Consider the following 54499-nt stretch of genomic DNA (forward strand, 5'->3'; position numbering starts at 1 on the left):
GCGACCGTGTTGCGCGGGGCCGACGTGCTCGCGGCCCCGAGTCTCGCCGAGGGCTTCGGCCTGCCTGTTCTCGAGGCGATGGCATCGGGGGTGCCGGTCGTGCACTCGGACGCACCCGCGCTCGTGGAGGTCGCGGGGGGTGCCGGCGTCTGCGTCCCACGCGGGGACGCGCGGGCGCTCGCGGCGGGATTGCGGGAGGTGCTGTCCTCGCCGGAACGGGCGTCGGGGCTGGTCGCGGTGGGTAGGGCGCGGGCGGCGGAGTTCTCCTGGGAGCGTGCCGCGGAGGCCGTCTGGAGTATTCACGAACGGTCCGGATTGTGAGTTCCTGACCAAACGGACTTCGATCGGTCGTACTCTGCACGGGTGGGAATAGGCGAACCGAGCGTCCTGATCGATGCCACCGCCGTGCCCGCGGACCGCGGTGGGGTCGGTCGCTATGTCGATTCGCTCGCACAGGCGCTGGACGCCGACGGCGCGCCGGTCAGCGTGGTCTGCCAGCCGCGGGACGTGGCGTTGTACGCCCGGCTCGCGCCCCACTCGCGGATCGTGCCTGCCGGGCCGTCGACGGTCACCAGGACCGCGCGGCTGGCGTGGGAGCAGACCACGCTGCCGATGCTCGCCCGGCGGCTGAACGTGCAGGTCGTGCACTCGCCGCACTACACGATGCCGCTCGCCGGCCCGGCCGCGTCCGTGGTCACCCTGCACGACGCGACGTTCTTCACCGACGCGGTGCTGCACTCGTCGGTCAAGGCACGGTTCTTCCGCGGCTGGACGGTGACGGCGCTGCGCCGCGCGACGATGTGCGTGGTGCCGAGCCAGGCGACGGCGAACGAGCTGACCCGCGTGACGCGGGCCCGGCCGCGGGCGCTGGAGATCATCGAGCACGGGGTGGACGTGGAGCGGTTCCACCCGCCGTCGCCCGCCGAGGTCCGGGCGGCGCGCGCGGTGATCGGTCTGGAGTCGACGCCGTACGTCGCGTTCCTGGGGGCGCTGGAGCCGCGCAAGAACGTGCCGGCCCTGATCCGGGGGTTCGCGAAGGCGGTCGAACACCGGCCGAACCCGCCGGCGCTGGTGCTCGCGGGTCAGCCGGGCTGGGACACGCAGGTGGAGAAGGCACTGGACGCGGCGCCGCTGCGGCTGCGGGTGATCCGGGCGGGTTACCTGCCGTTCGAGACGCTGGCGGGTTTCCTGGGCGGGGCGGAGCTGGTGGCGTATCCGAGCCTGGGGGAGGGCTTCGGCCTGCCGGTGCTGGAGGCCATGGCGTGCGGCGCGTGCGTGCTGACCACGCGGCGGCTGTCCCTGCCGGAAGTCGGCGGGGACGCGGTCGCCTACTGCGGCGTCGGAGCCGGCGACGTGGCGGCGGCCCTGTCGGAGCTGCTGGACGCCCCCGCCCGCCGTGCCACGCTCGCCGAAGCGGCCCAACGGCGGGCGAAGGAGTTCTCGTGGGCCACCAGCGCCGAGCGTCATCGCGAGGCGTACGGGAAGGCATGGCTGGCCTACCGGCGTCGGTGATCGTCGCCGCCTGCGCCGCGCCACGGGGTGACCCCACCTGCTCACCGCCACGCTGCGCGAACCCGGCACAATGGCCCGGGTGACCGAGCCGACACGTTATGGCGACGGCGTGGCCGTGGTCGTGGTGACCTACTTCCCCGGCGATGACCTGGCCCGTTTCCTCGACACGCTCGAGAAGGCGTCCACCCGCGACGTCCGCGTGGTCCTCGCCGACAACGACTCCACCGACGACGAAGCGCTCGACCGCGCCGCCGAGCGGGAGAACGTCCACCTGCTGCGCATCGGCGAGAACCTCGGCTACGGCGGCGGCGCGAACCGGGGCGTGGCGGAGCTCGACGACAGCTACGGCTGGGTCGTCGTCGCCAACCCGGACCTCGAATGGGAGCCCGGCTCCCTCGACGTGCTCCTCGACGCCGCCCGGCGCTGGCCCCGCGGCGGCGCGTTCGGCCCGCTCATCCGCGAACCCGACGGCACCGTCTACCCCTCGGCCCGCCTGCTGCCGTCACTCGGCCGCGGGATCGGGCACGCCGTGTTCGCCAAGGTCTGGCCCGCCAACCCGTGGACCCGTGCCTACCGCCAGGAACGCGCCCCCGAGGAACGCGTCTCCGGCTGGCTTTCCGGCTCCTGCCAGCTCTTCCGCCGCGAGGCGTTCGACTCCGTGCGGGGCTTCGACTCGCGGTACTTCATGTACTTCGAGGACGTCGACCTCGGCGACCGCATCGGCCGCGCCGGCTGGCAGAACGTCTACGTGCCCTCCGCCGCGGTAACGCACATCGGCGGCAAGGCGACTTCCCGGGCGCCGAAGAAGATGCTGGCCGCGCACCACGAAAGCGCGTACCGCTACCTCGCCGACCGCCACCGCGGGCCGGCCTGGAAGCCGGTGCTCGCGGCGATCAAGCTCGGGCTCGCCGCGCGCCTCAAGCTCGAGACGCGCGGCCGGTAGGGAAGTCAGAGACCTTCGAGACGGCGGGAAAGGTCGGAACGACCGGTGCTCTTCGTGGTGGTGGGGATGAGGCCGCCGACCTCTTGCTCGTCGGGTTCCGGCGCGACCGGCGCCATCCCGACGCGGGTGCCCGGCTTCGCCTCCAGGCTGCCCTGCACCGCGTCGATCACCGAGGACGGCACGACGGCCGTGGTGTCGGGATCGTCCTCGTGGTCGATCCTGTCGACCACCGACCGGGGGATCTGTTGGGTGTTCGACGCGTCCATCGGCGACTTGGCGTCTTCGGGCGTCACCACGAACGCGCCGCGCGCCCGTGCCCGGGCCAGCAATGCGTCCGCTCGCTCGCGGGGGTCCATCCCCTCGGCCTCCCGACTCGACCCGAGGCCCTCTCCGACCGGGGCCCCCCGTGTGCTGTCTAGGGTAGGCCCTCCGGGCCTTCGCCGTCAGCAAATCGCACGGCTTGTCGCCCGGCGGGTGCTCGATAACGGGAGGAAGTTGTGAAGCCCACGCAAGATGTCGATGCCGTGGTGCTCGTGGGTGGCAAGGGCACCCGCCTGCGGCCGCTCACGTTGTCCGCGCCCAAGCCGATGCTGCCCACCGCGGGCGTGCCGTTCCTGACACACCTGCTGTCGCGGATCCGCGCGGCGGGCATCGCGCACGTCGTGCTCGGCACCTCCTACAGGGCCGAGGTCTTCCAGGAGCACTTCGGCGACGGCGCGAAGCTCGGTCTCGAGCTGGAGTACGTCGTGGAGGACGAGCCGCTGGACACCGGTGGCGCCATCCGCAACGTCTACGACCGGCTGCGCGCCGAGCACGCCGTGATCTTCAACGGCGACATCCTCTCCGGCGCGCACCTGGGCGCGCTGGTCCAGGCGCACCGCGACGCCGCGGCCGACGTCACGCTGCACCTGCAGCGGGTCGAGGACCCGAGCCGCTTCGGCTCGGTGCCCACCGACGCCGACGGCCGGGTCACCGCCTTCCTGGAGAAGACGCCGAACCCGCCGACCGACCAGATCAACGCCGGCTGCTACGTCTTCCGCCGCTCGGTGGTCGAGTCCATTCCCGCGGGCCGGCGCGTGTCGGTCGAGCGCGAGACGTTCCCCGGCCTGCTCGCCGATGGCGCGCACGTGCACGGGTTCGTGGACGCGTCGTACTGGCTGGACGTCGGTACGCCCGAGGCGTTCGTGCGCGGTTCGGCCGACCTCGTGCGTGGCCTGGCGCCGACCTCCGCGCTGCCGGGGCCGACGGGCGAGTCGCTCGTGCTCGACGGCGCGAAGGTCGCCGACGGGGCGAGCGTGACCGGTGGTTCGACCATTGGCTCCGGCTCCAATGTCGCCGCCGGCGCGCAGGTCGCCGGTTCCGTGCTGTTCGACGGCGTGTCGGTGGCCGAGGACGCGATCGTCGAGGACTCGGTGCTGGGCGCCGGTGCGCGGGTGGGCAAGGGCGCGGTGCTGCGCGGCGTCGTGCTCGGCGACGGCGCGATCGTCGGTGCCGGCTGCGAGCTGCTGCACGGTGCGCGCGTCTGGCCGGACATGACACTGCCCGACGCCTCGATCCGCTTCTCCAGCGACTGCTAGTGCGCTACCGCCCACCGTTCACTGTGGACCTCGGCGCGGTGCTTTCCCCGCTGCGCCGCGGCAAGGGCGACCCGTGCTTCCGGGCGGAGGAGTCGGGGGTCAGCTGGCTGACCGGCAACACCGCGGACGGGCCGGGCACGCTGGCGTTCCGCCGGTTCGCCGACGGCGAGATCGAGGCGCAGGCCTGGGGCCCGGGAGCGGACCGGCTGCTCGACGGGGTGCCGGCGCTGCTGGGCGCGGAGGACGACGACGGCGAGTTCGTCGCGCACCACGACCAGGTGGCCCGGGCACGGCGGCGGCTGCCCGGGCTGCGGCTCGGGTCCTCGGGACGCGTCTTCGACGTGCTGATCCCGGCGGTGCTGGAGCAGAAGGTCACCGGCTACGAGGCCAGGCGGTCGTGGCGTGAGCTGTGCCGGTGGTACGGCGAGCCCGCGCCGGGCCCGGCGCCCGCGGGCATGCGCGTGCCGCCGACACCCCGCGCCGTCATGTCCATTGTGGACTGGAAGTGGCACAGGGCGGGGGTGGACCTGTCCCGGCGGCGGGCGCTGATCTCCGCCGCGCAGGTGGCACACCGGCTGGAGCGCGCGGCGGAGCTGCGGGGCGCCGAGGGCAGGGCGCTGCTGCGGAAGGTGCCGGGGATCGGCGTGTGGACCGCGGCGGAGGTGGCGCAGCGCGCGTGGGGCGACCCGGACGCGGTCAGCTTCGGCGACTTCCACATCCCGACCGTCGTCGGCTACGCCCTGCTGGGCGAGCCGCTGGACGACGAAGGGCTGGCGGAGGTGCTGGCGCCGTACGCGCCGCAACGCCAACGGGCGGTGCGGTACCTGGAGGCGGCGGGCTTCTCGCGCCCGAGGTTCGGCCCGCGCATGTCGGTGCGGGACTACCGGGCTATGTGAGCCCGAGCGCCGCCTTCGCGATGGCCAGGGCTTCTTCGGGCGGAAGCCCCAGTGCGCGGCACGTCGTGGCGTAGGTGGTGGCGGCCTGCTGCGCCAGCCGGCGGGACTCGTCCCCGGATGACGCGACGAAGCTGCCCGCGCGGCCGCGGGTCTCGATCAGGCCCGCTTCCTCCAGTTCCCGGTACGCGCGGGCGATCGTGTTCGGGGCGATGCCGACGTCCGCCGCGAGCTGGCGCACGGTCGGCAGTTTCGTCCCGACCGCGAGCCTGCCGTCGTTGATCTGTTCCGCCAGCGAGGACCGCACCTGCTCGTACGGCGGCACCGGCGAGGCCGCGTCGACGGAGATGATCATCCCGCCGCCGCCACGAGTTCCGCCAGGTCCTCCGAACCGGCGGGCAGCCCGTCGACCGGCCACCAGCGCAGGTCGTCGGACTCGTCGCTGCGCACCGGCTTGGCGCCGCGCGGCGCCTGCACCACGAAGCGCACATCGAAATGCCGCGTCGGCACGCCCAGCGAGCAGGTGATCGGATGCACGTCCAGCTGCACCGGCTCGGGCTCGATGTGCAGCTCCGCGATCCCCGACTCCTCCCGGGCCTCCCGCAGGGCAGCGGAAACCAGCGACGTGTCCGATGGCTCGCAGTGGCCGCCGAGCTGCAGCCACCGGCCCACCCGCGGGTGCAGGGTCAGCAGCACGTGCTCACGGTCGGCGTCGAGCAGCACCGCCGACGCCGTGAGATGCCCCGCGGCACAGGAGCGCAGGCAGGCGTCCTCGCGAGCCGCCAGGAATCCCAGAAAAGCCTGGCGCAACGCCTCCTGTGCTGCCGGAGCCGGTCGCCATTTGTGCAAAGTGGACGTCGCGTCGAGATGCAGGCTCACAGCTCCACCAATCCGTCGCCAGGCGAACCGGGTGAACGCAGCCCGGGCGCCGCGAGTGGACGACCGACCGCGACCGCGCCCAGCGGCTGCCATTGCGCGCCCAGCCCGAGCACCTCACGCACCACGTCGGCGGCGAAGATCGTCGACCCGATCCAGCACGAGCCGAGCTCCTCGGCGGCCAGCGCGACCAGCAGGCCCTGCACCGCGGCCCCGCCCGCGACCGTGAACATCGTGCGCTCACAGTCATTGCGGCGGGCGTCGGGATACGTGTGCGCGCCTTCGGCCACCAGGAACGGCAGCACGACCTCCGGCGCGTCGAACAGGATGTCCCCGCGGCCGACGCGTTTCGCGATCTGCTCGTCGGTGAACCCGTCCGCACGCAGGTCCGCGCGCCACGACTCCCGCATCGCCTCCAGCAGCTTCGTGCGCAACCCGCGGTCGCGCAGCCAGACGAACCGCACCGGCTTCGTGTGGTGCGGCGCCGGAGCCGTCAGCGCGGCGCCGATGGAGCGCCGCATCGTCTCGGGATCCACCGGCTCGTCGGCGAACTCGCGCACCGATCGGCGCACGAGCACGGCTTCCTTGCGGCCCCGCGCGATCGCCTCGGTGACGCCGAGGGAGAACATGTCCTCCTCGACCGGTCGCACCAGCTTGCGCGCGGTCGAGCCGTCGTCCACAAGGGACAGCCCACGGACCACGGCGACCGGGGTCGCCTTCAGCTTGCCCTTGACCAGGTCCGCCGCCGAGGCCACCTCGTCGGCGACGGCGATCTCGGTGACCTGCAGCTCGTTGCCCTGGCCGTCGACCTCGCCCTCGTAGGAGTGCAGCACCTTGAGCCCGGACGAGCCGATCGCCGCGTCCGTCTGGCCGACGCGCCACGCGCGGCCCATCGTGTCGGTGACCACCACCGCGACCTCGACGCCGAGCCGCTCCCGCAGGCCGTTGCGCAGTGCGAGCGCGGACCCGTCGGGATCCGTGGGCAGCAGGGCGATCTCACCCTGGTCCACATTGGACGCGTCGACGCCGGACGCGGCCTGCACGATCCCGAGCCGGTTCTGCGTGATCATGGTGCGGCCGAACCGGGCGAGCACCCGGACCGACTCCTGCTCGACCAGCTTCCGCCGCGCCTCGTCCCGCGCCTGCGGGTCCGTGGGCACCCGGATGAGCATGCCCTCGATCTTCGACACGACCTTGCTGGTCACCACGACGACGTCGCCGGAGCGCAGCCAGGGGGCCGCGCCGGCGATCGCGCCGGTCAGATCGTCGCCCGGCCGGAACTCCGGCAGGCCCTCGACCGGCAGGATCTCCAACCGGTCGGTGGAATGCTCAGTCAAGGTCCACTCCGGACAGTTCCAGCGCCGCGCGGGCCATCGCCGCCGTCGCGCCGACATCGGTCATCAGCAGCGGCACGGCCCGCACCGCGACGCCGGGCACGTGCACGGTCTCGCCGGAGGCCACGAGCCACCCGTCGAGCAGGCCGTCCTCCGAGGTCTGCCGCGAGCCGTAGTGGCGGCCGACGGCCTCGGCGGAGGTCTCCACGCCGATCGCGGTCAGGCAGGCGTCGGCCATGCCGCGCACGGCCTTCCCGCCGATGATGGGGGACACCCCGACGACCCCGGCCGCCGTCTTCCGCAGCGCCTGCCGCACACCCGGCACGGTCAGCACCGTGCCGACCGACACCACCGGGTTCGACGGCGCGAACAGCACCGCGTCGGCCTCGGCGATCGCCTCCAGCACGCCCGGCGCCGGCTTGGCCTCGTCCGCGCCGACGGGCACGATCGAGTGCGCGGGCAGCTCGGCCTTGTACCGCACCCACCACTCCTGGAAGTGCAGCGCCTTGCGGCTGCCGGGTTCCTCCGGGTCGTCGACCACGACGTGCGTCTCGACCCGGTCGTCGGTCATCGGCAGCAACCGCACGCCCGGCTGCCACCGGTCGCACAGCGCCTCGGTGACCGCGGACAGCGGGTAGCCGGCACGCAGCATCTGGCTGCGGATCAGGTGGGTCGCCACGTCCTTGTCGCCGAGCCCGAACCAGCTCGGCTCGGCGTCGTAGGCCGCCAGCTCCTCCTTGACCACCCAGGTCTCGCCCTGGTGGCCCCAGCCTCTTTCGGTGTCGATCCCCCCGCCCAGGGTGTACATGCACGTGTCGAGGTCCGGGCAGATCCGCAGCCCGTGCATCCACACGTCGTCACCGGTGTTCACCAGCGCCGTGACCTCGTGCGGCCCGTCGCCGGGACCGATGGGGGGCAGGCCGAGTGCGGCCTTCACGCCGAGCAGGAACCGGGCGCCGCCCACCCCGCCGACAACTACGACAACCTTCACAGGGAGCGATCCTCGCACGCCGGAACCCAGTACCGGTACTGATGGTGCTCACGGAACCCGAGCGCCTCGTAGAGCGCCAGCGCGGGGGCGTTGTCCACCGCGACCTGCAGCACGCATTCGGTCGCGCCACGCCCGGCCGCCCACTCCCCGGTGGCCGCCATGAGTGCCCTGGCCAGCCCCCGCCGCCGGTGCTGCGGGCGGACCGCCAGCCGGGATACGTGCAGCAGCCCACCCGCGACCGCGGCCCGGACAGCGCCCGCGGTGATCTCCGCCACTGCGTACCCGACCTCGCCGGTCGTCAGGACGTGCCGCTGCGCGGGCGCCGGCTCGGTGGTCCCCGCGGCCAGCTCCCACCAGGCCGCCGACGGCTCGGGCAGGAAGGACACCCCGTCCGCGCCCGTCCCCAGCGGTCCGACGAGGACGGACACCAGGTGCCCGGCCGCGTGGTCGGTCTTCGGCACCCACCCCGCCGCCTCGATCGCCCGCTCGTTCGCGCTGCCGACCACGGCCTGGGCGACGGGCGGGATGTCGTGGGCGTGGGCGAACTCACACACCCGGTCCAGCGCCTCGGCGACGGGCAGGCCCGGGTCGCCGACGGCGAGCGCGCTGTTCGCACGGCCGGTGAAACCGGAAGCCGCACGTAGCCGCCAGTCACCCACCTTGTCCTCGGTGACGGCGGGCCAGGCGTCGGCGCAGAGCAGTTCGACGGTCTCGGTACGGTGCACACCGACATTGTGCCCGTCTAAGGGTGCCCTTATCTGGGAATGCCGGGCTTCGGACGCGTAATGTCCGATGTCGTAGCTGGATCTCATTCACACAGCAGGAGTGCGCAGTGACCTACGTGATCGCCGAGCCCTGCGTCGACGTGCTCGACAAGGCGTGCATCGACGAGTGCCCAGTCGACTGCATCTACGAGGGTGACCGGATGCTCTACATCCACCCCGACGAGTGCGTGGACTGTGGCGCCTGCGAGCCGGTGTGCCCGGTGGAAGCCATCTACTACGAGGACGACGTCCCCGACGAGTGGGCGGCCTACACCAAGGCGAACGTGGACTTCTTCGACAAGCTCGGGTCCCCCGGCGGCGCGTCCAAGGTCGGCAAGACCAGCGACGACCCGCAGTGGATCAAGGACCTGCCCCCGCAGGGCGAATGAGCTCGCTGCCCGACTTCCCCTGGGACTCCCTCGCCGGGGCCAAGGCGACCGCGAACGCCCATCCGGGCGGTGTGGTCGACCTGTCCGTCGGTACCCCGGTCGACCCCGTCGCGCCGGGCATCCGGGACGCGCTGGCCTCGGTGTCGGACATCCCGGGATACCCGCAGACGCACGGCACGCCGCAGCTGCGGGCCGCCGCGGTCGAGGCGTTGCGGCGCCGCCACGGCGTGACCGGGCTGGAGCCGGACGCGGTGCTGCCCACGATCGGCTCCAAGGAGCTGGTCGCGTGGCTGCCGAGACTGCTCGGCTTCGGTCCAGGCGACACGGTCGTGCTCCCGGAGCTGGCGTATCCGACGTACGAGGTCGGTGCGCTGCTGGCCGGTGCCTCGGTGCTGCGCTCCGACAGCCTCGTCGCGCTCGGGCCGCAGCGCCCGGCGATGATCTGGCTCAACTCGCCGTCCAACCCGACCGGCCGCGTGCTCGGTGTGGACCACCTGCGCAAGGTCGTCGAGTGGGCGCGCGAACGGGACGTGGTCGTCGTGTCCGACGAGTGCTACCTCGCGCTGGGCTGGGAGGGCGAGCCGGTCTCGGTCCTGCACCCGACGGTCAACGGCGGCAGCACGACGGGGCTGCTGGCCGTGCACTCGCTGTCGAAGTCGGCCAGCCTCGCCAGCTACCGCGCCGGGTTCGTCACCGGTGACCCGGTGCTCGTCGCGCGGCTGCTGGAGATCCGCAAGCACGCCGGCATGATCGTGCCGCGGCCCGTCCAGGAGGCGATGACGGTCGCGCTCGCCGACGACGAGGTGCTGCGCACCCAGCGCGAGCGGTACGCGCGGCGGCGGACGGTGCTGCAGAAGGCGTTGCTGGACAACGGTTTCCAGATCGACCACTCCGAGGCCGGGCTGTACCTGTGGGCCACCAGGGGCGAGGACTCCTGGCAGACCGTGGGGTGGCTCGCCGAGCGCGGCATCCTGGTCGCCCCCGGCACCTTCTACGGCCCGGCCGGCGGCAAGCACGTGCGGGTGGCGCTGACAGCGACCGACGAGCGCGTCGAGGCAGCGGCCGACCGGCTCGCCGGTCAGTAGTCCTTACCCGTCAAACCCCGGTACACGAAGCGGGTCAGCGCTTCCAGAACGTCCTCTTCGGACAGTTCCGGGTGCACGGCGGGCCACATCTCGATGAACTGGTCGACCATCGCGAACATCATCGTGAGCGCGACACGCGGCTCGGTCGGCAGGTCGATGCCGTCGAGGTGATCGAGGATGTCGGCCGTCTCGTCGGCGCCGAAGCGCGCGAACTTGGCCGCGATGTCCGGGCGCACCAGTGCGGCCTGCCGCAGGGCCTGCAGCGTCGCGGCGTTCGCGCGCTGGAACCCCAGGTACGCCCGGACGTGGAAGCGGATCGCGTCCGGGTCGTTGAAGTCGCTCTTGTGCTCGGGTAGCGCCGCGGTCTCGTCGCTCTGCTCCGACAGGTCCGCCATGAGGGATTCGAGCAGCTCTTCCTTGCTCGCGAAGTGGTTGTAGAACGAGCCGGCCGCACGTCCCGCTGCCGCGGTGATGTCGGTGATCTTGGTGTTCAGGTAGCCCCGCTCGGCGAACAGCCGCTTCGCCGCGTCCTTCAGCGCGGCCTCCGTCTCGGCCGCCTTCTCCTTGCGATTCACCGCACCTCCTTGACGGGAACGGTAGCAGCGAGCATGCTGAATTTAAATTCACTGAATGGAGATTCATCATGAACGTGCTGATCGCCGGAGCCGGCCCGACCGGGCTCACACTGGCCATCGAGCTGGCTCGACGGGACGTCGAGGTCCGCATCGTCGACAAATCGACCGAGTACTTCGCCGGCTCCCGCGGGGACGGGATCCAGCCGCGCACCCTGGAGGTGTTCGACGACCTTGGCGTGCTCGACGCGGTGCTGGCCGCGGGCGGGCCGCCGGTCCCGATGCGGGTGCACCTGCGGGGGGAGTTCGTGCAGGAGCGGCGGATGGCGCCGCCGCGCGAGCCCACCCCGGCCGTGCCGTACCCGAACCCGTGGATGCTGGGGCAGTCGCAGACCGAGGGGATCCTGCGCGACCGGCTCGCTGAGTTCGGCGTGCACGTCGAACTGGCCACCGAGGTGGTGTCCTTCGAGCAGGACGCCGACGGGGTCAGCACGACGCTGTCCACCGGCGAGGTCGTGCGCTCGTCGTACCTGGTGGGCGCCGACGGCGGGCGCAGCGTCGTGCGCAAGACCCTGGGCATCGCCTTCGAGGGCACTACGGACGAGTCCATCCGGATGCTGCTCGGGGATGTCGCGGCCGACCTCGACCCGGCCTACGGCTACTGGTTCGCGAACGAGCTGGACCCGCGCTCCGGTGTGATGCTCAGCCCGCTGCCGGGCACCGACCTGTTCCAGTTCGGCGCGCCGCTCACCGAGGACGACAGCTCGGCGGCGCTGGGGACGTTGCAGGCCAAGCTGGACGAGCGCTCAGCGGGCGTGCGGCTCACCCGGCTCGCGTGGTCGACGGTGTGGCGCCCCAATGTCCGGCTCGCCGAACGGTTCCGGGCCGGGCGGGTCTTCCTCGCGGGGGACGCGGCACACGTGCACCCGCCGACCGGCGGCCAGGGCCTCAACACCGGCGTGCAGGACGCGTACAACCTGGGCTGGAAGCTCGCCGACGGCTCGCCGGAGCTGCTCGACAGCTACGAGGCCGAGCGCCGGGAGGTCGCGGCGCGGGTGCTGGGCGTCAGCACCGGCATCATGCGCAAGTACGCCGAGGGCGCCGACGACGCGCACGAGCGCGGCGAGAACACCCTGCAGCTGGACATCAGCTACCGCACCTCGACGGGGAAGCTCGTCGCGGGCGACCGGGCCCCGGACGCGCCCGTCGTCGACGCGAACGGCAAGGCGCTGCGGCTCTTCGACCTGTTCCGTGGCCCGCACGCGACGAGGCTCGTCTTCGGTGCGGACGCACCCGACGAGCCCCACGCGTATGCCGTGCTTCGGTCGGGCCAGACCGCTTCGGACACGTACGTCGTCGACGAGCAGGGGCACGCCTTCGCCGCCTACGACGCAGCCGACGGCGTCAGCGTCCTCGTGCGCCCGGACGGCTACGTCAGTTCGCGTGCAGAGCCGCGTTGAGCTCGACGGTCGCACCGGCGCGGGGGACGACCTCCACCGCGCCGGTCGCCGAGTTGCGGCGGAACAACGCGTTCGAGATGCCCGACAGCTCACGAGCCTTGACCGAGCGGCCTTCCAGGACGACCTTCGTGCCCGCCGTGATGTACAGCCCCGCCTCGACCACCGAGTCGTCGCCGAGGGAGATGCCGACCCCGCCGTTGGCGCCGATGAGGCAGCGCTCACCCAGCGAGATGACCTCCTTGCCGCCACCGGAGAGCGTGCCCATGATCGACGCGCCGCCGCCGACGTCGGTGCCGTCGCCCACGACGACCCCCGCGGAGATCCGGCCCTCGACCATGGACGCGCCGAGCGTGCCGGCGTTGAAGTTGACGAAGCCCTCGTGCATCACGGTGGTGCCACTGGCCAGGTGCGCGCCGAGCCGCACCCGGTCGGCGTCGCCGATGCGGACGCCGGCGGGGGTGACGTAGTCGACCATCCGCGGGAACTTGTCCACGCTGTACACGGTCACCGCGCCGCGGGCACGCAGCCCCAGCCGGGTCGTCTCGAAGCCTTCCACCGGGCAGGGCCCGTGGTTGGTCCACACGACGTTGGCCAGCAGGCCGAAGATGCCGTCCAGGTTCTGCCCGTGCGGCCGGACCAGCCGGTGCGAGAGCAGGTGCAGGCGCAGGTAGACGTCGTGCGCGTCGGCGGGGGAGTCGGCGAGGCGCACGATGCTGGTGCGCACCGCGATCACCTCGACACCGCGGTCGTCGTCCGGGCCGAGCAGTGCCGCGGCGGCCTCGCCGAGCGCTTCGACGGCCTGGTCGTGGGAGAGCCGCTCCGTCCCGGCGGTACCCGGCGTGCACAGCTTGGGATGCGGGAACCAGGTGTCCAGCACGGTGCCGTCGCCGCCGACGGTCGCCAGGCCGACGGCGGACGCGCCGGTGGTCTCGGGGTTCGGGGTCTCTTCGCTCACGGCCCCCACGGTAACCGACCGCCGGTCAGCCGGTGGCGACCTGGGTGTCGACGGCCTGCTTGATGTCGCGGAGGCTGGTCGCGATGTCGCGCAGCGCCGTTGAGCAGGGGGTTCCCGGGTTCGTGGCGGTATCGCAGTGTGCGCTGCGGTAGGCCCCGACGGCCTTGTCGAGCCCGTCGGCCAGGGTGTTCAGCTCGGGGTGCTTCGCGCCCGCCAGCTGCCGGACCATGCCGACGCTGCCACCCAGTTCGGTGACGTACTTCTCGCAGCCCTTCGGCACCTGTTTCTCGGGGGCCGAGAAGCAGGTGTCGGCCGTGTAGGCCCGCAGCTTCGTCGCGAGCGCGTCGGGAGTGGTGGCCTCGCCCGCGCCCTTGGGTGTCGGACCGGCTTCTTCGCCGCCACAGCCGGCCAGCGCAAGCGCGAGGGCGAGGACGGCCAGGGTCTTTCGCGTGCGCACGCTGACACCGTACGCGCACCGGATAGTGTCGGGCCCATGGCACTTGACCTGCATGCCGACCCCGTCGACATCACCGCCGCGCTGGTGGACATCCCCAGCGTGTCGGGCGAGGAGGCGGCGATCGCCGACGCCGTGCATGCCGCGCTCACCGAGCAGGCCGGGCACCTGGAGGTGGTCCGCAACGGCGACGCGGTGCTGGCGCGCACGAACCTCGGCCGCCCGTCGCGGGTGATCCTCGCCGGGCACCTGGACACGGTGCCGGTGAACCAGAACCTGCCGCTGCGCCGCGACGGCGAGACCCTGCACGGCCTCGGCACGGTCGACATGAAGGGTGGTGACGCGGTCTTCCTGAGCCTGGCGGCGACGGTGCTCGATCCGCGCCACGACGTGACCTTCGTCTTCTACGACTGCGAAGAGGTCGAGGCGACGCGCAACGGGCTCGGCCGCATCGAGCGGGAGCTGCCGGAGTGGCTGCGGGCGGACCTGGCGATCGTCGGCGAGCCGTCGAACGCGGTGATCGAGGCGGGCTGCCAGGGCACCATGCGTGTCGAGCTGCGGTGCACCGGCAGGCGGGCGCACACGGCGCGGGCGTGGATGGGCGAGAACGCGATCCACGCGCTCGCCGAGCCGATGCGGCGGCTGGCCGGATACCGGCCGCGCGACGTCGACATCGACGGGCTGCGTTACCGCGAGGGCCTGCAGGCGGTGCGCGTGTCGGGCGGGGTCGCCGGGAACGTGGTCCCGGACGAGGCGGTGCTGTCGGTCAACTTCCGGTTCGCCCCGGACCGGAGCGTGGAAGAGGCGGAAAAGCATCTGCGCGAGGTGTTCGACGGGTTCGATCTGTCCGTTGTGGACCGCTCGGCGGGTGCGCTGCCCGGGCTGTCCGCGCCGGCCGCCGCGGAGCTGGTCGAGGCCGCGGGCGGGCAGGCCGCGGCGAAACTGGGCTGGACCGACGTCGCCCGGTTCGCGGCGCTCGGCATGCCGGCGGTCAACTTCGGCCCCGGCGACCCGACGCTCGCGCACACCCGGGAAGAATTCGTTCACGCGACCGAAATCAGCCAGGTGGCCGGTGTCCTGCGGGAGTTTCTGGGGGGTCGCTAGTCTTGCGGGGGTGACGATGGACGAGACCGACGAAGCGGCCGAGTACCCCGAGCATCCGCGGGAGAAGCACCGGGGGCCGGTGGTGTTGCGCCGGGGCAGCCGCGACGAGGACAGCACCACCGACCAGCGGCTGCTCGACTCGCGCGGGCCCAGCGACTGGGTGCACACCGACCCGTGGCGCGTGTTGCGCATCCAGGCCGAGTTCGTCGAGGGCTTCGGCGCGCTGGCCGAGGTCCCGCGTGCGGTGACGGTGTTCGGCTCCGCCCGGACCCCGCGTGACCACCCCGAGTACGAGCTGGGCCGCAAGATCGGCGCGGCGCTCGCGCACGCCGGGTTCGCGTCGATCACCGGCGGCGGGCCGGGTTCGATGGAGGCGGTCAACCGGGGCGCGTCCGAGGCGGGTGGCCTGTCGATCGGGCTCGGCATCGAGCTGCCGTTCGAGCAGGGCCTGAACCCGTGGGTCGACCTCGGGGTGAACTTCCGGTACTTCTTCACCCGCAAGACGATGTTCATCAAGTACGCGCAGGCGTTCATCTGCCTGCCAGGCGGGTTCGGCACCCTCGACGAGCTGTTCGAGGCGCTCACGCTGGTGCAGACCAAGAAGGTGACGAAGTTCCCGGTCGTCCTCTTCGGACAGTCCTACTGGGGCGGGCTGTACGACTGGGTGAAGAACACCGTCTACGGCGAGGGCAAGGTAGGGGAGAAGGACCTGGCGCTGCTGCACGTGACCGACGACATCGACGACGCGGTGCGGGTGGTCCAGGAGTCGTACAAGGCATGGGAGGACACCCACTAGTGCGCCGGATCTGTGTGTTCTGTGGTTCTTCGCCGGGCAAGGACCCGGTGTATGCGGAGCAAGCCGCCGTGCTGGGCAAGCTGCTCGCCGAGCGTGGCATCGGCCTCGTCTACGGCGGGGCGAGTGTCGGCATCATGGGCGTGGTGGCCGACGCGGCCCTCGCGGCGGGCGGTGACGTGATCGGCGTGATCCCGCAGCACCTCAAGCGCGTCGAGATCGCGCACGCGGGGTTGACGGAGCTGTACGTGACGGCCGACATGCACGAACGCAAGGCGAAGATGGCCGAGCTCGCCGATGGTTTCCTGGCGCTGCCCGGTGGGGCGGGGACGCTCGAGGAGCTGGCCGAGGTGTGGACGTGGGCGCAGCTGGGGCTGCACTCGAAGCCGCTGGGGCTGGTGGACGTGGCGGGGTACTACCGGCCGCTGCGGGAGTTCGCGGACCACATGGTGGCGGAGGGCTTCCTGCGGCAGGAGCACCGGGACCTGGTCTTCGTGGACGCCGACCCGGTCGTGCTCCTGGATGCCTTTGCCAGGTACGAGGCCCCCACCGTGGCGAAGTGGGTCCAGTAGGGAGACCGGTTCGGTAGCATCACGGTTTTCCTGCTGGCCGGCTCGCGAAGGCGAACTCACAGCGCCAGCCACCCACCAACGGCAGCCGGGTATGGCCGCGCCCGCTCGCCCCCTTACCCCGATCCCCGCGTCCGTTGAACGATGAAAGATCGGGGTGGGGTGGCCCACCTCGCGCTCCGCGCGAGGTCCCCGAGACCCCCTCATCTCGCCTGACGCAGTTGGTCAGTTGCGCGGTCATCCCGTCGCCCGCCGGACCCAGCACACGTTGCAGGTCCCCGCCCCGCCGAACCTAAGCCGCCTCCCCCGGACGCTTGTGATAGCGGTCCACGTACTCCAGCTCCGACAGCTCCAGGATCTTGTACATGATCTCGTCGGTGATGGCGCGGCGGATGGCGGGCGAGTTCTCCATGCCCTCGTACCGGGCGAAGTCCAAAGGCGCGCCGAAGCGGACGCACACCTTCGCCGGCCGGGGGAGCTTCTTGCCGATCGGCAGCATCTTCTCGGTCCCCGTCAGCGCTACCGGCACGACCTTCGCGCGGGTGGCCAGCGCCAGCGCGCCGACCCCGGTGTGGCCGCGGTGCACCCGGCCGTCGAGGGACCGGGTGCCCTCCGGGTAGATCCCGAACGCGTCCCCGTCTTCGAGCACCTTGCGCGCCGCCTCCAGGGCCGCCATCCCCGCCGCCGCGTTGCCGCGCTCCACCGGCACGTAGTCCAGCGCCCGCAGGAACGCCGCGAACAGCCGGCCCTTCGGCCCGCGGGCGGTGAAGTACTCGGCCTTGGCCAGGAACGACACCGGGCGCGGCGCGACGATCGGGATCACGAACGTGTCCACCGCCGCCCGGTGGTTCGACGCGAAGATCACCGGGCCGGTCAGCGGCACGTTCTCCGTGCCGTGCACCTCGGGCCGGTAGACCAGGCGTGCGAACGGCGACAGCACCCGCCGGACCAACAGTTGCAGCAAGACTCCTCCAGACTCCTTCGGCTCCAGCATGACACCACGCGATGCCGCCTACCAGGAAACCGCGCTCGTCTCGGCCATCCGGAGGAGCGCGCACGGCGCCGGGATGTGCCACCATCGGCGGATGCGTGCGTGGGCATTCGTCACCTTCGTCTCCGGAGTGCTCATCGTGCTGTTCCTCGTCCTGTTCTCCCTGCCCGTGCACGCCACGCCTCCCGGCGGCCAACCGATCGCCTGCGGGAACGGCTGGACCGTGGCCGACCTCCCCGCCAAGCCCGTACCGCAGGCCGGCACCTACGACCGGTACTTCTCGCCGGGCAGTCAGGCGCAGGCCGACACGCGGGTGTGCGACCGGGCACGGAAAGTGCGGAAGGCCGCCGGCGTTCTCGTGCTGGGCTTGGGCGTCGTCGGCCTCTGCGGCGCCTTCCTCGGCCGGCGCGCCACCCGGGTGAGCCGGACGTGACGGGCCACGAAACGCCAGTTCGACGGGGGACTGCCACAATCGTGATGTGACGACCGCGCTGATCTACCTCGTAGTCATGCTGCTCGTGGCGGCGGTGGTGTTCCTGCTGGCCGCAGTCGTGTTCGGCCGCGGTGAAGAGCTCGCACCCCTGCCGCCGGGCAGCTCGCCGACGCGGCTGCCGGTCCGCGACATCACGGGCGAGGACGTCCAGGCCGTGAAGTTCCAGCTGGTCCTGCGCGGCTACAAGATGTCCGAAGTGGACTGGGTGGTGCGCAGGCTCGGCACCGAGATCGACTCGCTGCGCGCCCGCGTCGCCGAACTCGAAGCGCAACGCGAGACCTCGAGATGACGGATCTCGTCTTCTCCGTCGACGTCGCGGCCCCGGCGGGCACGACCTGGCTGGCGCTGACCGACTGGCCCCGCCAGCACGAGTGGCTGCTGGGCACGCACGTGCAGGTCGTCGAGGGGGACGGGCGCAGCGTCGGCTCCCGGATCGCGGCCTTCACCGGGGTCGGCGGCGCCGGCTTCACCGACCAGATGGAGATCACCGCCTGGGAGCCGCCGGTCCGCTGCACCATGCGCCACCTCGGGAAGTTCGTCCGCGGCACCGGCGCCTTCCACGTGCAGGCGAAGGGGCCGCAGTCCTCGACGTTCGTCTGGTCGGAGAGCCTCGACCTGCCGTTCGGCCTGCTCGGACGGCTCGGCTGGCCGGTCGCGCGGCCGGCGTTCTCCCTCGGCATCCGGCGTTCGCTCAAGCGGTTCGCCGAGTTCGCGGAGGACTACACGATGGGGGCGGTGTGACGGTCGTGCTGGGGGAGGACGGCGTCGCCCGGTGCCCCTGGGGCAACACGGCCCCGGACTACGCGGTCTACCACGACACCGAATGGGGCGTGCAGCTGCACGGCCGGGACGCGCTGTACGAGCGGCTGTGCCTGGAGGCGTTCCAGTCCGGCCTGTCGTGGATCACGATCCTGCGCAAGCGCGAGGCCTTCCGCCGCGCGTTCGCCCAGTTCGTGCCGGAGAAGGTGGCGGAGTTCGGCGAGGACGACGTGGCGCGCCTGCTCGCCGACGCCGCCATCATCCGCAACCGGGCGAAGATCCGGGCGGCGATCACCAACGCGAGGGCGGTCGCGGAGCTGGACCGGCCGCTGGACGAGCTGCTGTGGTCCTTCGCACCCACGGACCCGCGCCCCCGCCCGCGTGCCATGGCCGACGTTCCGGCGACCACGCCCGAGTCGAAGGCGATGGCCCGCGAGCTGAAGAAGCGCGGCTTCGCGTTCGTCGGCCCCACCACCTGCTACGCACTCATGCAGGCCACGGGCATGGTCGACGACCACCTCGAAGGCTGCTTCCGCGCGGCTTAGCGTCGTCGGCCCCGATCCTGCCGCCACCCGCACCCAGGCCGCGCTCCTCGCCACCCGCCGGTAGCGGGTGGCGAGGCGGGGACCTACTTGCCCTGGAAGGTGGGCTTGCGCTTCGCCACGAAGGCTTCGACCGCCTCGCGGTGGTCCGCGGTCGAGCCGAGCACGGTCTGTGCGGCGTCCTCGGCGAGCAGCGCGTCCTCGAGGCTGCTCTCCGCGGCCGCGGTCAGCACCTCCTTGATCTTCGCGTAGCTGACCGTCGGGCCGGCGGCGAGCTTCGCCGCGACGGCGTGGGCGCGCCCGGCGAGCTCCTCGTCCGGCACGACCTCGCCGACCAGGCCCAGCTGCTTCGCCTCGTCCGCCTGCACCGTGCGGGCCAGCAGCATCAGCTCGGCGGCACGGCCGTAGCCGACCAGCCGCTGCAGCGTCCACGACGCGCCCGAGTCCGGCCCGAGCCCGACGTTGGCGAAGGCCATCAGGAAGTTGGCCGAGGCGGCCGCGATGCGCAGGTCGGCGGCGTAGGCGAAGGCCGCACCGGCTCCGGCGGCGGGCCCGTTGATCGCGGCGACCACCGGTTTCGGCATGTCGACGATCGTGCGCACGATCGGGTTGTAGTGGTCGGCGACGGTGCGCAGCGGCGACGGGTCGTCTGCCTGCAGCAGCCCCACGTGCTCCTTCAGGTCCTGGCCCGCGCAGAACGCCTTCCCGGCGCCGGTGAGCACGACCGCGCGCACGTCCGGCGCGGCCGCGGCCTCGCGGAGCGCCGCGAGCAGGCATTCCTTCAGCTCCACGGTGAGCGAGTTGTAGGCCTTCGGCCGGTTCAGCGTCAGGGTGCGCACGCCGTCGGTGTCGGCGGTCAGCAGCACGTCCTCGGTGGTCACTGGTCTCCTCCTGGCTTCTGGGCGGCCTGCGGGCCGCATACCAGCACCTATGCAAACACGAAAAGATCGGTCCGCGTTCGCACGCCCGCGTTGATGAGGGAGAATGGCCCTCGACACCCGGTTGGCTCAGACACGCGCGACCCGGGCGCGCCGGTTGAGACGGAGGGAGCACGCTATGGCGGCCATGAAGCCCCGGACCGGAGATGGTCCCCTCGAGGTGACTAAGGAGGGGCGGGGCCTCGTGATGCGCGTGCCGCTCGAGGGTGGCGGGCGACTCGTCGTAGAGCTGTCGGCCGAAGAGGCCAAGGACCTGGGCGTCGCCCTTCAGGAGGCGACGAGCTGACTCTGCTCGTGCTGTCCGCCGGCTGACGATCGTCAGCCGGTTTTTCGCCGTCCCTTCCCGGAGGTCCTCCGTTGGCGCGCTTTCCGCTGCCGTCCGTACCCAGCCGCCTGATCGACATCGAGGTCGCCGACTCCCGGCGCCGAAGCACACCGGTCGCCGCGGCGGACCCGGACCTGCAAGCCGGTGAGGTGCGCGAGGGCCACGGCGAGGTCCGCTGGCTGGTCGGTGTCGGCGCCGGTGCGGCGAAGGACTGGCGTGCCGCCGGCGCGGCGCTCGTCCGCGCGGCGCAGGCCGACGATGGGAAGCCGGCCCGGGCCGTGCAGGTCGAGCTGGGGGCGGAGGCGAACGTCGCCGAGCTGGCGATGGGGGCGCTGCTGGGGGGCTACCGGTTCAAGGTCAGTGCCGAGACCACGCCTGGCCTGCAGACCCTGCGACTGGTGACGCCCGAGGCGGCCGCGGCCGAGCAGGTCGTCGAGCGCGTCCGTGAACTGGCCGCCGCCGCGACGCTCGCGCGCGACCTCGCGAACACGCCGTCGAACATCAAGAACCCGCCGTGGCTCGCCGAGACCGCCGAACGCGTCGTCGCGGGCGTGCCCGGGCTGCGCGCGACGATCCGCGACGAGGCATGGCTGGCCGAGCAGGGCTTCGGCGGCGTCCTCGCCGTCGGCGGTGGTTCGGCCAGCCCGCCGCGGCTGATCGAGCTGACCTACCGGCCGCGCGGGGCCGGCAGGCATCTGCTGCTGGTCGGCAAGGGCATCACGTTCGACACCGGCGGCCTGTCCATCAAGCCGGCCGAGGGGATGCACCTGATGCGCACCGACATGGCCGGTGGCGCCGCGGTGATCGCCGCGATCCGCGCAATCGCGACGCTGGGCCTCGGCGTGCGGGTGACCGCGCTGGTGCCGGCCGCGGAGAACCACGTGTCGGGCGGGTCGTACCGGCCGGGCGACGTCGTGCGCCACTACGGCGGGATCACCACCGAGGTGAGCAACACCGACGCCGAGGGCCGGATGGTCCTGGCCGACGCGCTGGTCTACGGCATCCGCCGGTTCCGCCCCGACGCGGTCGTCGACGTGGCGACGCTGACCGGGGCCATGAAGGTCTCGCTCGGCCTGCGCACCGGCGGCCTGTTCGCGACCGACGACGAGCTCGCCGCCCGGGTGGTGGCGGCGGGGGAGCAGGCCGGTGAGGCGTGGTGGCGGATGCCGCTGCTGGAGGAACACGTGGACGCGGTGCGCGGTGAGCTGGCCGACGTCCGGCAGGCGCCGGGCGGGCCGGGTGGGGTGACCGCGGCGCTGTTCCTGCGCGAGTTCGTCGACGGCGTGCCGTGGGCGCACCTGGACATCGCGGGCCCGGCCCGGGCGGAGAAGCCGTACGCGGACGTGGTCCCCGGTGCGACCGGCTTCGCGGCCCGCACCCTGGTCGAACTGGCGGCGTCTTACGCCTGAGCGCTTCCGGCACGCCGGAGCCGCGGGCGGGCGCGGTGGCTCACGTCTGGGCGCTTCCGGCATGTTCGCGCGGGAGTCGGTGCCGATGTGGTGGGCGCTTCGAGCCGGAGCCGCTGGCCGAGGGCGGCGCGGTGCTTACGTCTGGGCGAGGACGTAGTCGCGGAACGAGCGCACCGCCGGGGTGAAGCGGTCGCCGGTGGGCCAGGTCAGGCAGATCGTCCGGCTGACCTTCGGCGCCAGCGGGATCTCCACGACCCCGTCCGGCGTCCTGGCACCGAACTCCGGCAGCACGGCCACCCCGAGCCCGGCCGCCACCAGCCCGCGCACCGTGTCCGACTCCTGGCCCTCGAAGGCGATCTTCGGCTCGAAGCCGGCTTCGGCGCACAGGGCGTCGGTGATCTGCCGGACGCCGTAACCGTGCTCCAGCGTCACGAACGCCTCGTCCGCCAGCTCCGCGAAGCGGACCCGGCGCCGGTGGGCGAGCCGGTGCCCCGCTGGCACGCACAACAGCAGGTCCTGCTCGGCGAGCGTGCTCGACTCCAGGTTCGGATCGTCCGGCACCGGCGCGACGAGCGCGAGGTCCAGCTCGCCCGTCGCGAGCCGGTCGAGGATGTGCCGGCGTGAGCCCTGCACCAGGGTGAACCGGACGCCGGGGTACTGCGCGCGGAACCCCCCCAGCAGGCTGGGCACCAGCCGGCGCCCGAGCAGGTGCAGGAACCCGAGCACGACGTGCCCGGTGGCCGGTTCGAGCTCCTCCCGCGCCTGCCGCGCCCCCGCCTCGACCGTGGTGAGCGCGCGCCCGGCCGTGTCGGCGAGGATCGTGCCCACCCTGGTCAGCCGGATCCCGCGGCCGGCGGGCTCGGTCAACGGCGCGCCGAGCGCCTCGGCGAGCGCCGCAAGGCGGCGGCTCAACGTGGGCTGCGGAACCTCCAGCAGCTCGGCCGCCCGGGTGATGTTGCGCGTCTCACGCAGAGCGGACAACAGGGCCAGGTTGGGCGCCAGCACCCCGACGAACCGCTGGTCAGCGGCCTCCGCTTCGGTCTCATACGTCACCGTATCGATAGTGCCACTTTGCTGTATTAGACGTATCGGTTAGCCAGGCTTAGCTTCGAGTGTGTGACCGCTGACCTGCTCGTTTCCCCGCCGACCGATACCCGCCGGGTGAAGGTCGCGGTGGCCGCGGCCGGGATCTCGTCGTTCGCGCTGCTGTACGCGCCACAGCCGGTGCTGCCGCAGCTCGCCGCGCAGTACCACCTCGACCCCGGTGCCGCCTCGCTCGCGATCAGCGTCGCCACCGGCGCCCTCGCGATCGCCGTGCTGCCGATCGCCGCGCTGTCGGAGATCGTCGGCAGGCGGCCGGTGATCCTCACCTCGGTCATCGCGGCCGCCGTGCTGGGCCTGCTGTTGCCGCTGGCCCCGTCGTACGGGGTGCTGCTGGTGCTGCGGGCCCTCCAGGGCGCCGCGATCGCCGGTTTTCCCGGGGTGGCCGCGGCCTACCTCGTCGAAAAGCTCGGCAAGACGGGCGTGGCGGCCGCGGTCGGCGCGATGATCGCGGGCAACTCGGTCGGCGGCATGCTCGGCCGTCTCTCGGCGGGGTTCAGCGCGGAGGCGCTCGGCTATCACGGGGCACTGATCGTGGTGGCCGGCGTCGGCACCCTGTTCACCGTGCTGACCGTGCTCACGCTGCCGCGGTCCCGGCGCGCCGCGCGGGAGCCGAAACCGGCGATCCGCGAACAGCTGCGCGGTGTGCTCGTCGGCGTCGGGGCGGCGCTGGGCAAACCGGTGCTGCTGGCGCAGTACGTCGTCGGACTGCTGGCCATGGGCTCGTTCGTGGCGATGTACAACGCGGCGGGCTTCCGGCTCACCGGCGCACCGCTGGACCTCTCGCCCGCGATCGCCTCCCTGGTGTTCCTCGCCTACGCCATGGGTTCGGTGTCCTCGGCGACCGTCGGCAAGCTCGTCGGCCGCTTCGGGCGGCTGCGCACCGCCGTGTGCGCCCTGCTGGTCACCGTGCTCGGGATCCTGCTGACGCTGCCGGACTCCCTGGTCCTCGTCGTGCTCGGGTTCCTGGTGCTCACCGGCGGGTTCTTCGCCGCCCACGCGGTCGCGAACAGCTGGACCGCCGCGGAGGCGCCCGAGGGGGCCCGTGGTCAGGCGTCCGGCACCTACACGCTCACCTACTACCTGGGCAGCAGCGTCGGCGGCACGGTCGGCAGCATCGTGTACGCGCACGCGGGCTGGGGCTGGCTGGTCGCGGCGACGAGCTGCTGGCTGCTGATCGCCGTCGTCGCCGTCACGTTCACCGCCCGGCGAGGAAGTACTCCTTTCCGGACGGTTCCCGCGGCCGGATAGCCCGGGCACCGCCCGCGGTCGCCGAAGCCAGCGGCGGCAACGCGACCAGGACAGGCGCGTCCCACTCCCGCGCCACGTCGAGCCACACCTCGCGGTGGTGGGCCGGGCTCTCGCGCGTCACGCGCACCGGCTCCCGCGCCGCCCCGGACACGGCCTGCCCCGGCACGAGCTGCGCCTGCGCACCGGCCCGGGCGGGCAGCGCCGACGCGAGCACCCAGTACGTGCCGGCGGGCACGTCCATCAGCAGGAAGTCGCTCGTCTCGCCGAGCAGCGTGCCGCTGACCGGGAAGCCTCGCGCCGTCCGGCGGGGGAACAGCCCGACGTAGACCGACGGCGTCCCGCCCAGCAGCGCCAGCGCGGCGGGCGTCAGCCGGACCGACCCGGTCACGATCCCGCCGTCGCGCGCGGCGCCGGGCACGATCACCGGCTCGGGCGGCGCGTCGGCGAGCGCCTCGGGCAACCGGCGGAACCGGACCGGCGACTGCCCGACCGCGGCGGTGAACCGCGCCGTGAAGGTGCCGACCGAGCTGAAGCCCACCGCGTGGCACACGTCGATCACGCGCTCGTCGGTCGACAGCAGCAGCCGCTTCGCCCGCTGGAACCGGTGCGCCGCCAGGAACTGGCCCGGCGGCAGCCCGAGCTGCCGTTCGAACGCGCGCGAAAGGTGGAACGGGCTGTAGCCGACGTGGTCCGCGACGTCGCACAACGTGATCGGCTCGCCGCAGCGACCGGCGAGAAAGCGGGCGGCCTCGACAACGGCCTGTCGCACCGGGCACCTCCTCGGCTCGCGGTGAGCGCCACCGTAACCCCGGGCACCGACAGTTTCAGGAACGAAGAGCCGCGACCAGCAGTCCGCCGCCGACCGGCAGCAGCGAAGGCACCAGCCGCTCGTCGTCCCGCAACGCCCGTGCCAGCTCGCGAGCGGCCAACGCGCCCGGGTCCCGCCGCGCCGGGTCCGACCGCGGTGCGAGCACCCCGTGGAACGCGATGACCCCGCCCGGGCGCAGCAGGTGCACGCCTTGTTCGTAGTAGCTGGGGTACTCCGCCCGCGCCGCGTCGATGAAGACCAGGTCGTAGCCGCCGCTGGTCAGCCGGGGGAGCACGTCGAGCGCGCGGCCCATGATCAACCGGGTGCGCCCGGGCGGGAACCCCGCCTCGGCGAACGTCCGGCGCGCGGTGCGGTGGTACTCGGGCTCGAGGTCGATCGAGGTCAGCACGCCTTCGGGGGTCATGCCGCGCAGCAGGTACAGCCCGCTGACCCCGGTGCCGGTGCCGATCTCCACGACCGCCCGCGCGCGCAGGCTCGTGGCGAGGAAGCACAGCGCCGCGCCGGCCGCGCCACCGAGCGGCGCGCAGCCCAGTTCCTCCGCGCGCACGCGGGCGCTCAGCAGGGCGTCGTCGTCGGGCAGGTAGCTCTCGACGTAATCACCGACGCCGGCGTGCGTCTCGGAGGTCACGCGGGAAAGGTTAGCGCTGGTCGTCGCCAAAATCGTGCAAGACGTGCACACTTCTCTCAGGTGCCTCTCAGTCCGGTCTCACTACATCCATAAGGAGACGCGTCAAGCTGTGTCCCACAGCCGGGAACACAGCGCGGCCGGACCACGTTGGATCAACCAGTAGGGAGAACAGCCTGATGGAGGTGCCTTCCCCGCCGATGCAGAAGAGCCCGATGAACGAGCAGCTCGCGACCGAGGGCCGTCCGGTGACGGTGGACGAGGCCGCGTGGACGCCGCCGTCGTGGGACGAAGTCGTGCGGGAGCACGCGGACCGCGTGTACCGGCTCGCCTACCGCCTGACGGGCAACACCCACGACGCCGAGGACCTCACCCAGGAGACCTTCATCCGGGTGTTCCGGTCCCTGGCCTCCTACAAGCCCGGCACCTTCGAGGGCTGGCTGCACCGCATCACCACGAACCTCTTCCTCGACATGGCGCGCCGCCGCTCGCGGGTGCGCATGGAGGGGCTGCCCGAGGACACCGACCGGATCGTCGGCGACGACCCGAGCCCGGAGCAGGTCTACAGCGAGACCCATCTGGATCCGGACCTGCAGGACGCGCTCGACGAGCTGCCGCCGGAGTTCCGCGCCGCGGTGGTGCTGTGCGACGTCGAAGGGCTGTCCTACGAGGAGATCGGCGCGACGCTCGGCGTCAAGCTGGGCACCGTGCGCAGCCGGATCCACCGCGGCAGGCAGGCACTGCGTGCCTCGCTCGAGCGGCGGCGCGCGCTGAAAGAGGATTCGATGGAGGCTTCGGCATGACTGGAGGACCACGCGCAGCGCTGCGAGTAGGACCGACCGGGTGCGGGGGTCCGGCATGACACAGCCTCTGCGAGGCCGGGGCCTGCTTCCCGAGTCGCATCTCCTGCCTGACGTGGTCGTCGCGTTCGTCGACGGCGAGCTTTCGCTCGGTGCGCGGGACCGGGCCGCTTCGCACATCGCCGGATGCCCGTGCTGTGCGGCGGAGGTCGCGGCGCAACGGCAGGCCCGGGCAGCGGTCAAGCGCGCTGAGGCGCCCAGCATGTCCGCCGGTTTCCTGGCGAGCCTGCGGGCGATCCCCGAGCACACCGATCTTCCGATGTCCCCGGACAACCTGGCGCTGACCGAGGACGGCCAGCTGGTCGCCATCCAGCGCCCGGACCGCGTCGCGGGCCTGCGGCACATGCCCGGCACGCTCGGGTCCTCGGCCCCGCTCGGTTCCGGCACCCCGCTGGGCAGCGGCTCCGCCGTGCTCAACGCGCACCGCTCCGGCTCCGTGCGGCGGCGTGCGGCGCAGGGCGCCGGCGTGGTCGTGTCCGGCATCGTGCTGAGCGCGCTGGCGCTCGTCGCCACTTCCGGTGGCGGTGCGGGTACGGCCCAGGTCACCCCGCAGCCCGCGGGTAGCAACCCGGGCGTGCTGCGTGCGCAGTTCGGCGGCCAGGACCAGCCTGCCGCGCCCACCACCACGACGACCACCCTGGTCACCCCGGGTCGCTGACGTCGGCTTCACCGTCGAGGCGGAAGAATCAGGTGGCGTAGGGTCGCGCCGAGCCGTGAAGTCCGTCCAACCCGGGGAACGATGAGTCAGCCGAACACTCCAGCGGAGAACTCCGGCGAGCCTCGGCTCGCCCCCAAGCCCCTGGACCGTCCCCCGGTCGATCCCGCGCAGGCCGCCACTTTCGGCAGGCCGCGTGGCGTCGAGGGCGCCTTCGACAAGGTGTACACGCCCACCTCTCGCAACGGCGACAAGATCATCTCGAGGCCGCCGGCGCCGGAGTCGCTGGCCGAGGCCTTCGGGCGCCCGGCCGGCGCGGAGGACGTCCAGCTCCAGCGTCCCGGCGACGACAACGGCAACGGGCGGCCCACGTCGCCCGAGTCGCCCCTGTGGTCGAAGACCGCCGACCCATGGCGTGACCCGGGTGCGGCCGCTGTGCTCGGCGGCCCGGCGCTGGACACCGAGGACGACGAGAAGGACGACGACGAGCGGCCCCGTGGCGCGATGCTGTCGCTGCCCGAGGTGCTGTTCGGCCGCCGGGTCAAGCCCACCGCGCTCGGCCTGCTCGGGGTCGTGTGCCTGCTGATCGGCGCCGTGGGCGGCCTGGTCGGCTGGTGGGTGGCGAGCACCGGGGACTCGCTCACCGGGAGCGCGACGATCGCCGAGGCCGAGGCGGGCAAGGAGCGCGCGCCGGGCTCGATCGCGAACATCGCGCAGCGGGTGTCCCCCGCCGTCATCTCGATCGAGGTGAAGTCCGGTGACTCCGGCAGCGTCGGTTCCGGCGTGGTGATCGACCCGAACGGCTACGCGATCACCAACAACCACGTCATCTCGCTGGCCACCAGCGACCCGCAGGCCAAGATGACGGCCGTGTTCAGCGACGGCACCCGCACCGACGCGAAGGTCGTCGGCACCGACCCGAAGACCGACCTCGCGGTGATCAAGGTGGCGGTCGCGAACCCTGTCGTCATCCAGATCGGCAAGTCCGCCGACCTCGAACCCGGCGACTCGGTGATCGCCGTCGGCTCGCCGCTCGGCCTGCAGAACACGGTCACCGCGGGCATCGTCAGCGCGCTGCACCGGCCGGTCACGGTGCCGGGCGAGAACGGCGACCCGCCGGTCACCTACGACGCGATCCAGACCGACGCGTCGATCAACAGGGGCAACTCGGGTGGCGCGCTCGTCGACTCGACCGGGGCGCTGATCGGGATCAACTCGTCGATCCGGACCGACACCGGTGACACCGGGGGCAGCATCGGCACCGGCATCGGGTTCGCCATCCCGGCCGACGAAGCGATGAAGATCGCGAAGGTGCTCATCAGCAACGGCACCGTCAAGCACGCCGACATCGGGGTCAACGCCAACTCCGTCTCGGCCGACACCGCCGAGGGCGCCGTGGTGGCCAACATCGCCGACGGCGGCCCGGCCGCCCGGGCCGGCATCGCGGAGGGCGACGTGATCACGAAGGTCGGCGACCGGCTGGTGCGCAACGCCCCCGAGCTGACGGTCGCGGTGCGGGCGCACAACGTCGGCGAGGTCGTGCCCGTGCAGATCGTCCGGCAGGGGCGCCCTCTTGTCGTCGACGTAACCCTGGGTTCCGATTAGCCGGGTACGCTGACCGGGCAAGGGTCACGAGGAGGTTCGCTGGTGTTCGATAGCGTGGGCTGGGGCGAGATTCTGGTTCTCATCGTCGCCGGTCTGTTCATCCTCGGCCCGGAGCGGCTGCCCGAGGCGGCGTCGTGGCTGGCGAAGAGCGTGCGCAAGGTGCGGGAGTTCGCCTCCGGTGCGCGCCAGCAGCTGCGGGACGAGATGGGCCCGGAGTTCGAGGACTTCCGCAAGCCGCTGGAGGACCTGCGGCAGCTGCGCAACTTCGACCCGCGTCGCGCGATCACGAACCACCTCTTCGACGGCGACAGCGACCCGCTCGGCCTCAACGGCACCAGCGGCGGCAGCACGAAGCCCAACGGCTACCCGGCCGTCCCGGTGAAGCCGGAGCAGGAGGCGCTCAAGCCGGGGGAGAGGCCGCCGGTCGACCCGGACGCGACCTGACTCTTGACAAGTTGACGGCCGGTGCCGGTCGTCGTGCGTGCCACCTGACCCAGAACACAAAAAGGCCCGCCACCCCTCGCGGGGCAGCGGGCCTTCGTGCAGGGCGCTTACCGGCCCTTCGGCGTCACGTTCAGCATCATGCCCGCCAGGCCGCGAGCCCGGACGGACAGCTTCTGCGCCACGTCCTTCAGCACTTCCGCCGCGGGCGCGGCCGGCTCCGCCAGGACGATCGGCGTCCCGGAGTCGCCCTGTTCGCGCAGGCGCGGGTCCAGCGGCACCTGCCCCAGCAGCGGCACCTGCGAACCGGTCGACTTCGACAGCGAGTCGGCGACCGTCTGGCCACCGCCGGAGCCGAAGATCTCCATGCGTTCCCCGGACGGCGTCTCCAGCCACGACATGTTCTCGATGACGCCCGCGAGCCGCTGCCGGGTCTGCATCGCGATCGCGCCCGCGCGCTCGGCCACCTCGGCGGCGGCCTGCTGCGGCGTGGTGACCACCAGGATCTCGGCGTTCGGGATCAGCTGCGCCACCGAGATCGCGATGTCACCGGTGCCCGGCGGGAGGTCGAGCAGCAGGATGTCCAGATCGCCCCAGAACACGTCCGCCAGGAACTGCTGCAACGCGCGGTGCAGCATCGGCCCGCGCCACACCACCGGGGTGTTCCCGGGGGTGAACATGCCGATCGAGATCACCTTCACGCCGTGCGCCTGTGGCGGCATGATCATCGTGTCGACCTTGGTGGGCTTCTCCGTCGTACCCAGCATCCGCGGCACCGAGTGGCCGTAGATGTCGGCGTCGACCACGCCCACCGACAGCCCGCGCTCGGCCATCGCGACCGCCAGGTTGACCGTCACGCTGGACTTGCCGACCCCGCCCTTCCCGGACGCGACGCAGTACACCCGCGTCAGCGACCCCGGCTGCGCGAACGGGATCACCGGCTCGGCCGCGTCCCCGCGCAGGGACTTCCGCAGCTCGGTGCGCTGCTCGTCGCTCATCACGTCGAGCTCGACCTTCACCTCGCGCACGCCGTCGAGCTTGCCGACGGCCTTGGTGGTGTCGCGGGTGATGGTCTCCTTCAGCGGACAGCCCGCGACGGTCAGGTACACCGAGACGGTGACGACCCCGTCCGTGCCGACCGCCACGTCCTTGACCATGCCGAGATCGGTGATCGGTTTCTTGATCTCCGGGTCGTAGACGTCCGCGAGCGCCGCGCGGACATCCTCCACGCTGGGGATCTGCTGCGTGCTGGTCATGCACCCATGCTACGTACCGGTAACGGGCTCCGGCGCCTGGCGGTTCGGTTTCGGCTTCCGGGGCCTGGTGTTGAGGTCCTCGCGCAGCTTGTCCAGCTCGCCACGCAGGTAGTCGCGCGTGGCGACCTCGCCGATCGCGAGCCGCAGCGCGGCCAGCTCACGGGCCAGGTACTCGGTGTCGGCCTTGGTCTGGGCGGCGCGGTTGCGGTCCTCCTCCAGCGAGACCCGGTCACGGTCGTCCTGCCGGTTCTGCGCGAGCAGGATCAGCGGCGCCGCATAGGCCGCCTGCGTGGAGAAGGCCAGGTTGAGCAGGATGAACGGGTACGGGTCCCAGCGCAGCGTGGCCGCCCCGAGGTTGAGCGCGATCCAGACCAGGACGATGAGGGTCTGCCAGAACAGGTACTTGCCGGTGCCGAGGAACCGGGCCAGCCGCTCGGAGAGCCTGCCGAAGGTGTCCGGATCGAACGCGATGAATCGGCGGCCCGACGCGCGGGGCTGGTCCAGCCGCCGCCTGGGGAGCAGTTCAGGCACGCTCCACCTCCTCCTTGTTGGTCACGTCGTGCAGCCCGGTCTCACGCCAGTCCTCGGGCAGCAGGTGGTCGAGCACGTCGTCGACGGTGACGGCGCCGAGCAGGTGGTCCTGGGCGTCCACGACCGGCCCGCAGGCGAGGTTGTACGCCGCGAAGTAGCGTGTCACCTCCGACAGGGAGGCTCCGGGCCGCAGCGCGGGCAGGTCGGTGTCGACCGCTGCCGCGACCATCTCCGCGGGTGGTTCGCGCAGCAGGCGCTGGAAGTGCACGACGCCGACATAGCGCCCGGTGGGCGTCGCGGACGGCGGTCGGCACACGAACACCATCGTCGCGAGCGCGGCGGGCAGGTCGGCGTTGCGGATGTGCGCGAGCGCCTCGGCGACCGTCGCGTCCGGGGTGACCACCACCGGCTCGGGCGTCATGAGCCCGCCCGCGGTGTGCGACGAGTAGGCCAGCAGCCGCTTGACCGGCTCGGACTCCTCCGGCTCCATCAGCTCCAGCAGCCTGCTCTGGTCGGCCGGGTTCAGCTCGGCGAGCAGGTCGGCGGCGTCGTCGGGGTTCATCGCCTCGAGGATGTCGGCCGCGCGGTCCTCGGACAGGTGCTGCAGCAGCTCCTTCTGGTCGTCCTCGGGCAGCTCCTCGAGCACGTCCGCGAGGCGCTCGTCGTCCATCGAGTCCGCGACCTCGTGCTTGCGCTTGGTCGGCAGGTCCCGCACGGTCGCGGCGATGTCGACCGCGCGCATCGTGTCGAACAGCATCAGCAGCTGGCCCGCGCCCTGCGGCTGGCCGGTCAGGTCCGTCAGGCCGAGGCCGGAGACCTCGTTCCAGGGCAGCACCTGCAGGGACGAGCGGCGGCGGCCGAGGCCGAGGCGGCCGGTGCGCTCGCGGACCGCGAGCCTGGCGAGCACCCAGTCACGGGTGCGCAGCGGCTCCATCGCGGCGTCCACGACGGTGATCCTGGCGCCGGTCTCCCGCAGCTGGGCGTGCGCGTCGATGAGCTGGCCGAGGACGAGGACCTCGTTGGGGCGCTGGTGGAACTGGCGCATGTTGACCGAGCCGGTCGCGAGCGTGACGGCGTTCGGCTCGATCGAGGTGACCCGCAGCATCGGCACGAACACCCGCCGCCGGGTCGACAGCTCGACCACGAGCCCGAGCACCCGCGGCGGCTGCTGGTCCAGCCGCAGCCCGACGACGAGGTCGCGGACCTTGCCGATGGACTCGCCGTCCGGCCCGAACACCGGCAACCCGGCCAGCTGGGCGGCGAAGACCCTGTTCACGGGTGGCATGGGGCCCAGGTTATAGCGAGTTCGAACCCGCCGCCCAGCAGGTGATGGCGGCGAGGCGCGCCGGCCCGGGGAAACCGCCGTACTCCAGTGACCGCAGCCAGTTCTGCACCCCGCGCACGAGTGTCCACGCCCGGGCCCGGCCGGCGTCGAGTCCGGCCGCGGCGACGATCACGGCGAACTTCGCATCCACTGTGGACTCGGTCATTCTGTTCCACAACAGCGGAATCACGCCGAATTCGGGATCGCCCGCGACCGGCTTGGGGTCGATCACCAGCCAGGGCTCGCGGGTTCCGGCGAGCACGTTCTCGTAGTGCAGATCCTCGTTCACCAGCAGGGATCCCGGCCTCGAGTCCCGGCACACCTGGACGGCCGCGTCGAGCAGTCGCCGGGGGATCGGCTCGCCAAGGCGCCGCCACTTCGCGGGCAGCTCTTCCGCCAGCCGCGCAGCCGGGAGCCGGCGGATCGAGGCGGGCGCCGGCACGGCGAGCCGGCGCAGCAGCCGGGCCGCGATCTCGACCGCCGCGCCGATCGGCTCGACGGCGAGGGTCCGGGTGGGATCCAGCCGCTCCAGCAGCAGTACCCCCGGCGCACTTTCCAGCAGCAGTACGGATCCCGAACCGTGCCAAGTGGACAGTGCGACGGGCTCGCCGCGGGTTTCCGCGTCCACCCGGGTGAGCTTGAGAGCCGCGGGGGAGCCGTCCGCGCGGGTCACCGGCAGGACCACGCCGAGACAGCCGTGCATCGGCTCGCCGTCGGGGCTCAGCTGCCACTCACGGCAGTACCGCGCAGCCAGCGCGGGCAGCTCCGCCAGCCACGCCCGCCCGGCGTCGCCCTCGCGGCGGGCGATCTCCTCGGCGAACGCCGTCGGGATGCGCATCCACCCAGGATGCCGCACGAGTTGGCCGCCGGAGCCGTGTGACGGGGGTAACATCGGGCAGAGGCACTAGCCCCCGGGGAGCGGCCATGGTGGTGGAACTCGTCTCCATAATCGCCGTCGCAGGTGTGACCTGGCTCGGCGCGAGCGTGCGTGTGATCAAGCAGTACGAGCGCGGCCTGGTGTTCCGGTTCGGCCGGGTGCGGGCGCAGGTCCGCGAGCCCGGGCTGGCGATGCTGCTGCCGGTCGCGGACCGGCTGCAGAAGGTCAACATGCAGATCGTGACCCTGCCGGTGCCCGCGCAGGAGGGCATCACGCGGGACAACGTCACCGTCCGCGTGGACGCCGTCGTGTACTTCAAGGTCATCGATCCGGTGGTGGCCGCGGTGAACGTGCAGGACTACCGGTTCGCCGTCGGGCAGGTGGCCCAGACCTCGCTGCGCTCGATCATCGGCAAGAGCGACCTCGACGACCTGCTGTCCAACCGCGAACGGCTCAACCAGGGCCTCGAGCTGATGATCGACAGCCCGGCGCTGGACTGGGGCGTGCACATCGACCGGGTGGAGATCAAGGACGTCGCGCTGCCCGAGACGATGAAGCGGTCCATGTCGCGGCAGGCCGAGGCCGAACGTGAGCGCCGCGCCAGGGTCATCTCGGCGGACGGCGAGTTCCAGGCCTCGACGAAGCTGGCCCAGGCGGCCGCCGTGATGGCCGACACCCCGGCCGCGCTGCAGCTGCGGCTGCTGGAGACGGTGGTGCAGGTGTCGGCGGAGAAGAACTCGACGCTCGTGCTGCCGTTCCCGGTGGAGCTGCTGCGCTTCGTCGACCAGTACACGAAGCCGGCCACGCCCTCGGACGAGCCGGCGCCCCCGAAGGAAGCGGCGCCCGCGAAGGAGGCGGCCAACGGGCAGGCGCCTCCGCTGCCGCGCGCCTCCGACGACCCCGCGTGAGGGGATTCATATGCGATGACGGGCACCGACGGTCATACTCGGCGGTAATAAACCGCGCGAAGACATAGGAGTCACAGCAATGGCCCGTCTGGCCCAGACCGCCGGTCTTTCCGAGGTGCAGTCGGAGATCCTGTCGACGGTGCGCACGTTCGTCGACAAGGAGATCATTCCGCACGCGCAGGAGCTGGAGCATGCGGACGCGTACCCGGCGGACATCGTCGAGGGCATGAAGGAGATGGGCCTGTTCGGGATCACGATCCCGGAGGAGTACGGCGGGCTTGGCGAGTCGCTGCTGACCTACGCGCTGGTGGTCGAGGAGATCGCGCGCGGCTGGATGAGCGTGTCCGGTGTGATCAACACGCATTTCATCGTGGCGCACATGATTTCCCGGCACGGCACCGAGGAGCAGAAGCGGAAGTACCTGCCGAAGATGGCGGCGGGGGAGATCCGCGGTTCTTTTTCCATGTCGGAGCCGGACCTGGGCTCGGATGTGGCGGCGATCAAGACCCGCGCCCGGCGCGACGGCCACGACTACGTGGTCGACGGCGCGAAGATGTGGCTGACCAACGGTGGCAGCTCGAACCTGATCGCTTTGCTGGTCAAGACCGACGAGGGCGCCGACAAAGCCCACCAGAACCTCACGACTTTCCTGGTGGAGAAGCCCGAGGGGTTCGGCGAGGTGGTGCCGGGGCTGACGATCCCCGGGAAGATCGACAAGATGGGCTACAAGGGTGTCGACACCACGGAGGCGGTGTTTGACGGCTTCCGCATCCCCGCCGCCCAGGTCCTCGGCGAGGCGCCGGGCAAGGGCTTCTCGTTCATGATGGACGGCATCGAGGTCGGCCGGGTGAACGTGGCGGCGCGCGCGTGCGGGATCGCGATCCGGTCGTTCGAGCTGGCGATCGAGTACGCCCAGCAGCGCAAGACGTTCGGCAAGCCGATCGCCGAGCACCAGGCGATCGCGTTCAAGCTCGCGGAGATGGCCACGAAGGTCGAGGCGGCGCACCTGATGATGGTGAACGCGGCCAGGCTGAAGGACACCGGCGAGCGCAACGACGTCGCGGCGGGGATGGCGAAGCTGATCGCGTCGGAGTACTGCGCGGAGGTCACGCAGGAGGCGTTCCGCATCCACGGCGGGTACGGGTACTCGAAGGAGTACGAGATCGAGCGCCTGATGCGGGAGGCGCCGTTCCTGCTGATCGGCGAGGGCACGAGCGAGATCCAGAAGACGATCATCAGCCGCGGCCTGCTGCGGGAGTACCGCTCGAAGGGCTGAACGGGGGACGCGCCGGGTAAAAGGGTGGTCACGGTCCACCCCGCGGCGGGGTCGCGTGGTTTCCTAGGCATTGGCAGGATGGAACCCCGCTCGAACTCCCAGTACAGGTGATGACCGTGACCAGCCCGTTTTCCTCGTCAGGCCGTCCCGCGCAGGGGCTGCCCCGTACGCCGACGCCGCCCAGCGGCTGGCCGATCGGCTCGTACTCGACCTACGCGGAGGCACAACGCGCGGTCGAGCACCTCGCGGACAGCGACTTCGCGGTCGAGGACGTGACCATCGTCGGCGTGGACCTGATGCTCGTGGAACGTGTGATCGGCCGCCTGTCCTGGGGCAAGGTGCTCGGCACGGGTGCGATCTCCGGGGCGTGGTTCGGCCTGTTCGTCGGCATCCTGCTCGGCCTGTTCAGCGGCGGCGGTCCCGGCATCCACTACCAGCCCGTCCTCGTCGGCCTGATCTCCGGCATGCTGTTCGGCGTCGTGTTCGCCGGCATCAGCTACGCCTCCACCCGTGGCCGCCGCGACTTCTCCTCCTCCAGCCAGCTCGTCGCGGGCCGGTACGACGTGCTCTGCCAGCCGCGCAACGCCGAGCAGGGGCGCACTCTGCTGGCGAAGCTCGCCATGCGTCCATCCGGGTCAACGAGCTGAATCGTTGCCGAAGTGGCTTGCGGCTGATCATCCCCCGGCATAGGTTGATTTCCCACCGATCCACAGGCACGTCGTAGTGCGGGTGCGGTCTCCCGCCGGCGTGCGCGTCGGGTGAAGGAGGCCTGATGGGGAAGGGCAAGAGGCGGGTCGCGGCCGTCCTCGGCGCAGGGATGCTGGCGTCGGGCGCGCTCGCCGCGTGCAGTTCCGACAAGGGCATCACGATCAACATCTACTACGCGCCCGAGGACACGTTCCAGAGCGTCGTGGACAACTGCAACGCCCAGGCCGGGGGCCGCTACCACATCGTCTACAACAAGCTGCAGCGCGGCGCCGACGACCAGCGGCAGGGGATGGTCCGCAGGCTCGCCGCGGGCGACAAGGGTCTGGACATCCTGGGGCTCGACGTGACCTGGGTGCCCGAGTTCGCCGAGGCCGGCTGGGCCGAGGAGTGGACGGGTGCCGACAAGGCCGCCGCCGAGCAGGGTGTCCTACCGGGACCGCTGAAAACGGCCACCTGGAACGGAAAGCTCTACGCCGCCACGAAGAACACCAACGTCCAGCTGCTCTGGTACGACGATCGGATCACCCCGCAGCCGCCGCAGACCTGGGACCAGATGATGGCGCAGGCGCAGCAGCTCAAGGCCCAGGGCAAGCCGCACGCGGTGCTGTTCACCGGTGCCCAGTACGAGGGCCTCGTGGTCGTCTACAACACGCTGGTCGAGTCCGCGGGCGGGCACATCCTCTCCGACGACGGCAAGTCCGTGGTGATGGACGCGGGCGCGGTGAAGGCGCTGGAGATCCTCAAGCAGGTCACCTCGACCGGCATCACCGACCCGTCGCTGACGAACCAGAAGGAGGACGAAACCCGCCAGGCCTTCCAGCGGGGCAACGGCGCCTTCGAGCTGAACTGGCCGTTTGTCTACGCCTCCTACGCCAAGGAACAGCCGGCGGACCTGCCGCACTTCAAGTGGACGACCTACCCCGAGGTCAACCCCGGCCAGCCGGCGAAGACCACGATCGGCGGCTACGACCTCGCGGTCAGCTCGTACTCCCAGCACAAGCCGGAGGCGTTCGAGGCCGCGTTGTGCTTGCGCGACAAGGACAACCAGAAGTTCTCCGCGCTCAAGGACGGGGTGCCGCCGAGCATCGAGTCGCTCTACACCGACAACACGCCGCTCGACGCGAGCAAACCGGTGAACCCGGACGACAACCCGAGCATGCAGACCGCGTACCCGATGCGTGACACCATTCTCGCCGCGCTGAAGAACGCGGCGGTGCGGCCGCTCACCCCGGCCTACCAGAGCCTGTCGACGGTCATCTCCAAGGTGCTCTCGCCGCCGTCGAAGATCGACCCGCAGAAGACCGCGGACGAGTTGCGCAGCCAGCTTTCCGACGCGCTCCAGTCGAAAGGTGTGATCCCGTGAGCTCCGCCGTTACCGAAACCCCGGTGGCACAGCCGAGACCGGGAAAGAAGGGCAAACCCGCGCTCAGCGAGGGCAAGAAGGCTGAGCGGCGGCTGGGGCTGCTGCTGTGCGCGCCCGCGGCCATCGTAATGCTGCTCGTCACTGCCTATCCGATCCTCTACTCCGTCTGGCTCTCGCTGCAGCGCTACGACCTGAGGTTCCCGGCGCAGCAGAAGTTCATCGGCTTCGCCAACTACGCGGCCGTGCTGACCAATTCGTACTGGTGGACCGCCTTCGGCACCACGATGCTGATCACCGTCGTGTCCGTGGCGATCGAGCTGGTGCTGGGCATGCTGCTCGCGCTGATCATGCATCGCACGATCGTCGGGCGCGGCCTGGTCCGCACGGTTTCCCTGATCCCGTACGGCATCGTGACGGTGGTGGCGGCGTTCTCGTGGTACTACGCGTGGACGCCGGGCACCGGCTACCTGGCGAACCTGCTGGGCCCGGACGCCGCGCCGCTGACGCAGTACATCCCGTCGCTGCTGATCATCGTGCTGGCCGAGGTGTGGAAGACGACCCCGTTCATGGCGCTGCTGCTGATGGCCGGGCTCGCGCTGGTGCCCGACGACCTGCTCAAGGCGGCGGCGATGGACGGGGCGAACGCGTGGCAGCGGTTCACCAAGGTGATGGTGCCGGTGATGAAGCCGGCGATCCTGGTGGCGCTGCTGTTCCGCACGCTCGACGCGTTCCGCATCTTCGACAACATCTTCGTGCTCACGTCCGGCGCGAACGACACGTCGTCGGTGTCCATGCAGACCTACAACAACCTGCTGAAGGGTCTGAACCTCGGCATCGGCTCGACGATGGCCGTGCTGATCTTCATCACGGTCGCGATCCTCGCGTTCATCTTCATCAAACTGTTCGGCACCGCGGCGCCGGGCTCGGACACGGGAGGTAAGCGCTGATGGCCATGCAGGGTGCGATCACGGCCGGACGCCGGACGCGGTGGACGCTGGTCGACATCGTCGTCGTGGTCTACGCGCTGGTGCCGGTGCTGTGGATCCTGTCGCTGTCGTTCAAGACGAAGGACACCCTCGACGACGGCAACTTCATCCCGCGCGCGTGGACGTTCCAGAACTACGCGGACATCTTCCAGACCAGCGACTTCATCCGGGCGCTGATCAACTCGATCGGCATCGCGATCATCGCGACGGCGATCGCGGTGGTGTTCGGCACGATGGCCGCGTACGCGATCGCCAGGCTCGACTTCCCCGGCAAGCAGTTCCTGGTGGGCATCTCGCTGCTGATCGCGATGTTCCCGCAGGTCTCGCTGGTGACGCCGCTGTTCAACATCGAGCGGACGCTGGGGCTGTTCGACACCTGGCTCGGCCTGATCATCCCCTACATCACCTTCGCGCTGCCGCTGTCGATCTACACGCTCTCGGCGTTCTTCCGCGAGATCCCGTGGGAGCTGGAGAAGGCGGCGAAGATGGACGGGGCCACGCCGGGCCAGGCGTTCCGCCGGGTGATCGCGCCGCTGGCCGCGCCGGGCGTGTTCACCACGGCGATCCTGGTGTTCATCTTCTGCTGGAACGACTTCCTGTTCGCCATCTCGCTGACGTCGACCAACGCGTCGCGCACCGTGCCGGCGGCGCTGTCGTTCTTCACCGGCGCCTCGCAGTTCGAGGACCCGACGGGGACGATCTCGGCCGCCGCCGTGGTGATCACCATTCCGATCATCGTGTTCGTGTTGTTCTTCCAGCGCCGTATCGTCGCGGGGCTGACCTCCGGTGCCGTGAAGGGGTAAGTGCCATGGCTGAAATCGTTCTGGACAAGGTGAGCAAGCGCTATCCCGACGGCGCGCTCGCGGTGTCCGAAGTGGACCTGACGGTCGGGGACGGCGAGTTCATCATCCTGGTGGGGCCGTCGGGCTGCGGGAAGTCGACCACGCTGAACATGGTGGCGGGGCTGGAGGACATCTCCTCCGGTGAGCTGCGCATCGACGGTAAGCGGATGAACGAGCGGGCGCCGAAGGACCGTGACATCGCGATGGTGTTCCAGTCCTACGCCCTGTACCCGCACATGAGCGTCCGCGAGAACATGGCCTTCCCGCTGCGGCTGGCCAAGGTGGACGACGCGACGGTGCGGGCGAAGGTCGAGGAGGCCGCGCGGATCCTGGACCTCACCCAGCACCTGGACCGCAAGCCCGCGAACCTCTCCGGCGGGCAGCGGCAACGGGTGGCGATGGGCCGGGCGATCGTGCGCAACCCCAAGGCGTTCCTGATGGACGAGCCACTGTCCAACCTGGACGCCAAGCTGCGCGGCCAGATGCGCACGTCGGTGTCGAAGCTGCAGAAGCAACTGGGCACGACCACGCTCTACGTCACGCACGACCAGACCGAGGCGATGACGCTCGGTGACCGCGTCGTCGTGCTGCGGGCCGGCTACGTGCAGCAGATCGGCAGCCCGCAGTTCCTCTACGACCACCCCGCGAACCTGTTCGTGGCCGGGTTCATCGGCTCGCCGTCGATGAACTTCCTGCCGGCGACGCTGGAGGACGGGCAGCTCAAGAGCCCGCTCGGGTCGTTCGCGCTGCCGGACAAGGTGCGGCGGCTGGCCGAGGCCGCGAAGGCGCCGCGCGAGGTGATCGTCGGCGTGCGCCCGGAGCACTTCGAGGACGCCGCGCTGGTCGATGAGGCCGCCCGGAGCAGCGGTGTCACCTTCGCCGCGCACGTGGACGTGCTCGAGTCGATGGGGTCGGAGAAGTACGCCTACTTCACGATCGAGGGGGAGCTGGCGAGCTCCTCCGAACTGGCCGAGCTGGCCGCGGACACGGGCGCGGACGACATCCCGGGCGGCGGTGCCCAGATCGTCGCCCGGCTGTCCGCGTCGTCGCCGGTGTCCGCCGGTGGCCAGGCCGAGGTCTGGTTCGACGCGACCAAGCTGCAGTTGTTCGACCCGTCCTCGGGCGCGAACCTCACCTACGAGGAGGACTGAGCCGCGGCACCCTTCCACGCTTAACCTGTTCTCAGGCCGGTGCGGGCATGCTGGAGGTGTGCAGGCGCTGAGCGGAGCGATCGCGTGATCGGGCTGGCGGTGGCCTGCGCGCTGTGTGCGGCGATCGCCAGTGGGCTGGGCGCCCGGCTGCAGCACGGCGGCGTCCGCGCGGAGACCCGCGACGGCGAGCTGCACCTGCGCTCGCTGGCGCGGCTCGGCCGCAACCCGGGCTGGCTGCTCGGGTTCGCGGTGCTCGGCGTCGGGACGGTGCTGCAGATCGTCGCGCTGACGCTCGCGCCGGTGATCGTGGTGGCGCCGCTGGTGGTGCTCGCGCTGCCGGTCGTGGCAGTGCTCAGCGGACGGCGGGACCGCACCAGCATGCTCGCCATCGCGGCGGTGTCGATCGCGGTCGGGGTGTTCGTCGCCCTGTCCAGCGATGCCGCCGCGAGCCCGCGGCTGCCTCCGTCGGACGTCCTGGACGCCACGCAGATCGTGACCGTGATCGTGGCCGTGCTGGGCACGATCGCCCTGTTCGGTCGCGGCCTCGTTCGTTGTGTCGCGTTGTCCGCCGCCGCGGGTGCGGCTTACGGGCTGGTGTCGGTGCTCGTCCGGGACGTCGCGTCCACGGTGCAGACGCTCGGCCTGGCCGAACTGCCGTGGCTGGTGGCCTGCGGCGCGGTCGCGGCGTTCCTCCTCGGCGCGTGGTTCGTCCAGCTCGCCTACGCGAGCGGCCCGCCGGACGTGGTGGTCGGCTGCCAGACCATGGTGAACCCGCTGGTCGCGACGGTCCTCGGGATGACCGTCCTCGGCGAGGCACCGGCCATGCACCCGCTGACGCTCGCGCTGCTCGCGGTGTGTGGTGCGGCGGCGCTCGCGGGCATCTCGGTGCTGGTGCGTCACTATCAGGTGGTGAGCTCGCTCCGCCGTCGCAGCAGGTACTCCCGCTCGACCTGATTTCCCACCAGGTCGAGCGCTTGTTCATAGGCCGCGACGGCTTCGGCCTGCCTGCCCGCGCGGCGCAACAGGTCGGCACGAGCGGCGGGAAGCAGGTGCGAATCGAGGCGCACGTGCTCGAGCAGGCGCAGGCCCGCCTCCGGGCCGGACGCCATCGCCACCGCGATCGCCCGGTTGAGCTCCACCATCGGCGACGGCGCGAGCATCCCGTACAGCTCCACGATCTGCGGCCAGTCGGTCTCCTCCGGCGTCGGCGCGTCCGAGTGCACCGCCGCGATCGCCGCCTGGACGGCGTACGGTCCGGCGCTGCCGGACACGAGCTGCCGGCCCTCGTCGATCAGGGCCTGGTTCCACGATCCGCGGTCCTGTTCCTCCAGCGGCACCAGCCGTCCCACGGAATCCACCCGCGCTGCGCGACGGGCGTCGGTGAGCAACAGCAGGGCGAGCAGCCCGGACACCGCGGGCTCCGGCAGCAGTTCGTGCAGCACCCTGGAGAGCCGGATCGCCTCCTCGCACAGACCCACCTTGATCAGCTCCGGACCCGAGGTCGCCGCGTAACCCTCGGTGAACAGCAGGTAGATCACGGCGAGGACGGCGGGCAACCGGTGTGCGAGCTCGTCCTGTCCGGGGACGCGGAACGGGATGCCGGCGCCGCGGATCTTCCGCTTCGCGCGCACGATTCGTTGCTGCACGGTGCTTTCGCTGACCAGGAACAGCCGCGCGACCTCTTCGGTGGACAGCCCGCCGAGGCAGCGCAGGATCAGCGCGACCTGGGCCTGTCGCCCGAGTGACGGGTGGCAGCAGGTGAAGAACAGCCGCAGCCGGTCGTCCAGCACCGGCCCCTCGGCCGGCGCCGGCGCGGGTTCCTCCGCGAGCGCGGCGAGCTTCGAGTCGAGTCTTCGCGCACTGCGGATCCGGTCGATCGCGCGATTGCGCGCCGTGATCACCAGCCACGCCGCCGGGTGCTCGGGCACGCCGTCGGCGCGCCACTTCGCGGCGGCGATCGCGTAGGCGTCGGCGAGGGCCTCCTCGGCGAGGTCGAAATCGCCGAGGAGACCGATCAGCCGGGCCAGCACGCGGCCGTGCTCCGCGTGGAACACGGCCACCAGCGGATCGGTGTGCATGTCAGTGCGCGAGCGGCCGCACCTCGACGGCGCCCTCCCGCGCGCCGGGACACTGCGCGGCCCACTTCAGGGCCTCGTCCAGGTTCGCGCAGTCGAACACGTAGTAGCCGCCGAGTTGCTCGCGTGCTTCGGCGAACGGGCCGTCGGTGAACAGCTCCTCGTCGTCGCGCACCCGCACGGTGGTCGCGGTGGACGAGGCCAGCAGGCGGGCGCCGTCCTTGAGCACGCCGGCCTCGACCAGCTGCCGCGTGTAGTCCTCGTAGTCCGAGCTCATCCTGGTGTAGTCGGCGGGGACGCTCTCGTCGACGTAGATCATGGTCAGGTACTTCATGGCGGAATCCCTTCTCCTCGATCAGCTTGCCCGGTAAGGACGACCGGGCCGGGTGCGGATCGACAGGGGATTACTGTGACCTGAGTCACATCAGCGGCACCAGTGATCCATCGCGTCGCGGACCCGGTCCACGTCGAGCGCGGGCAACGGCAGCGGTGCCGGCCTCGCGCCGTCCGCGTGCAGGCTGTCGAACAGCAGTGCCGCGTAGCGCCGCCACTGCTCGGGGGCGACCTCGTGGGTGTACTCGGCGACCGCACCGATCATCTTGAACAGCATCGGCAGGTCCTCGGCCTCGAAGTCCGGCCGGAGCCGCCCGCCCTCCTTCGCGCGGCGGATCAGCTCCTCCGCGAGCGGGATCAGCCGGTCGCGGGCCTGGGCGACCTTGTCGTGCCCGAAGGCCGTGCTGAGCATGACGTCGTGCAGCCCGCGGTCCTCGGCGATGAGCGCGGTCGCCTCCCACAGGAAGTCCAGCAGGCCCTGCCACGGGTCTGGCCGGTCGAGCGCCTCGCTCATCAGCCTGCCGATGCCCTCGAGCCGGTCGGCGAACATCTCCTCGACCAGCTGTTCCTTGTTGCGGAAGCGGCGGTAGACGGTGCCGACGCCGAGCCCCGCGTGATGGGCGACGTCGTCGAGCGTCGTTTCCAGACCGCGTTCGCGGAAGACCTCGCGGGCGCTGGCGATGATGCGCTGCCGGTTGAGTTCGGCGTCGCGCCTGAGCGGCCGCTTCGGCGCGGTCCGCGGTGTGTCCCGCGTCATGAATCCCATCCTAGCAACAAGTCGAGGCCACTCCTCCACTTCCTGTACGGTGGAAGCAGAAGGGGAGGTCCCTACTCCACATATGTCTGCGAGGACCAGTATGCCTGACTCGTCCACGGCGGTCGTCGAACCCGGAACGGGTTCCGCGGCCGCCGAAGATCCACACCACGCGCGCCGCTGGCTGATCCTGGTGGTGATCGCGCTGGCGCAGCTGATGGTCGTGCTCGACGCGACCATCGTGAACATCGCGCTGCCCACCGCCCAGCACGACCTCGGCTTCTCCAGCGACGCGCGGCAATGGGTGGTCACCGCCTACGCGCTCGCCTTCGGCAGCCTGCTGCTGCTCGGCGGCCGGGTGGCCGACCTGTTCGGCCGCAAGTACGCCCTGCTGATCGGGCTCGGCGGGTTCGCCGTCGCGTCCGCGGTCGGCGGTGCGGCCAACGGGTTCGAGATGCTCGTCATCGCCCGCGCGGCACAGGGTGTCTTCGGCGCGCTGCTCGCGCCGGCCGCGCTTTCGCTGCTGACCACAACGTTCACCGACGTCAGGGAACGCGGCCGGGCGTTCGGCATCTTCGGGGCGATCGCCGGCGGGGGTGCCGCGGTCGGCCTGCTGCTCGGGGGCGTGCTCACCGAGTACCTCGACTGGCGCTGGTGCATGTTCGTGAACATCATCATCGCCGTGGTCGCGCTCGCCGGCGGGCTGTCGCTGCTGCGGCACCGGCCGTCCGAGCACCGGCCGAGGCTCGACCTCCCAGGCACGGTCGCCGCGTCCGCCGGACTGTTCGCGGTGGTCTACGGCTTCTCCAACGCCGAGACCCACGACTGGTCCTCGGCACTGGTGTGGGGCTTCCTGGCCGCCGGCGTCGTGCTGCTGGGCGTGTTCGCGGTGCTGCAGAGCCGGGTCGAGCATCCGCTGCTGCCGCTGCGCGTCGTGCTCGACCGCAACCGCGGCGGCGCCAACCTGTCGGTGTTCCTGCTCGGCATCGGGATGTTCGGGATCTTCCTGTTCCTGACCTACTACCTGCAGCAGAACCTCGGCTTCTCGCCGGTCACGTCGGGACTGGCGTTCCTGCCGATGGTCGGTGCGCTGATGCTCACTGCCACTACCGCGACGGCGGTGCTGCTGCCACGCTTCGGCCCCAGGTGGCTCGTCGCACTGGGCATGCTGATCGCGGCCGTGGGCATGTTCTGGCTCAGCGCACTGGACGTCAGCAGCACCTACGCCGGCGGCGTGCTGTTCCCGCTGATCGTCGCCGGGCTGGGGATCGGCCTGTCGATGGCGCCGGCGATGAACGTCGCCACGGCGGGCGTCGGCGCGCACGACGCCGGGGTCGCGTCCGCGACGGTGAACACCGCGCAGCAGATCGGCGGCTCGATCGGGACCGCGCTGCTGAGCTCCATCGCGGCGAACGCCGTGTCGTCGTTCACCGCGGGCAGGGCGATGACCCCGCAGGTGGTGGCGGAGGCCGCGGTGCACAGCTACACCACGGCGTTCACCTGGGCCGCCTGGATCTTCGTGCTCGGCGCGGTGGCCTGCGGGCTGCTGCTCAAGCCGGGCGCGCCCGTGCAGAGCGAGACGCCGGCAGTCCACATGTGACCGAGGGTGCGCTGCGTTCTCACTGCCGGTGGGAACGCAGCGCCTCGATCACCTCGTCGTCCCAGCGGTGGGTGCGGATCAGCCGGTAGCGCTCGCCCGCCACCCACATGTAGGCCTCGGCCTCGGTGCGGTTGCCGATCAGGTCCGCCTGCCGCAGCATCTCGACCACCGGCTGGTACTCGTCGCGGTACCACCGGTTCGCCACCGTCGCGCGGTCGAGGAACGTGCCCTCGTCCTGCATCAGCCGAAAGCCCCAGGCCTCGACGTGCTCGCCGAGCATCGCGTAGTGCCACGGGTCGGACAACACCACCGACGCGCGGGCCTCGCCGGTCAGCGGCACCCGTTCCAGGAACAGCCGTCGGTAGTCCTTGACGATCAGGTCGCCGCGGTAGCGGATGCCGTCGGGCTTGAGCCTCGTCCGCACCTCGGTCACGTAGGCCTCTATTGTGGACAGTCCCATGGCGAACGCGACGGAGACCCGGTGGTGCCCGTCGATGATGAAGTGCAGGTCGCCCACCCGGTAGACCTCGATGGGCGGTATCGGCTCGCCCCGGCGCGCGGCCAGCGCCAGTCGCTCCCAGCGTTCCCGCACCCGCCCGGAGGTGGGGCGGAACCGGCGGTCGAAGTCGTGCCCGCGGTCGACGCTGCCGACGATCGAGTCGAGCCGGATCACCCGCAGGCCGATTCGCCGTTCGCCCTCGTAGCCGAGCGCCTCGACGACCTCGTCGAACGGCAGCATGATGTTCACGTCGTCGGGTTCGCGGCGCAGCCAGTTGGCCAGGCGTGACAGCACCTGGCGGCGGCGGGCGCGCAGGAAGTCGTGCTCGGCGTCGGCCCGGGGGAAGCCGGTGTCCCTGGCCGGGCTCATACCCGCGCCTCGGTTGCGAGGTCGAGCACCTGCGCGCCGACCACGTTGCGGACCCGGGTGGCGCCGAGCCGGTGCTCCGGAAGGTGCTCGCCGTAGGGGTGGATGTGCCCGTGCAGCAGCCATTTCGGCCGCAGCCGCTCGACTGTCTCGTGTAGACAGTCGAACCCGTGGTGGGGGAGGTCCTCGCGGTCGCCGACGCCGCGGGGCGGGGCGTGGGTGAGCAGGACGTCCACCCCGCGGCCGTCCGTGCGCCGGCGGCGCCCGGCGGCCCGCACGAGCCGCCGGGCGCGGCGGGCCTGCTGGGCCTGGGTCCACTGGTTCGGACCGTCGTTGTATCGGACCGAGCCGCCCAGCCCGGCGATGCGCAGCCCCGCGACGTCGACGACGCGGCCGTCGGCGTTGATCCCGCCGGGCGGCCCCGGCCAGGCGTGCGGGAACCCGGCGCGCACCCACAGCCCGCCGGAGCGGGTGAAGCCGGTCAGGTCGGCGTCGTGGTTGCCGGGCACGAACACGCACGGCCGATCGACCGCGTCGGCGAGGAAGGCGAGGTAGTCGAAGGGCAGGTCGCCCGCCGCCAGGACGAGGTCGACCTCGGCGCGGACCCCGCAGGCCCGCAACCGCTCGTCGACCTCATCCGCGACGACCAGGACGCGCATCGGTCCAGGATAAGGCGGATGGGGGCTCGCGGCCGTTCCTAGTGCGCCGCCCGGGCGAGGTCCGGGTGGTCGGCGATGAAGAACACGACCGTGGCGATCCAGGCCAGGCTGAAGGCCAGCGCCCAGAACTTGAGGTTCGTCAGGAAACGCGACACCGGAAGACTCCTTTCGCGAGTTCAGGAGGACAGGGACGTCACAGCCACTTGTTCTTCCTGAATATTCGGTAGAGGAGGAGACAGGCGCCGAGGATCACCAGCAGCGCCAGCGGATAGCCGAACTGCCAGTGCAGCTCCGGCATGTACTCGAAGTTCATGCCCTCGATCCCGGCGAGCATCGTCGGCACCGTGATGATCGCCGCCCAGGCGGTGATCTTGCGCATGTCGGTGTTCTGCTGCAGCGAGATCTTCGCGACCGTCGCGTCGACGAGGGTGTTGAGCAGCTCGTCGAAGTTCGCCACCCGCTCCGAGACGGTGATCAGGTGGTCGTCGACGTCGCGGAAGTACGAGCGCACCTCGTCGGGCACCAGCCGGGTGAAGCCCTCGGCCAGCCGCCGCACCGGCGCCGCCAGCGGCACCACCGCGCGCCGCAGTTCGAGCACCTCGCGCTTCATCAGGTAGATCTGCTCGGCGCTGACCATCGTCCTGGGCGCGAAGACGCGGGTCTCCATCTCCTCGATGTCGTCCTCGACCGCGCTGGTCACCTCGAGGTAGTGGTCCACGATGTGGTCGGTGATGGCGTGCAGCACCGACGCGGGCCCGGCCTTCAGCCGCTCCGGGTCGTCGTCGAGGTCCTGGCGCAGGTGCGCGAGCCCGGAGTGGGCGCCGTGGCGCACGGTGATGATGAAGTCCAGGCCCAGGAAGGCCATCAGCTCGCCGGTCTCGACGATCTCGTTGGCGGTGGTGGGCGACTCGTGCTCGACGTAGCGCAAGGTCTTGAGCACCATGAACAACGTGTCGTCGTAACGCTCGAGCTTGGGCCGCTGGTGCGCCTGCACCGCGTCCTCGACGGCCAGCTCGTGCAGCCCGTACATCTCCGAGATGCCCTGGATCTGCTCCTCGTCCGGCTCGTGCAGCCCGATCCAGACGAAACCCTCGCGCCGCCGCCGCACTTCCTTGATGGCCTCGGCATGGGTCCACCGGCCGGGCAGCCGCTTGCCGTCGACGTAGACGGCACAGTCGACGACATAGGCCGAAAGTGGCACCGGGATGGGCGGCTGGATGCGGGCGCGGCCGTTACCGCGGCCCCGCAGGCCGCCGAGCGACGGAATCGCAGGCATGGGATCTCCTGGCTGACGTAGTGCGTGCTACGACGGCCGTGCGGGGCTCGCCCGCCCGGCCGTGACCAGCGTCTCCCGAAAGGCAGGCTAGTGAGCACCGGCCGAGAGGGGAACGCTGGTTTGACTAGGGAGCGGACTATCGCCACTACTCATCGTGCGTTCCTCACCTCCTTCGGCCGGGGGCAGTGTGTAAGACCGGTCGCGTTGACGCGGGGGCCTCCGTTGGTCGAGGGTACTCCTCAACATCAGTCACGTCGTTTTCGGTCGGTGTGGCGTTACCCGCTTTCCGAGGAGTGAGCAGTGCAGTTCGGGCGTTATTTCGAGGAGTTCGAGGTGGGCGCGGTGTACAAGCACTGGCCGGGCAAGACGGTCACCGAGTACGACGACCACCTCTTCTGCCTGCTCACCATGAACCACCACCCGCTGCACCTGGACGCGCACTACGCGGGCGAGACCACCGACTTCGGCAAGAACGTCGTGGTGGGCAACTACATCTACTCACTGCTGCTGGGCATGTCCGTGCCGGACGTCTCGGGCAAGGCGATCGCCAACCTGGAGGTCGAGTCCCTCAAGCACGTGAAGCCGACCTTCCACGGTGACACGATCTACGGTGAGACCGAGGTGCTCGACAAGACACCCTCGAAGTCGAAGGACGACCGGGGCGTGGTGTACGTCGAGACCCGGGGCTACAAGCAGGACGGGACGATCGTGTGCACCTTCCGCCGCAAGGTGATGGTGCCCAAGCGTTCCTACGGCGAAGCACGCGGTGGCGAGCAGCCGGCCCGCCCGGTTCCGCACGAATAGGAGGCTCGGGTGACGGTCGGACTGGACGAGGTCAAGCAGCGGCTCCGCGCGTTCGCGGCGGGACAGGCGGCCGGGGTGTCCCCGCTCTACGAGCACCTCACCACGAACGCGGCCGAGGACGACGAGGTCGCCGGGCTGCTCACGGCGGCGCCGGACGACACCGCCGGCGCGCCCTTGCTGCTGGCGGCGGCACACCGTCTCGTGCAGGCCGACCCGATCCATCCGCTGTCCCGGTACTACCCGTCGCTCGGCGGGTTCGACGGCGTCGACGGCGGAACGTGGCCGCTGTTCCGCGAGTTCCTGCTGGAGCGGGCCGACAAGGTGCGTGCGATCGTCGCCGAGCGGCACACCGAGACCAACGAGGTCAGCCGTGCCGCGGGTCTGTTCCCCGCGGTCGCGCTCGCCGCGAAGCAGGCCGGCGGCAAGGTCGCGCTGCTGGAGGTCGGCTGCAGTGCGGGCCTGTTGCTCGGTCTGGACAAGTTCGGCTACCGCTACCAGTGCGACGGCGGCGAGCAGATCCTCGCCGGGCCCGCGAAGGCAGCGGTGGGGCTGCACTGCGCGCTCGGCCTCGGCTCCGGCGCGGTGCTGCCGAAGGTGCCCAAGAAGGTCGCCGTCGCCGCCAAGGTCGGCCTCGACACCAGCCCGATCGACGTGTCCGACGAGGACGAGCTGGCCTGGATGGAGGCGTGCGTCTGGGCCGACCAGCTCGACCGCATCCGCCTGCTGCGCGCGGCCGCCGCGGCCCAGCGCAAGGACACCCCCGAGCTGGTCGAGGGCGACGCCGTGGACGACCTCGCCGCCGCGGCAGCGCGCACCGGCGACCTGCCGCTGGTGGTCCTGACCAGCCGGGTGCTCAACCACGTGGCCGAGCAGCGGCGCGGGGAGTTCGTCGAAGGCCTGGCGAAACTCGCGGCGGACCGTCCGGTGTGGTGGGTCAGCGACGAGCCGTACGAGGTGGCGCTGTCGTATGTGCTGCCCGGCCGGTCGGAGCTGAACTTCTTCGACGGCGCCGGCCTGTGCACGCTCGGCCTGGTGTCCTGGCGCGACGGCGTCCCGGAGGCGAAAGCGCTTGCGCACACCTCGCGGTACGGCAACCGGATGACCTGGCTCGCCGCCTGACGTAGGTTTCCCAGCATGGCCGTCACTGCTGACACCTGGTTCACGCCACTGACCCCGCTGGCCTTCCTCGAGCGCTCGGCGGAGGTCTTTCCCGACAAGGAAGCCATCGTCTACGGCGACCGCCGGGTCACCTACCGCGAGTTCGCGGCCGAGGCGACCCGCGTGGCACACGCCCTGCGCGCGTCCGGCGTCGAGCCGGGCGACCGGGTCGCCTATCTGTTGCCGAACATCCCGGAGATGCTGGTCGCGCACTTCGCGGTGCCGCTCGCCGGCGCGGTGCTGGTCGCGATCAACACCCGGCTCGCGCCCGCCGAGGTCCGCCACATCCTCCACCATTCCGGGGCGAAGGTGCTGGTAGTCGACGCCGGGCTGCACTCCTCGCTGGCCGCGGACCTGCCGGTCGCCGAGGTCGTCACCGTCACCGACCCGGCTTCCGGTGCCACGCCCGACCCCGCCGTCGGCGGCATCTCCTACCCGGACCTGCTCGCCCGCGGCGACGACGCACCGTTGCCGTGGACGGTCGCGGACGAGCGCGGCACGATCTCGATCAATTACACCTCGGGCACGACCGGGCAACCCAAAGGTGTGATGTACCACCACCGCGGCGCCTACCTGAACTCGCTGGCCGAGATCATCCACTCCCGGCACACGCCCGAGTCGCGGTACCTGTGGACCCTGCCGATGTTCCACTGCAACGGCTGGTGCACCGCCTGGGCGGTGACGGCGATCGGCGGCACGCACGTGTGCCTGCGCGCCGTGGACGCCACGGAGATCTGGCGGCTGCTGGAGACCGAGGGCATCACGCACCTCAACGGCGCCCCGACGGTGCTGGTGACCATCGCCAGCCACGAGGGCGCGCACCCGCTGCCGCACGAGGTGGTCGTGACCACCGCGGGCGCGCCGCCGTCGCCGACGGTCATCCGGCGGATGTCGGAGCTGGGCGCCCGCCTGACGCACGTCTACGGCCTGACCGAGACGTACGGCCCGTACAGCGTGTGCGAGCCGCAGGATGGCTGGCTCAAGCTGGACATCGCCGAGCGCAGCAAGGTCATGTCCCGCCAGGGCGTCGGGATGATCGTCACCGACGGTGTGCGCGTGGTCGACGAGGAGATGCGCGACGTGCCGCGGGACGGCGCCACCATGGGCGAGGTGGTGATGCGGGGCAACAACGTCATGGCGGGCTACTTCGACGACCCCGAGGCGACGGAGAAGGCCTTCCGCGGCGGCTGGTTCCACTCCGGCGACCTCGGCGTGTGGCATCCCGACGGCTACATCCAGCTGCGCGACCGCGCGAAGGACATCATCGTCTCGGGTGGCGAGAACATCTCGACGATCGAGGTCGAGGCGGCGCTGGACTCGCATCCGGCGGTGCTCGAGGTCGCCGTCGTCGGGGTGCCGCACGAGAAGTGGGGCGAGCGGCCCAAGGCGTACGTGGTGCTGCGGGCGGGCGAGTCGCTGTCCGCCGAGGAGCTGCAGGAGCACGCGCGCGGGCAGATCGCCAGGTACAAGGTGCCGGAGGCGGTCGAGTTCGTCGCCGAGCTGCCCAAGACCTCGACGGGCAAGATCCAGAAGTTCCAGCTGCGGGAACGCGACTGGGCAGGCCACGAAGGCCGGATCCAGGGCTAGGGAGCGTCCTCAAAGGCTCAATCGCGCTCTTCACGAAGCCCATCGACCAGCCTTCGAGGACGCTCCCTGGGAGCCGTGTCAGCAGCGGGGCAGCCGGTCCCAGCCGCGGAGGGTGGCCGCGAGGCCGTCGGTGAGCTCGAGTGTGCCGAACGCCGCGGCGTCCACCCAGCGGGCGTCCGCGGCGTCGTCGCCCGCGCGCAGCCGGCCGCCGCGCACCTCGCACACGTAGTCGTAGATCTCGTACCGGCCGCGCACGACCATCCCCGCCAGCGGCCCCGGCCGTACGTCCAGGCCGGTCTCCTCGCGCATCTCGCGCACCACTGCCTGTGCGTCCGTCTCGTCGGGCTCGACCCGCCCGCCCGGCAGCGACCACCGGCCCCGGCCCGGGTCGTGCCCCCGCTGGATCACCAGCAGTCGCCCCGCCGCGTCGTGGATGATGCCGCCTACGCAGCGCACCGAAGCCATAACGCCAGCGTAACGCGCGGACGTAGTGCGCAAGGTGTACACGGAGAGTAGCCATGCGGTAAGATCGCAGGCGGACACTGACCCAAGCGCGGGACTTTTCTCCCGTAACGGAGCGCAGTGCGGTACAACGTTACTGGTGAGCTTGCTAGACCGATGCCGGAGCAAGAGACGGGATTGATCGTTGTGAACGCGAAGAAACTAGCCGGACTCGTGGGTATCGCGTTGGTCTTGTTCTTCGTGATCGCCCAACCAGGCCAGGCGGCGAACCTCGTGGGCAACATCATCAGCTTCCTGCGCACGTCGGCCGAAGCGGTGATCACCTTCGTCAGCAACGTGTTCAACTCGTAGGCGCCGTGTTCGCCCCCCGGGATCCCGACGAGTACCTGCTCGACACCGAGCGGCGCGTCGTCCGGATCCGACGGCACTGGGCGACGCTGGCGTGGGACACCTTCGAGGCGGTCGCGCTGCTGGCGATCTGCGTGATGGTGTCCTACCTCCTGCCGCCGTCGCTCTACGTCGTGCAGAACGTGTTGTGGTACGCGGCGTTGCTCGTGGTGCTGCACTACGCGTACAAGGTCATGGAGTGGTGGGTCGAGCGGCTGGTGGTCACGGACAAGCGGTTCGTGCTGACCAGCGGCGTCTTCACCACGAAGGTCGCGATGATGCCGATCAGCAAGGTCACCGACCTGACCTACGAGCGCACCGCGTGGGGCAGGCTGTTCGGGTACGGCACCGTCGTGGTCGAGTCCGCCGGGCAGATCCAGGCGCTCAACCGGATCGACTTCCTGCCCCATCCCGAGGACTTCTACGACGTCATCTCGGAACTGGTCTTCGGCGACAAGCAGAAGCAGAGCGAGCGCTTCTCCATGATCAAGGCCCAGCGCCTTGCCCGCGGCAAGAAGATGGTCGGCTGACGGGGGCCTTTCCTGTCGCATGAGACAGAATGGGTCCGATGCGCATCGACCTGCACACCCATTCGACCGTCTCCGATGGCACGGACAGCCCAGCCGAACTCGTCCAGGTGGCCGCACAGGCCGGCCTGGACGCCGTCGCGCTGACCGATCACGACACCACCGCCGGGTGGGACGCCGCGACCGCCGCGCTACCCGCCGGGCTGACCCTGGTGCCCGGCGCCGAGCTGTCCTGCGTGAGCCACCACGACGGCCCCCGCGGGATCAGCGTGCACCTGCTGGCCTACCTGTTCGACCCGACCTCGCCCGCGATCGTCACCGAGCAGCAGCGGCTGCGCATCGAGCGGCGGACCCGGCTGCGCTCGATGGCCGACCGGATGGCCGCCGACGGCCTGCCGGTGGACGCCGACGAGATCATGGGCCTGCTGCCCGCCGACTCCCCGGCCGGGCGCCCGCACCTGGCGCAGGCGCTGGTGCGCGCCGGGCTCGTGTCGACCGTCGACGAGGCTTTCGCCGAGTATCTGGGCAACGGCCGTGGCTACTACCTGCCACGCCAGGACACCCCCGTCGAGGACGCGATCGACATGATCGCCGCCGCCGGCGGGGTCACCGTCTTCGCGCATCCCTTCGCCCGCAGCCGTGGCCGGATCGTCTCGGTCGACACCCTCGCGGCACTCGCCGAGCACGGCCTGACCGGCGTCGAGGTCGACCACCCCAACCACGACGAGGAGACCCGGGGCCAGCTGCGCGGGCTCGCCCGCGAGCTGAACCTCGTGCCGACCGGGTCCAGCGACTACCACGGCACCAACAAGACGATTCCGATCGGCGCCGAGACGACACCGCCCGAGTCGCTCGAGGCGCTCGTCGAGAAGGCGTCCGGCGCGCAGGTCGCGGTGGGCTGAGTGGCGTTCTTCGATGCGGGCGTGTTCGTCGAGGCGACGATCACGCTGGTGGTGATCATGGACCCGCCGGGCACGGTCCCGGTGTTCCTCAGCCTGGTCGGGCGCAAGTCACCGGACGCCCGCGCCCGCGCCGCCCGCCAAGCCGTGCTGGTGTCGCTGCTGGTCATCGCCCTGTTCGCGGTCGCGGGCCAGGCGATCCTCGCCTACCTCGGCATCGGCATCCCCGCGCTGCAGGGCGCGGGCGGCCTGCTCCTGCTGCTCATCGCGCTGGATCTGCTGACCGGCAAGGGCGGTACCGAGCCCGAAGCGGTCGAGGACGTCAACGTCGCACTGGTCCCGCTGGGCACCCCGCTGCTCGCCGGTCCCGGCGCGATCGCCGCGACCATCGTGTTCGTGCGCGAGGCGCACGGGCACTTCGGCGCGTACCTCGCGCTCGCGCTGGCGATCGTCGTGGTGCACCTGTTCATCTACCTGTGCATGCGGTACTCCGGTCTGGTCATCCGGCTGATCAGGGAGTCCGGCATCCTGCTGCTCGCGAAGATCGCCGGTCTGCTGCTGGCCGCGATCGCGGTCGAGCTCATCGCGAACTCCGTGCGCGGGTTCGTCGCCGGCGGCTGAGTACGGTGGGGGCCGTGGTGGAACAACTGGGGTTCGAGTTCACGGTGGAGCCGCGGCGCCTGACCAAGGTCAGCCCGGCAAGGCTGGCCACGTTCGCGGACTGCCCGCGGCGGTACCGGCTCTCCTACCTGCAACGGCCCACGCCGACGCGCACCGGCCCGTGGGCGCACAGCAC

Annotated in this window: 64 protein-coding genes (2 of these 64 only partly in view); 39 read left to right on the forward strand and 25 right to left on the reverse strand. The window is 71.2% G+C overall.

Annotation, left to right across the window (positions count from 1 at the left end):
* The 3 genes from LWP59_RS04430 to LWP59_RS04440 all read left to right on the forward strand — a co-directional run.
* Positions 1-321, forward strand: partial view of a glycosyltransferase family 4 protein gene (locus LWP59_RS04430; protein WP_144643357.1) — the final stretch only. The gene continues 708 nt to the left of window position 1, outside the view; only the last 321 of its 1029 coding nucleotides appear in the window; the start codon falls outside the window, past its left edge; its stop codon occupies positions 319-321.
* Positions 322-369: 48 nt separating this feature from the next.
* Positions 370-1512: a glycosyltransferase family 4 protein gene (locus tag LWP59_RS04435; protein WP_144643375.1), complete on the forward strand. Its 1143-nt coding sequence runs from the start codon at positions 370-372 to the stop codon at positions 1510-1512.
* Positions 1513-1582: 70 nt separating this feature from the next.
* A complete protein-coding gene (locus tag LWP59_RS04440) occupies positions 1583-2455 on the forward strand; it encodes a glycosyltransferase family 2 protein (protein WP_144643356.1) in 873 nt (290 codons plus the stop codon).
* A gap of 5 nt (positions 2456-2460) precedes the next feature.
* Here LWP59_RS04440 and LWP59_RS04445 read toward each other — a convergent pair whose 3' ends face one another.
* The gene (locus tag LWP59_RS04445) at positions 2461-2811 is read right to left on the reverse strand and encodes a hypothetical protein (protein ID WP_186383479.1); all 351 of its coding nucleotides are present in this window, start codon (positions 2809-2811) and stop codon (positions 2461-2463) included.
* Between the two features lie 141 nt (positions 2812-2952).
* Between LWP59_RS04445 and manB the strand changes: the two genes are divergently transcribed.
* Together manB and LWP59_RS04455 are read left to right on the forward strand one after the other, a co-directional pair.
* Positions 2953-4032 carry a mannose-1-phosphate guanylyltransferase gene (gene manB / locus LWP59_RS04450; RefSeq protein WP_229858152.1) on the forward strand — a complete coding sequence of 360 codons (1080 nt, stop codon included), beginning with the start codon at positions 2953-2955 and terminating at the stop codon, positions 4030-4032.
* Positions 4032-4928: a DNA-3-methyladenine glycosylase family protein gene (locus LWP59_RS04455; RefSeq protein ID WP_144643355.1), complete on the forward strand. Its 897-nt coding sequence runs from the start codon at positions 4032-4034 to the stop codon at positions 4926-4928. The genes manB and LWP59_RS04455 overlap by 1 nt, the downstream gene beginning before the upstream one ends.
* On the opposite strand, the gene LWP59_RS04460 is transcribed toward LWP59_RS04455, so the two are convergent.
* The 5 genes from LWP59_RS04460 to LWP59_RS04480 are packed head-to-tail and all read right to left on the reverse strand — an operon-like array spanning position 4921 to position 8851.
* Entirely contained in the window at positions 4921-5280 is a 360-nt protein-coding gene (locus LWP59_RS04460) for a GntR family transcriptional regulator (RefSeq protein WP_144643354.1), read from the reverse strand. The genes LWP59_RS04455 and LWP59_RS04460 overlap by 8 nt on opposite strands.
* Positions 5277-5804: an NUDIX hydrolase gene (locus LWP59_RS04465; RefSeq protein WP_144643353.1), complete on the reverse strand. Its 528-nt coding sequence runs from the start codon at positions 5802-5804 to the stop codon at positions 5277-5279. The genes LWP59_RS04460 and LWP59_RS04465 overlap by 4 nt, the downstream gene beginning before the upstream one ends.
* Complete coding sequence (locus LWP59_RS04470) at positions 5801-7138, reverse strand: coenzyme F420-0:L-glutamate ligase (protein ID WP_186383478.1); 1338 nt, start codon at positions 7136-7138, stop codon at positions 5801-5803. The genes LWP59_RS04465 and LWP59_RS04470 overlap by 4 nt, the downstream gene beginning before the upstream one ends.
* Complete coding sequence (gene cofD, locus LWP59_RS04475; protein ID WP_144643351.1) at positions 7131-8126, reverse strand: 2-phospho-L-lactate transferase; 996 nt, start codon at positions 8124-8126, stop codon at positions 7131-7133. Before cofD ends, LWP59_RS04470 begins: the two co-directional genes overlap by 8 nt.
* A complete protein-coding gene (locus tag LWP59_RS04480; RefSeq protein WP_144643350.1) occupies positions 8123-8851 on the reverse strand; it encodes a GNAT family N-acetyltransferase in 729 nt (242 codons plus the stop codon). Before LWP59_RS04480 ends, cofD begins: the two co-directional genes overlap by 4 nt.
* Before the next feature lie 107 nt (positions 8852-8958).
* Here LWP59_RS04480 and fdxA point away from each other — a divergent pair, with 107 nt between their 5' ends.
* Entirely contained in the window at positions 8959-9279 is a 321-nt protein-coding gene (fdxA, locus tag LWP59_RS04485) for a ferredoxin (protein WP_144643349.1), read from the forward strand.
* A complete protein-coding gene (dapC, locus tag LWP59_RS04490) occupies positions 9276-10364 on the forward strand; it encodes a succinyldiaminopimelate transaminase (protein WP_144643348.1) in 1089 nt (362 codons plus the stop codon). The genes fdxA and dapC overlap by 4 nt, the downstream gene beginning before the upstream one ends.
* Here dapC and LWP59_RS04495 read toward each other — a convergent pair.
* A complete protein-coding gene (locus tag LWP59_RS04495) occupies positions 10358-10939 on the reverse strand; it encodes a TetR/AcrR family transcriptional regulator (RefSeq protein WP_144643347.1) in 582 nt (193 codons plus the stop codon). The genes dapC and LWP59_RS04495 overlap by 7 nt on opposite strands.
* A gap of 68 nt (positions 10940-11007) precedes the next feature.
* On the opposite strand from LWP59_RS04495, the gene LWP59_RS04500 reads away from it, so the two are divergent.
* Entirely contained in the window at positions 11008-12396 is a 1389-nt protein-coding gene (locus tag LWP59_RS04500; RefSeq protein WP_144643346.1) for an FAD-dependent monooxygenase, read from the forward strand.
* Here LWP59_RS04500 and dapD read toward each other — a convergent pair.
* Both dapD and LWP59_RS04510 read right to left on the reverse strand, forming a co-directional pair.
* Positions 12371-13351 carry a 2,3,4,5-tetrahydropyridine-2,6-dicarboxylate N-succinyltransferase gene (gene dapD / locus LWP59_RS04505; protein ID WP_144643345.1) on the reverse strand — a complete coding sequence of 327 codons (981 nt, stop codon included), beginning with the start codon at positions 13349-13351 and terminating at the stop codon, positions 12371-12373. The genes LWP59_RS04500 and dapD overlap by 26 nt on opposite strands.
* 25 nt (positions 13352-13376) lie before the next feature.
* Complete coding sequence (locus LWP59_RS04510; RefSeq protein WP_144643344.1) at positions 13377-13808, reverse strand: hypothetical protein; 432 nt, start codon at positions 13806-13808, stop codon at positions 13377-13379.
* A 36-nt stretch (positions 13809-13844) separates the two neighbouring features.
* Between LWP59_RS04510 and dapE the strand changes: the two genes are divergently transcribed.
* The 3 genes from dapE to LWP59_RS04525 are packed head-to-tail and all read left to right on the forward strand — an operon-like array spanning position 13845 to position 16274.
* Positions 13845-14909, forward strand: coding sequence for a succinyl-diaminopimelate desuccinylase (gene dapE / locus LWP59_RS04515; RefSeq protein ID WP_144643343.1), 1065 nt, complete (start codon positions 13845-13847; stop codon positions 14907-14909).
* 16 nt (positions 14910-14925) lie between these two features.
* Positions 14926-15705: an LOG family protein gene (locus LWP59_RS04520; RefSeq protein ID WP_144643371.1), complete on the forward strand. Its 780-nt coding sequence runs from the start codon at positions 14926-14928 to the stop codon at positions 15703-15705.
* Positions 15687-16274 carry an LOG family protein gene (locus LWP59_RS04525; protein ID WP_186383477.1) on the forward strand — a complete coding sequence of 196 codons (588 nt, stop codon included), beginning with the start codon at positions 15687-15689 and terminating at the stop codon, positions 16272-16274. Before LWP59_RS04520 ends, LWP59_RS04525 begins: the two co-directional genes overlap by 19 nt.
* A gap of 289 nt (positions 16275-16563) precedes the next feature.
* On the opposite strand, the gene LWP59_RS04530 is transcribed toward LWP59_RS04525, so the two are convergent.
* Complete coding sequence (locus LWP59_RS04530) at positions 16564-17235, reverse strand: lysophospholipid acyltransferase family protein (protein WP_144646219.1); 672 nt, start codon at positions 17233-17235, stop codon at positions 16564-16566.
* Positions 17236-17356: 121 nt separating this feature from the next.
* On the opposite strand from LWP59_RS04530, the gene LWP59_RS04535 reads away from it, so the two are divergent.
* The 4 genes from LWP59_RS04535 to LWP59_RS04550 are packed head-to-tail and all read left to right on the forward strand — an operon-like array spanning position 17357 to position 19059.
* A complete protein-coding gene (locus LWP59_RS04535; protein WP_144646221.1) occupies positions 17357-17695 on the forward strand; it encodes a hypothetical protein in 339 nt (112 codons plus the stop codon).
* Between the two features lie 46 nt (positions 17696-17741).
* The gene (locus LWP59_RS04540) at positions 17742-18044 is read left to right on the forward strand and encodes a DivIVA domain-containing protein (RefSeq protein ID WP_144646223.1); all 303 of its coding nucleotides are present in this window, start codon (positions 17742-17744) and stop codon (positions 18042-18044) included.
* A complete protein-coding gene (locus LWP59_RS04545) occupies positions 18041-18496 on the forward strand; it encodes an SRPBCC family protein (protein WP_144646225.1) in 456 nt (151 codons plus the stop codon). The genes LWP59_RS04540 and LWP59_RS04545 overlap by 4 nt, the downstream gene beginning before the upstream one ends.
* The gene (locus tag LWP59_RS04550) at positions 18493-19059 is read left to right on the forward strand and encodes a DNA-3-methyladenine glycosylase I (RefSeq protein WP_144646227.1); all 567 of its coding nucleotides are present in this window, start codon (positions 18493-18495) and stop codon (positions 19057-19059) included. The genes LWP59_RS04545 and LWP59_RS04550 overlap by 4 nt, the downstream gene beginning before the upstream one ends.
* 83 nt (positions 19060-19142) lie before the next feature.
* On the opposite strand, the gene LWP59_RS04555 is transcribed toward LWP59_RS04550, so the two are convergent.
* Positions 19143-19937 carry an enoyl-CoA hydratase-related protein gene (locus tag LWP59_RS04555; protein ID WP_144646229.1) on the reverse strand — a complete coding sequence of 265 codons (795 nt, stop codon included), beginning with the start codon at positions 19935-19937 and terminating at the stop codon, positions 19143-19145.
* Between the two features lie 175 nt (positions 19938-20112).
* On the opposite strand from LWP59_RS04555, the gene LWP59_RS04560 reads away from it, so the two are divergent.
* Positions 20113-20280, forward strand: a complete 168-nt coding sequence (locus LWP59_RS04560; RefSeq protein ID WP_081617745.1) for a DUF3117 domain-containing protein — start codon at positions 20113-20115, stop codon at positions 20278-20280.
* Between the two features lie 71 nt (positions 20281-20351).
* Positions 20352-21728, forward strand: coding sequence for a leucyl aminopeptidase family protein (locus tag LWP59_RS04565; protein WP_191334857.1), 1377 nt, complete (start codon positions 20352-20354; stop codon positions 21726-21728).
* A 135-nt stretch (positions 21729-21863) separates the two neighbouring features.
* Here the strand turns inward: LWP59_RS04565 and LWP59_RS04570 are convergent, their stop codons facing one another.
* A complete protein-coding gene (locus LWP59_RS04570; RefSeq protein WP_144643447.1) occupies positions 21864-22781 on the reverse strand; it encodes a LysR family transcriptional regulator in 918 nt (305 codons plus the stop codon).
* A 108-nt stretch (positions 22782-22889) separates the two neighbouring features.
* Between LWP59_RS04570 and LWP59_RS04575 the strand changes: the two genes are divergently transcribed.
* Entirely contained in the window at positions 22890-24080 is a 1191-nt protein-coding gene (locus LWP59_RS04575; RefSeq protein WP_144643450.1) for an MFS transporter, read from the forward strand.
* Here the strand turns inward: LWP59_RS04575 and LWP59_RS04580 are convergent.
* A complete protein-coding gene (locus LWP59_RS04580) occupies positions 24028-24849 on the reverse strand; it encodes a helix-turn-helix transcriptional regulator (RefSeq protein ID WP_144643446.1) in 822 nt (273 codons plus the stop codon). The genes LWP59_RS04575 and LWP59_RS04580 overlap by 53 nt on opposite strands.
* 55 nt (positions 24850-24904) lie before the next feature.
* Positions 24905-25537 carry an O-methyltransferase gene (locus LWP59_RS04585; protein ID WP_144643445.1) on the reverse strand — a complete coding sequence of 211 codons (633 nt, stop codon included), beginning with the start codon at positions 25535-25537 and terminating at the stop codon, positions 24905-24907.
* A 176-nt stretch (positions 25538-25713) separates the two neighbouring features.
* On the opposite strand from LWP59_RS04585, the gene sigE reads away from it, so the two are divergent.
* The 4 genes from sigE to tatB all read left to right on the forward strand — a co-directional run bounded on the left by sigE (position 25714) and on the right by tatB (position 29098).
* Entirely contained in the window at positions 25714-26337 is a 624-nt protein-coding gene (gene sigE, locus LWP59_RS04590) for an RNA polymerase sigma factor SigE (protein WP_144643444.1), read from the forward strand.
* 55 nt (positions 26338-26392) lie between these two features.
* Positions 26393-27052, forward strand: coding sequence for a zf-HC2 domain-containing protein (locus tag LWP59_RS04595; RefSeq protein WP_144643443.1), 660 nt, complete (start codon positions 26393-26395; stop codon positions 27050-27052).
* 81 nt (positions 27053-27133) lie between these two features.
* On the forward strand, positions 27134-28654 hold the full coding sequence (locus LWP59_RS04600; RefSeq protein ID WP_144643442.1) for a S1C family serine protease: 1521 nt from the start codon (positions 27134-27136) through the stop codon (positions 28652-28654).
* 42 nt (positions 28655-28696) lie between these two features.
* Positions 28697-29098, forward strand: coding sequence for a Sec-independent protein translocase protein TatB (gene tatB / locus LWP59_RS04605; RefSeq protein ID WP_144643441.1), 402 nt, complete (start codon positions 28697-28699; stop codon positions 29096-29098).
* A 107-nt stretch (positions 29099-29205) separates the two neighbouring features.
* Here tatB and LWP59_RS04610 read toward each other — a convergent pair whose 3' ends face one another.
* From LWP59_RS04610 to LWP59_RS04625, 4 genes are read right to left on the reverse strand one after another with little or no spacing between them, the layout of a single operon-like run.
* Positions 29206-30351, reverse strand: coding sequence for an Mrp/NBP35 family ATP-binding protein (locus LWP59_RS04610; RefSeq protein ID WP_144643440.1), 1146 nt, complete (start codon positions 30349-30351; stop codon positions 29206-29208).
* Between the two features lie 9 nt (positions 30352-30360).
* Positions 30361-30882 (reverse strand): DUF1003 domain-containing protein, encoded by a 522-nt coding sequence (locus LWP59_RS04615; RefSeq protein WP_144643439.1) that lies wholly within the window; start codon positions 30880-30882, stop codon positions 30361-30363.
* Complete coding sequence (locus LWP59_RS04620; protein ID WP_144643438.1) at positions 30875-32167, reverse strand: magnesium transporter MgtE N-terminal domain-containing protein; 1293 nt, start codon at positions 32165-32167, stop codon at positions 30875-30877. The genes LWP59_RS04615 and LWP59_RS04620 overlap by 8 nt, the downstream gene beginning before the upstream one ends.
* A gap of 10 nt (positions 32168-32177) precedes the next feature.
* Complete coding sequence (locus LWP59_RS04625) at positions 32178-33044, reverse strand: aminoglycoside phosphotransferase family protein (RefSeq protein ID WP_144643437.1); 867 nt, start codon at positions 33042-33044, stop codon at positions 32178-32180.
* Between the two features lie 86 nt (positions 33045-33130).
* Between LWP59_RS04625 and LWP59_RS04630 the strand changes: the two genes are divergently transcribed.
* The 8 genes from LWP59_RS04630 to LWP59_RS04665 all read left to right on the forward strand — a co-directional run bounded on the left by LWP59_RS04630 (position 33131) and on the right by LWP59_RS04665 (position 41271).
* The gene (locus LWP59_RS04630; protein WP_144643436.1) at positions 33131-33991 is read left to right on the forward strand and encodes a slipin family protein; all 861 of its coding nucleotides are present in this window, start codon (positions 33131-33133) and stop codon (positions 33989-33991) included.
* Positions 33992-34070: 79 nt separating this feature from the next.
* Positions 34071-35267 (forward strand): acyl-CoA dehydrogenase family protein, encoded by a 1197-nt coding sequence (locus tag LWP59_RS04635; protein ID WP_144643435.1) that lies wholly within the window; start codon positions 34071-34073, stop codon positions 35265-35267.
* A 110-nt stretch (positions 35268-35377) separates the two neighbouring features.
* Positions 35378-35914, forward strand: coding sequence for a general stress protein (locus tag LWP59_RS04640; RefSeq protein ID WP_144643434.1), 537 nt, complete (start codon positions 35378-35380; stop codon positions 35912-35914).
* Between the two features lie 125 nt (positions 35915-36039).
* Positions 36040-37338, forward strand: a complete 1299-nt coding sequence (locus LWP59_RS04645; protein WP_144643433.1) for an ABC transporter substrate-binding protein — start codon at positions 36040-36042, stop codon at positions 37336-37338.
* Complete coding sequence (locus LWP59_RS04650; protein WP_144643432.1) at positions 37335-38285, forward strand: carbohydrate ABC transporter permease; 951 nt, start codon at positions 37335-37337, stop codon at positions 38283-38285. Before LWP59_RS04645 ends, LWP59_RS04650 begins: the two co-directional genes overlap by 4 nt.
* Entirely contained in the window at positions 38285-39127 is an 843-nt protein-coding gene (locus tag LWP59_RS04655) for a carbohydrate ABC transporter permease (RefSeq protein WP_144643431.1), read from the forward strand. Before LWP59_RS04650 ends, LWP59_RS04655 begins: the two co-directional genes overlap by 1 nt.
* Positions 39128-39132: 5 nt before the next feature.
* The gene (locus tag LWP59_RS04660; protein WP_144643430.1) at positions 39133-40317 is read left to right on the forward strand and encodes an ABC transporter ATP-binding protein; all 1185 of its coding nucleotides are present in this window, start codon (positions 39133-39135) and stop codon (positions 40315-40317) included.
* Between the two features lie 84 nt (positions 40318-40401).
* The gene (locus tag LWP59_RS04665; protein WP_144643429.1) at positions 40402-41271 is read left to right on the forward strand and encodes a hypothetical protein; all 870 of its coding nucleotides are present in this window, start codon (positions 40402-40404) and stop codon (positions 41269-41271) included.
* Here the strand turns inward: LWP59_RS04665 and LWP59_RS04670 are convergent.
* From LWP59_RS04670 to LWP59_RS04680, 3 genes are all read right to left on the reverse strand, one after another.
* Positions 41220-42395: an RNA polymerase sigma factor gene (locus LWP59_RS04670; protein ID WP_144643428.1), complete on the reverse strand. Its 1176-nt coding sequence runs from the start codon at positions 42393-42395 to the stop codon at positions 41220-41222. The two genes, LWP59_RS04665 and LWP59_RS04670, sit on opposite strands and share 52 nt — an antisense overlap.
* Before the next feature lies 1 nt (position 42396).
* Positions 42397-42726 carry a YciI family protein gene (locus tag LWP59_RS04675; RefSeq protein WP_144643427.1) on the reverse strand — a complete coding sequence of 110 codons (330 nt, stop codon included), beginning with the start codon at positions 42724-42726 and terminating at the stop codon, positions 42397-42399.
* A gap of 90 nt (positions 42727-42816) precedes the next feature.
* The gene (locus LWP59_RS04680; protein ID WP_144643426.1) at positions 42817-43482 is read right to left on the reverse strand and encodes a TetR/AcrR family transcriptional regulator; all 666 of its coding nucleotides are present in this window, start codon (positions 43480-43482) and stop codon (positions 42817-42819) included.
* A gap of 100 nt (positions 43483-43582) precedes the next feature.
* On the opposite strand from LWP59_RS04680, the gene LWP59_RS04685 reads away from it, so the two are divergent.
* Positions 43583-45079, forward strand: a complete 1497-nt coding sequence (locus LWP59_RS04685) for an MFS transporter (RefSeq protein WP_144643425.1) — start codon at positions 43583-43585, stop codon at positions 45077-45079.
* A gap of 19 nt (positions 45080-45098) precedes the next feature.
* On the opposite strand, the gene LWP59_RS04690 is transcribed toward LWP59_RS04685, so the two are convergent.
* The 3 genes from LWP59_RS04690 to LWP59_RS04700 form a co-directional block, all read right to left on the reverse strand.
* The gene (locus LWP59_RS04690; RefSeq protein WP_144643424.1) at positions 45099-45947 is read right to left on the reverse strand and encodes a chromosome partitioning protein ParB; all 849 of its coding nucleotides are present in this window, start codon (positions 45945-45947) and stop codon (positions 45099-45101) included.
* Positions 45944-46603, reverse strand: a complete 660-nt coding sequence (locus LWP59_RS04695; RefSeq protein ID WP_144643423.1) for a metallophosphoesterase family protein — start codon at positions 46601-46603, stop codon at positions 45944-45946. Before LWP59_RS04695 ends, LWP59_RS04690 begins: the two co-directional genes overlap by 4 nt.
* Before the next feature lie 193 nt (positions 46604-46796).
* Positions 46797-47879: a magnesium and cobalt transport protein CorA gene (locus LWP59_RS04700; protein WP_144643422.1), complete on the reverse strand. Its 1083-nt coding sequence runs from the start codon at positions 47877-47879 to the stop codon at positions 46797-46799.
* A gap of 300 nt (positions 47880-48179) precedes the next feature.
* Between LWP59_RS04700 and LWP59_RS04705 the strand changes: the two genes are divergently transcribed.
* From LWP59_RS04705 to LWP59_RS04715, 3 genes are read left to right on the forward strand one after another with little or no spacing between them, the layout of a single operon-like run.
* Positions 48180-48683, forward strand: coding sequence for a MaoC family dehydratase (locus tag LWP59_RS04705; protein WP_144643421.1), 504 nt, complete (start codon positions 48180-48182; stop codon positions 48681-48683).
* Between the two features lie 9 nt (positions 48684-48692).
* The gene (locus tag LWP59_RS04710) at positions 48693-49802 is read left to right on the forward strand and encodes a DUF2332 domain-containing protein (protein WP_144643420.1); all 1110 of its coding nucleotides are present in this window, start codon (positions 48693-48695) and stop codon (positions 49800-49802) included.
* 15 nt (positions 49803-49817) lie between these two features.
* Positions 49818-51428 carry an acyl--CoA ligase family protein gene (locus tag LWP59_RS04715; RefSeq protein WP_144643419.1) on the forward strand — a complete coding sequence of 537 codons (1611 nt, stop codon included), beginning with the start codon at positions 49818-49820 and terminating at the stop codon, positions 51426-51428.
* Positions 51429-51506: 78 nt separating this feature from the next.
* Here LWP59_RS04715 and LWP59_RS04720 read toward each other — a convergent pair whose 3' ends face one another.
* On the reverse strand, positions 51507-51893 hold the full coding sequence (locus LWP59_RS04720) for an NUDIX hydrolase (RefSeq protein ID WP_144643418.1): 387 nt from the start codon (positions 51891-51893) through the stop codon (positions 51507-51509).
* A gap of 153 nt (positions 51894-52046) precedes the next feature.
* On the opposite strand from LWP59_RS04720, the gene LWP59_RS04725 reads away from it, so the two are divergent.
* The 5 genes in view from LWP59_RS04725 to LWP59_RS04745 are tightly spaced (at most 29 nt apart) and all read left to right on the forward strand, a layout consistent with a single transcriptional unit that may run on beyond the window.
* Positions 52047-52241 (forward strand): hypothetical protein, encoded by a 195-nt coding sequence (locus LWP59_RS04725; protein ID WP_186383494.1) that lies wholly within the window; start codon positions 52047-52049, stop codon positions 52239-52241.
* Between the two features lie 5 nt (positions 52242-52246).
* Positions 52247-52807, forward strand: a complete 561-nt coding sequence (locus LWP59_RS04730; protein WP_144643417.1) for a PH domain-containing protein — start codon at positions 52247-52249, stop codon at positions 52805-52807.
* Positions 52808-52836: 29 nt separating this feature from the next.
* A complete protein-coding gene (locus LWP59_RS04735; RefSeq protein ID WP_186383489.1) occupies positions 52837-53706 on the forward strand; it encodes a PHP domain-containing protein in 870 nt (289 codons plus the stop codon).
* Positions 53707-54324 (forward strand): MarC family protein, encoded by a 618-nt coding sequence (locus LWP59_RS04740; protein ID WP_144643415.1) that lies wholly within the window; start codon positions 53707-53709, stop codon positions 54322-54324.
* A 17-nt stretch (positions 54325-54341) separates the two neighbouring features.
* Positions 54342-54499, forward strand: the start of a protein-coding gene (locus tag LWP59_RS04745; RefSeq protein WP_186383491.1) for a RecB family exonuclease. Its footprint extends 700 nt past the window's final position; 158 of the gene's 858 nt are visible here — the first part of the coding sequence; the start codon lies at positions 54342-54344; its stop codon lies beyond the right edge, outside the window.

Source organism: Amycolatopsis acidiphila, from assembly GCF_021391495.1.
Lineage (GTDB): Bacteria > Actinomycetota > Actinomycetes > Mycobacteriales > Pseudonocardiaceae > Amycolatopsis_E > Amycolatopsis_E acidiphila.

Coding starts and splice junctions, on each gene's coding strand:
- LWP59_RS04700 (WP_144643422.1), bottom strand. CDS start 47,879: ATGCCTGCGATTCCGTCGCTCGGCGGCCTGCGGGGCCGCGGTAACGGC.
- LWP59_RS04445 (WP_186383479.1), bottom strand. CDS start 2,811: ATGGACCCCCGCGAGCGAGCGGACGCATTGCTGGCCCGGGCACGGGCG.
- LWP59_RS04735 (WP_186383489.1), top strand. CDS start 52,837: ATGGGTCCGATGCGCATCGACCTGCACACCCATTCGACCGTCTCCGAT.
- dapE (WP_144643343.1), top strand. CDS start 13,845: ATGGCACTTGACCTGCATGCCGACCCCGTCGACATCACCGCCGCGCTG.
- LWP59_RS04640 (WP_144643434.1), top strand. CDS start 35,378: ATGACCGTGACCAGCCCGTTTTCCTCGTCAGGCCGTCCCGCGCAGGGG.
- LWP59_RS04625 (WP_144643437.1), bottom strand. CDS start 33,044: ATGCGCATCCCGACGGCGTTCGCCGAGGAGATCGCCCGCCGCGAGGGC.
- sigE (WP_144643444.1), top strand. CDS start 25,714: ATGGAGGTGCCTTCCCCGCCGATGCAGAAGAGCCCGATGAACGAGCAG.
- LWP59_RS04500 (WP_144643346.1), top strand. CDS start 11,008: ATGAACGTGCTGATCGCCGGAGCCGGCCCGACCGGGCTCACACTGGCC.
- LWP59_RS04725 (WP_186383494.1), top strand. CDS start 52,047: ATGCCGGAGCAAGAGACGGGATTGATCGTTGTGAACGCGAAGAAACTA.
- LWP59_RS04460 (WP_144643354.1), bottom strand. CDS start 5,280: ATGATCATCTCCGTCGACGCGGCCTCGCCGGTGCCGCCGTACGAGCAG.
- LWP59_RS04645 (WP_144643433.1), top strand. CDS start 36,040: ATGGGGAAGGGCAAGAGGCGGGTCGCGGCCGTCCTCGGCGCAGGGATG.
- LWP59_RS04440 (WP_144643356.1), top strand. CDS start 1,583: ATGGCCCGGGTGACCGAGCCGACACGTTATGGCGACGGCGTGGCCGTG.
- LWP59_RS04695 (WP_144643423.1), bottom strand. CDS start 46,603: ATGCGCGTCCTGGTCGTCGCGGATGAGGTCGACGAGCGGTTGCGGGCC.
- LWP59_RS04620 (WP_144643438.1), bottom strand. CDS start 32,167: ATGCCACCCGTGAACAGGGTCTTCGCCGCCCAGCTGGCCGGGTTGCCG.
- LWP59_RS04525 (WP_186383477.1), top strand. CDS start 15,687: ATGGGAGGACACCCACTAGTGCGCCGGATCTGTGTGTTCTGTGGTTCT.
- LWP59_RS04670 (WP_144643428.1), bottom strand. CDS start 42,395: ATGCACACCGATCCGCTGGTGGCCGTGTTCCACGCGGAGCACGGCCGC.
- LWP59_RS04545 (WP_144646225.1), top strand. CDS start 18,041: ATGACGGATCTCGTCTTCTCCGTCGACGTCGCGGCCCCGGCGGGCACG.
- LWP59_RS04630 (WP_144643436.1), top strand. CDS start 33,131: ATGGTGGTGGAACTCGTCTCCATAATCGCCGTCGCAGGTGTGACCTGG.
- LWP59_RS04720 (WP_144643418.1), bottom strand. CDS start 51,893: ATGGCTTCGGTGCGCTGCGTAGGCGGCATCATCCACGACGCGGCGGGG.
- LWP59_RS04600 (WP_144643442.1), top strand. CDS start 27,134: ATGAGTCAGCCGAACACTCCAGCGGAGAACTCCGGCGAGCCTCGGCTC.
- LWP59_RS04560 (WP_081617745.1), top strand. CDS start 20,113: ATGGCGGCCATGAAGCCCCGGACCGGAGATGGTCCCCTCGAGGTGACT.
- LWP59_RS04655 (WP_144643431.1), top strand. CDS start 38,285: ATGGCCATGCAGGGTGCGATCACGGCCGGACGCCGGACGCGGTGGACG.
- LWP59_RS04685 (WP_144643425.1), top strand. CDS start 43,583: ATGCCTGACTCGTCCACGGCGGTCGTCGAACCCGGAACGGGTTCCGCG.
- LWP59_RS04715 (WP_144643419.1), top strand. CDS start 49,818: ATGGCCGTCACTGCTGACACCTGGTTCACGCCACTGACCCCGCTGGCC.
- LWP59_RS04635 (WP_144643435.1), top strand. CDS start 34,071: ATGGCCCGTCTGGCCCAGACCGCCGGTCTTTCCGAGGTGCAGTCGGAG.
- LWP59_RS04595 (WP_144643443.1), top strand. CDS start 26,393: ATGACACAGCCTCTGCGAGGCCGGGGCCTGCTTCCCGAGTCGCATCTC.
- LWP59_RS04610 (WP_144643440.1), bottom strand. CDS start 30,351: ATGACCAGCACGCAGCAGATCCCCAGCGTGGAGGATGTCCGCGCGGCG.
- LWP59_RS04675 (WP_144643427.1), bottom strand. CDS start 42,726: ATGAAGTACCTGACCATGATCTACGTCGACGAGAGCGTCCCCGCCGAC.
- LWP59_RS04535 (WP_144646221.1), top strand. CDS start 17,357: ATGCGTGCGTGGGCATTCGTCACCTTCGTCTCCGGAGTGCTCATCGTG.
- LWP59_RS04680 (WP_144643426.1), bottom strand. CDS start 43,482: ATGACGCGGGACACACCGCGGACCGCGCCGAAGCGGCCGCTCAGGCGC.
- dapC (WP_144643348.1), top strand. CDS start 9,276: ATGAGCTCGCTGCCCGACTTCCCCTGGGACTCCCTCGCCGGGGCCAAG.
- LWP59_RS04690 (WP_144643424.1), bottom strand. CDS start 45,947: ATGAGCCCGGCCAGGGACACCGGCTTCCCCCGGGCCGACGCCGAGCAC.
- LWP59_RS04520 (WP_144643371.1), top strand. CDS start 14,926: ATGGACGAGACCGACGAAGCGGCCGAGTACCCCGAGCATCCGCGGGAG.
- LWP59_RS04660 (WP_144643430.1), top strand. CDS start 39,133: ATGGCTGAAATCGTTCTGGACAAGGTGAGCAAGCGCTATCCCGACGGC.